Genomic DNA, 57,671 nt, shown 5'->3' with positions numbered 1-57,671 from the left:
GGGCGGTCCGGGCTGCGGGAACGCGAGAACACCGGCGTCCTCAACGCAGCCCTGCGGCCGTGGGCGGCACGCGTGAGCGACACGGCCGAACGCGCCCTGCGCGTCGGCGGTCTCCGGGCGCCGCTGCACCTGGCCCGCAACACCGGCGGACTGGTCTCCGTCGCGTACTTCCGCCACTACCCGGTCCTCGCCATCGCCTCCACCACGGCGAGCGCCGTGCGGGGGGCCGCGCTCGCGGCCGGGGCGGACCGCGCCGTGGTCGTCGACGCCGGGGCCACGGAATTCCGGTGCGCGAGCGTCACCGACGGCGAAGCGGAAAGCTCCGACGCCGGCCCGGGGCCCGGCGGCGTCGACCTGGACCTGGCCCGGATCCGCACCGACGTGCTGCCCCGCGCCGACCTGGTCCGGACCGGCTCCGAGCAGGTCGCCGACCTGGTGGCCAGGGTCCGGCGACGGGCCCCCGGCGGTGTGCTCCTCGCGGCGGGCGGCGACTGCGGGCTGGTACCCGTCCGAGCCCAGGATCCGGCGGCCGCCATCGCCGCCGCGGCCTACGGAGCCGCCCGCTCGGACATCGTCGCCGAAGTCGATCAGGTCGCCGTCGCCGGCGGCCGCGCCGAACTGGACCGGCTCCTCGGGCTCGCCGGTGACCAGGCCATGGCCCGGGTCGTCGCCGCCGGTGCCGCCCCGGCGACCGCCCGCGTCGCGTTCGCCGCCCACACCCCCGTGTCCTACCTGCCCGAGGGCGTCCACCGCCTCCGCGTCCGCGCCGTCGGATCCCCCTCGGGGAATCCCGTCACGCCCCGTGGACGACGCACATGACGCCCGGGGAGGAGACCGCGCTGGACGCGGCACGGCTGGAGGATCTCGCCCGAGGGGCGCTGGTGCTCGCGGCCGGCGCCGAGCATTCCTCGCACCGGGCGAGCCTCGACTGGGCGCGGGCGGCCCTCGCGGAGCACGGGCCGGTGCCGCTGATCCACCCCGGCGACCTGGGCTCCGGGCGGATGTGTGTCACGGTCAGCATGCTCGGCTCCTCGGCCGCCCTCGCCGAGCAGCTGCCCACGGGCGAGGAGCCCCGCCGGGCGGTCCGGGCGCTGGAGCGCCGCCTGGGCAGGGCCGCGGACGCCGTCGTGCCCCTCAACACCGCGGCCGAGAACGCCCTGCTCGCAGTCGTCACAGCGGCGTCCTGCGGACTCCCCTTGGTGGACGGGGACGGCTGCGGACGTGTGCTCCCCCTGCTGGAACAGACCACGTTCACCATCGCCGGGGTCGATGTCGCCCCGGTCGCCCTGGCCACGCCCGCCGGGGACGTGGTCGTCGTGGACGCCGCCGGCAGTCGCGTGGAGGAGCTCGTACGGCCGCTGGTCCTCGCGGCCGGAGGCTGGGCGGTCGCCGCCTGCTACGCCATGGACGGCGAACGGCTCGCGGCCGCCGTGGTTCCCGGCACCGTGAGCCGGGCCCTGGCGGCGGGACGCCCGACGCAGGGCGACCCCTTCACGCTGTGGCAGCCGCGGCCCCGTCGACTGGGCATCGGGCGGATCACCGCCGTGGAGCACCCCGCGACGCCGGGACCGGACACCACCGGGGGCACGGCGCTGCCGTCCCGGCCGACCAGTGTGGTCGTCTCCGAGACCGAGGGCCTGCACAGACGGTTCCGTCTGGAGGCACACAACGAGGCACTGCTGGTCCTCGCCGACGGCGCACCGGCCGCGGCCGCGCCGGACCAGATCCTGATGCTCTCGGCAGCCGACCAGCGGGTGCTGGACGTCGAGCGTGCCCTGCCCGGCATCGAGGTGGAGATCGTCGTGATCCCCGCCGCGCCCGCCTGGCACACCCCGCAGGGACGCCGACTGGCGGCTGCCGGTGGGCTCCTCCTGCTGAGCCCGGACCATGAACCGGATGCGCGGCAGATGAAACGCCCGGACGCGGAACGACCCGAGGAGACCCGGTGGTGAGACGTCCCGACCTGTCCGCACCCATGACCGTCGCGGAGCTGGTGCAGTACGGCCCGCTGCCCGGCGTACGCATACTCGGCACGACGGGGCGCGGCACCCAGGTCCTGGACGTGCGCATCGTCGACCGGCGTGAAGCCCTCGACCACCTGCGTCCACACACCGCGGTCGTCCTCACCGAAGCGCTGGCCCGGTCGGGATGGACCGTGGAGATCGCCCTGCGCAAGGCTTGGGAGCAGGCGGCCGCCTGCGTGGTGGTACCCGACACGGCGGCGGCCGTGCATCCGCCGGGCGCACTCGCGGACCGCCTCGGCGTTCCGCTGCTGCTGATCGGCGGCGACGCGCTGGAGGGCGCCGTACGGATCGCCTCCGCCGTGTCCCGGCCGGACGCGGGCCGGACCGCGCTGCTGGCCGACGCCGCCCAGCGCCTCGCCGCCGCCGGCCCGCACGTCGAGCGCGTACTGACCGCGCTGCACGCGGCTCTGCCCTCGACGTCCCTGGCCCTCACCGATCCGGTGGGCGGGATGCTGGCCGGGCGGCGGGCGGCACTCGACTCCGCGCACCCGGTGCGGCTGGACGTGCCCGGGCCCGACGGACACCCGCTCGCGGTTCTCGTGGCCGACTCCCGCTCCGGGGAGGCGGGCTGGGCGTCGACGGTCGAAGCAGTGCTGCGGATGGCGGTACCCCCACTGACCGCATGGGCCGCGACCCGCCGCCTCGCGGAGGAACACCTCGCCCGCCGCAGCGAGATGCTGCTGCACCAGCTGACGCACCCCCCTGAGGGCGAGGACGAGCAGACACGTACCCGCATCCGGGCCGAGGCCGCGGCGCTCGGCTGGCCGCTGGCCGGGCCTCTGATCGCGTTCGCCCTGCGGCCGGCCGTCGCCGCGGACGCCGGCGCCGCGCCCCTGCCGGGACCCGCGCTGCGTGCGCTCTGGACCAGGTACGGCATCGGCGGACCGCTCATCGCGTACGAGGACTGCTGGGTGTCATGGCGTTCGGCGGCAGTCGGCAGTCCGGTCCCCGACCCGGAGGTGTGGCTGCGGCAGGGCGAGGCACAGCTGCGTACGGCTGTCCGGGCGATCGGTGACCACCTGCCGCTCGCCGGGGGAGTCGCAGGTCCGGCCGGTGACACCGGCACGCTGGGCGTGGCGCTCGCCGACGCCAGAGCCGCTGCGGCCGTCGCCGCCGTACCCGGGTCGGTGGTCCGTGCCGACCGTATGGGGCCCGCCCAACTGCTGTCCGCGTTGCCCGCGGAGGCGCTGCGGCGGCCCGCCGAGGTCGTGCTGGCCCCGCTGCTCGCCGCGGACCGGGACGGAACACTGCTGCGTACGCTGGCGGTCGTCCTGGACCAGGGCGCCGCCCCCTCGGCGGCGGCGGAGCTCCTCGGTGTCCACCGGAACACGGTCGCGGCGCGCCTGGAGCGCATCCGTTCGCTCGGCTTCGACCCCGAGGACCCCGCCCAGCGACTCGCACTGCACCTGGCCTGCCGCGTCCTGCTGACCGAGCCCTGAGGGGGAAGCGGCGCCGACCGCGGCCACGACGGGGGAGGGCCCGGTCGCCGAGGGGGATTCGGCAACCGGGCCCGGTTCAGGGGGAGGCGGAGCGGTGGGAGGTCAGGACTCCACGCCGTAGGCGGACGCTGCCCGCTCACGGCTCAGCAGGCCCTGCCGGAGGTCTTCCCGGACCGCCTCGGCGGGGCGCTCCGCGACGGGACCGAAGCCGCCGCCCCCGCCGCTCTCGCACCGCAGCACGTCGCCCCGGCGCACGGCCAGCGCGTTCGCCTTGAGCAGTTCGCGCTCGCCGTCCCGGCCGGGATTGAGGACGACGCGGGGCGCAGCGCCGGTGCCGCCGCCGAAGACACCCCACGCGGGAGTCACGGAACGCTCCCACCACAGCGACAGGTTCTGGTCGGCCTCGAACGTGTACTGGCGCACCACGCCGTTGCCGCCGCGGGTGCGGCCCGCCCCGCCGGAGTCGGCACGGACCGCGTACTCGGTGACCCGTACGGGGAACAGCGTCTCCAGCACCTCGACGGGCATGTCCCGCAGAGAGCCGTTGACGTTGTTGATCAGGCAGGACTCACCGTCGTCGGTCTGCCAGGCGCCCCATCCGCCGACCGTCGCCTCCTGGGAGACGAAGAGCCTGCCGTTGCGCGGGTCGGTGCCGGTGAACTGCACGATCATCGAGTCGCCGTAGCTGGCGGCGGCGGCTCGCGCGGGCACCGCCGGCGCCAGTGCCTTCACCACCAGGTCGATGACAAGGCCGAGGTGGGAGTAGTAGTACTGGCAGGCCGCCGGCTCGACGGCGGCGAGCATGGTGCCCGGCCGGGTGACCACGTCCAGCGGCCGGAAGGAACCGCCGTTGAGCGGGACATCACCGCTGACCAGCAGCTTGTAGCCGACCCGGCAGGCGGCGACGGTCTGCGCCGCACCGCAGTTGACCGGCCCGGTGGCCTGGTCGGCGCAGTCGGTGACGTCCATCGTCATCCGGTCGCCGTCGATCTCGACGCGTACGGTGACGTGCAGGGGAGTACGCAGGTCGACGCCGTCGTTGTCCAGGTGGCCGGTCGCCTCGTAGACACCGTCGGGAATGGCGGCGATCTGCTCCCGCTCCAGCCGCTCGGTCTGCGTGAAGATGGCGTCCCGCGCGGCGAGGACGGTCTGCAGCCCCCAGCGGCGGACGATCTCGGCGAACCGCCGCGCACCGGTACGGGCACAGGCCACCTGGGCGCGCATGTCCCCGAGGGTCGGCTGCGGGAAGCGGACGTTGCGGGCGATCAACGCGTGCGCCTGCTCGCAGGGTTCGCCGCCCTCGTAGATCTTCGTCGGGCCCATCCGCAGGCCCTCCTGGTAGATCGAGGTGGAGTCCATCGAACCGCCGGGGTCCTTGGAGCCCATGTCGATCCAGTGCGCACGGGACGCGGCGAAGCCGATCAGCTCACCGTCGGCGGTGTCCTCGGTGAAGATCGGTGCGTAGACGGTGACGTCGTTGAGGTGGGTGCCGCCGATGTAGGAGTCGTTGAGGACCCAGACGTCTCCGGGCTTCCAGACGTCCGCGCCGTACGTCTCCTCGGTGGCCCGGGTGCACACCTCCAGGTTGCCCAGGAAGATCGGCAGGCCCGAGGACTGGCCGAGCACGTTGTGGTCCCGGTCGAGGAGGGCGACCGCGCAGTCCTTCGCCTCGTAGATGGTGGGCGTGTAGGAGGACCGGATGAGGGTGGTGTTCATGTCCTCCGCGGCCTGCAGCAGCGCGCAGCGGATGATCTCGGTGGTGACCGGGTCGACGACCCGGCTGCCGGTGTCGGTCATGCCGTGGCTCCAACCTTGATGACGAGGAAGCCGTTCTCGTCGACGGTGACCGACGAGTCCGGGGGGACGACGGTGGTGGAGGTGGCCTCCACGATGACCGCGGGACCGTCGACGCGCTGCCCGGGCGCGAGCCGCTCGCGGCGCAGAACGGTGGTGTCGTACGACTGCCCGCCGAATACGACCGGCCGCTGCCGGACGGTGTCGGAGGCGGCCTCGTCGGCGGCGTACGGCACCGGTGCGGTCTCGGGCAGCGCGCCGAGCGCGGTGCTGCGCAGGGTGACGAACTCGACGGGCGCCTCGGGCGTCGCGTGCCCGTAGCGGCGTTCGTGGAGCGCGGCGAAGCGCTCGGCGGCATCGGCGAGGAAGTCCTCGCCGGCCGGTTCGGCGGCGGCGAGCAGCGGCACGGCGAGGGTGTAGTCCTGGCCCTCGTACCGCATCTCGACGACGTGTTCGACCCGCTGCCGCTCCACGGGGACGCCCTGCTCGGCGAGTGCGGCCAGCGACTCGTGCTCCAGGTCGGCCAGTGCGCGGGCCATGGCCTCCCCGTCCAGGTCGGCGCCAGGGGTGAAGAACTGGCGGGTGAGGTCGCGGCGGACCTCGGTGCCGAGCATGCCCCAGGCGGAGAACGCGCCGGGGAAGCGCGGCACGACGACCTCGCCGATGCCGAGCTCGCGGGCGATCTCCACGGCGTGCATCGGGCCCGCGCCGCCGAACGCCAGCAGAACGAACTCGCCGGGCTCCAGGCCGTGTTCGACGGTGAGGGTACGGATCGCCTGGGCCATCTTGGCGTTGGCGACATCGCAGATCCCGCTCGCCAGCTCCACCGGTTCGAGACCGAGCTCACCGGCGAGAGCCGCGACGGCGTGCCGGGCCGCGGCCACGTCGAGCGTCATGTGGCCGCCGGCGAACCAGTCCGGGTCGACGCGTCCGAGCACCGCGTTGGCGTCGGTCACGGTGGCCTGGGTGCCGCCGCGCCCGTAGCAGGCCGGGCCGGGGACGGCTCCGGCGGACTCCGGGCCCACGCGCAGGCCACCGGCCTCGGCATAGGCGAGGGAGCCGCCGCCGGCGCCGATCGTCTGCAGGTTGACCAGGGGCATCAGGACCGGGAAGCCGTCCGCCGAGCCCTCGTTGGAGACGTCGGGACGGCCGTCGAGGACCAGCGACACATCGAAGGAGGTGCCACCCATGTCCACACAGATCGCGTTCCGCCGGCCCAGCAGGCCCGCGGCCGCCGCACCGCCCATGGTGCCGCCGACCGGTCCGGACAGCAGGGTCTGCAAGGGGTGGCGGCGGGCGTAGGCGGCGTTCACGATGCCGCCCGAGGACTGCATCACCTGGACCGGGACGGTCAGGCCGTGCTCCGTGAACCGCCCCTCGATCCGGCCCAGATAGCGGCGCACCACGGGGCCCGTGTACGCCTCCAGGACGGCCGAGCTCGTCCGCTCGTACTCGCGCCACTCGCCCGCCACCTGGTGCGACAGCACCACGACGACGTCCTCGCCGAGCTCCTGTTCCAGGATCTTCCCGGCCAGCAGCTCGTGGTCCGGGTTGACGTACGAGAAGAGGAACGAGACGGCGACCGCGTCGAAGCCCTCGTCCTTCGCACGTCGGGCGGCGGCCCGTACGGCGTCCTCGTCCAGGGGTTCGAGCTCGGTGCCGCGCCAGTCGAAGCGGCCGCCCGCCTCCATCGTGTCGCAGCGCTCGACCAGCGGCTTCGGCTTGCGGTAGTGCAGGTCGAACATCCGGTCCCGGTTGCCTCGGGCGATGTGGTAGACGTCCCGCATCCCGGCCGACGTGAGCAGCAGGACGCGGGCGCCCTTGCGCTCCAGCAGGGCGTTCAGGCCCTGCGTGGTGCCGTGCACGAAGAAGGAGATGTCGCCGGGCGAGTCCACCGCCCGGCCCAGCGAGGCGAAGACTCCCTCGGCCAGGTCACCCGGGGTCGTGGGCGCCTTGGCCGCGAAGTAGGTACCGCTGTGTTCGTCATAGGCGACGACATCGGTGAAGGTTCCACCGATGTCCATGGCCACCCGGTATGTCATTGCGCCTCCCGGCTTTCTCAGGGGATCGCCGAGGACGCTAGCCCGAGGCTTCCGGGGAGGGCTGTGCGCGGCGCACGGGTGGCGGGCCGCCACAGTGCGCCGTGCCCGGTTCAGTGATCGCCGACCGGGACGCCGCCCGGCTGCTGCACGTCCTCGTGCAGGTGGACGATGCGCCATTTCGCGTCGACGCCCCGCTGGAGGACCGCGGTGTTGCGGACCGACTCGGGGCGCAGCTCACCGGCCGACGGGTCCGGCGCGAAGTCCACCCGCAGCCAGAAGCGCAGCACCGCGAGGGCACCGAAGACGTCCACGACCTGCCCGTACGGCTCCAGCCCGGTCTCCACCGGCCCCTCACCACCGGCCGGGCGTTCCTCGCGCACCCGGTCCAGATCCGCCTTCCCGAAGAGCAGCCCGGCGGTCGCGGAATCCCACACGGTCGCCTCCGGGTCCAGGCAGGCGTCGATCCGGGCGCGATCCCCGGCCGAGTAGGCCTCGTACATGTCGGTGATCACCTGCCATACGGCGGCTGCCGTCTCAGGGGTCGCGCCGGGGCGGGCGCCGGCGGGGGGCGAGGGGAACGCGGGCATGGCGGGGCCTCCTGGAGCCGTGGGGGAGAGAGATCGCGTCGAGCGGGGCAGCGACGGGCAGCCAACCTACACACGTGGGTCGGCTTCCCGCCCGCCCCGGGGCGGGCGTCAGGAGTGCGGCTTTGCGGGCGGGCTATCCGTCCGCCCCGTGGCGAAGCCCGTCGAGGAGCAGGTCGAGGAGGCGGCCGGACCGGTCCCGCTGGGCCGGCGAGCTGGTGATCAGCGCGACGCCGGCGAGGCTGAGGCCGACGTCGAAGGGATCGACGTCCGAGCGCAGGAGTCCGGCGTCGGCTCCCGCGCGGAGCAGGGAGTCGACGGCCGCGCCGAGCCGGTCCAGGGTCTCGGCGAAGGGGTCCGCGCCGGACGCGACAGCGGCCCGCAGGGCGTCCGCCATGCCCTGCTTGGCGGCCAGGTAGTCGATGAACCGGTCCATCCACAGGCGCAGGGCACGGTCCGGCGGGAGGTCGGCCAGCAGCTCGGCGGCGCTGTCGCAGACACGGGCCAGCTCGTTGCGGTAGGCGGCCTCGACCAGCGCCTCGCGTGTGGGGAAGTGGCGGTAGAGCGTGGCCGAGCCGACGCCGGCGGCCTTGGCGATCGTGTCGATCGGAACGTCCGCGCCCTTCTCGGAGAAGGCGCGTACGGCCGCTTCGAGGATGCGCTCCCGGTTGCGGCGGGCATCGGCGCGCAAGACGCTCGGCTGGGTGGTCAAGGCTGCTCCCCTTCGTCGGGATCCAGTCTAGCTGGACAACCGGGGAGTTCCCCGGTTAGCCTCCCGTCTTAAATGGGGAGTTCCCCGGTTATGGGCCGGTGCTCCGTTCGACAGGCAAGGAGGCCCCTTGATGGCCAGCGAGAAGACCGTTCTGATCACCGGCACGTCCTCCGGAATCGGCCTGGCCGCCGCCGTGTCCGCCGCCCAGGCCGGCTGGACCGTCGTCGCCACCATGCGCGACACCGGAAAGGCCGAGGCCCTGCTCAAGGCCGCGGCCGAGCACGCCGTCACCGACCGGATCCAGGTCAAGCGCCTGGACGTCGTCGACCCCGACAGCATCGCCACGTGCCTGGACGAGGTGATCGCCGAGCACGGCCGCCTCGACGCACTGGTCAACAACGCCGGCGCCGCCCAGGTCGACACCGTCGAGCAGATGACCCTCGACGACGTCCGCGCCGCCATGGAGGTCAACTTCTTCGGCGTGGTCGCCGCCACCCGCGCCGCCATGCCGCACCTGCGGGCGTCCCGGGGCCGGGTGATCACCGTCACCAGCGTGGGCGGCGCGGTCGGGCAGCCCTTCAACGAGGCCTACTGCGCGGCGAAGTTCGCCGTCGAGGGCTTCATGCAGTCGCTCGACCCCGTCGCCGCCACCGTCGGCGTCGACGTCACCGTGGTCGAACCGGGCGCGGTGGCCAGCGAGTTCGTCGCCAACATCGGTCTGGACATCCCGGCCCTGCTGGCCGCGGCCGGACCGTACGCCCCGGCCCTCCAGGCGTACCTCGCCCGCACCCAGACGTCCTTCGGCAACGCTCAGACGCCGTTCGAGGCCGCGGCCCCCATCATCGAGGCCCTTGCCGGGAACAAGCCCCCGTTCCGCGTCCAGACCTCCGAGTGGGCCCGCGAATTCGTCGGCACCACGCTCGCCGACCCGGACGGCTCCGCGGTCCGGAATCTCACCGGCACCTGGGTCCGCTGAGCGCCTCCCGGCCGAACGGCCCTCAAGGCCCCGCGAGTCACTCCGCCACGCCGAGCCCCGGCGCGCCCCAGACGGGGAACCACCGCTCCATGTCCGGCTCCATCGCGAGGTCGCCGGCGAGCAGGCCCCTGACCTGGAGCTCAAGGGTGTTGTCGCGGCTCTCGGCGCGATCGGTGCGCGGCGCGAAGGGATAGAAGGTGCCGCGCTTGTAGAGGTACACGAGCGCGAGGTCATGCGCCCGGTGGCCGTCGGCTCCCGGGCCGTCCGTCCCGAGTCCCTGCGGCACCGGGCCTCGTGCCGCGGCCGCCGGGGCGCGGAACGCGGTGAGGGAGCAGAGGAGATTGGGGCCGAAGCCGGCTTCCTCAAGGAGGGCGTTGACCGCGTGCAGGTCGTTGACCAGCGTGATCAGGTCCTCTGCGGGACGCCGTACGGCGAGCCATGTGTAGCCGTACGCGTCCGAGGTGTACGTCACGGGGTACGCCCCCGCTCCGCCGCTCCGGCCCTCGCCGCCGCCCGCACCCCGATCGGGTCCTGGCACCACCTCGACGTCGAGGAGATCCCGTACGTCTCCCTTCAGACGCGCGAAGGCACCGCCCTCCACCGCCGCGAAGCACACCGACCCGGCGCCGGCCGGGACGAAGCCCGTGCCGGCCTGAAGGGTGAGCGCCGCGGCCGGCAGTCCGAAGAGACGGTCCAGATCGGGCCGGACCGGCCGGCTGCGCCCGAGGATGCTGTCGAGAAGCCCCACCGCCGTCACGCCCCACCGAGCTGCGCCGAGATCCGCGTGAGCTGCTCGAGCCGCTGCTCCAGGGTGGGGTGGGTGGAGAGCAGCCGGCTCAGGCTCTCCTTGGAGGAGAAGGCCGGCGCGAACCAGAAGGCGTTGTACGGCTCCGCCTTCCGCAGGTCCTTCGTCGGGATCCGGGCCATCTCGCCGCTCACCTTGGTCAGCGCGGAGGCGAGTGCCGACGGGCGGCCCGTGAGGAGCGCGGCGGCGCGGTCGGCGGCCAGTTCGCGGTAGCGGGACAGCACCCGGGTCAGCAGGAAACTGACGACGTAGACGGCCGCGCTGACCACCGGGACGAGGATCACGGCGAGGCCCATGGTGCTGTCCCGGCTGCGGCCGAGACCGCTGTAGAGCGCGACCCGCGTCATCATCCCCGCGAGGACGCCGAGGAAGGACGCGATGGTCATGACCGCGACGTCCCGGTGCGCCACGTGCGACATCTCGTGCGCGAGGACTCCCTCCAGCTCCTCCGGCTCCAGGCGTCGCAGCAGGCCGGTCGTGACGCAGACCAGCGCGGTCTTCTCGCCGCGGCCGGTGGCGAAAGCGTTCGGCACGTCGCTCTCGGCGATCGCCACCTTCGGCTTCGGCATGTCGGCCAGCGCGCAGATCCGGTCCACGGTGCCGTGCAACTCGGGGGCCTGCTCGCGGGTCACCTCGCGCGCTCCCATGCCCAGCGCGGCGATCCGGTCGCTGAACCAGAACTGCCCGACGAACAGCGCGCCCGTGATCAGCAGGATGATCGGCCAGGATCCGCGCAGCAGGACCAGCAGGACGCCGACGAAGACCACGTACAGCAGGCCGATCAGGAACATCGTCGTCGCCATGCGCGTCGCGAGCCCCCGGTCCGGGGCGTAGCGCGAGCGGGACGAGGACCGAGTTCTGGGCATCCGCGCACCCTCTTCCACGAGCGGGCGGGACCGGCCGAACCCCGGGCGGGGCAAGCCTTCCGCCCCCTCCTGCCAGTGTGCTCCCCCGCACGCGGGAACGGACGCTCTCCGGTCTGCCGGCGCCCGCACACCGTCCGGCAGACCGAGCCGCCGTCGTCGTGGAGTGGGAGGCTGAAAGGTGAGGGCGCCGACGGGACTCGGGAGAGCTGAACGGGTTGCGGCATCCCGTCCGCCGCAGCCGGTGGCAGGAGCGTCTTGGAGGGTCGACGACGTGACGCGCGCGGAGTGGCTTCTGACCCCGGGCGAACGCGGAAATTCCGCGACACGCCTGGACAAGCGCCGCCAGGACGGGAAGGCCTGGTCCGAGGGGAATCAGGCACACGCCCTGGTTCACGGCGCCGCGTACTTCACGGAACTCCTGACGGCCATCCGTGCCATGCGCTCCGGAGACCTGCTCCTGTTCACCGACTGGCGCGGCGACCGTGACGAGCGGCTCGCCGGTCAGGGCACGGAGATCGGCACGGTTCTGCGCGGGGCGGCCGGACGGCACGTCGTCGTGAAGGGGCTGTTGTGGCGCTCCCACCTGGACAGTCTCCGGTTCAGCGAGAAGGAGAACCGCCGCCTCGGCGCGGAGATCGAGGAGGCGGGCGGCGAGTGCCTGCTCGACATGCGGGTGCGGCCCGGAGGCTCGCACCACCAGAAGATGGTGGTGCTGCGTCACCCCGGCCGCCCGGAGCTGGATGTGGCGTACGTCGGAGGAATCGACCTCTGCCACAACCGGAACGACGACGCCACCCACTCCGGTGACCGTCAGTCGCTTCCCCTGGCCTCCGCCTACGGCCCGCACCCGCCGTGGCACGATGTGCAGCTCGCCCTTCGCGGCCCGGTCGTCGGCGACGTCGAGGCCGTGTTCCGCGAACGCTGGCAGGACCCCGCTCCGCTCAGTCGCAGCCCGGCCACCCGCGTGCGCGCGCTGATCCACCGCGAGGACACCGACGCGGACAGCCTGCCGCCGCAGCCCCCCGATCCCGTTCCGTGCGGCACGCACACCGTGCAGCTGCTCCGCACCTATCCGAACCGCCTGTTGCGTGGGTATCCCTTCGCCCCCGACGGAGAACGGAGCATCGCACGGGGGTACCTCAAGGCGGTGCGACGGGCCCGGGCGCTGATCTACGTCGAGGACCAGTACCTGTGGTCCCCCAGGGTGGTGGCCTGCTTCGCCCGGGCTCTGGCCAGGTACCCCGGACTGCTGATGATCGGAGTCGTCCCCACGTTCCCGGACCAGGACGGCAGGCTCACCCTGCCCATGAACCTGGTGGGACGGATCACGGCTCTGGACGAGCTGCGTCGCGCCGGCGGCGACCGGGTCGCGGTCTACGGACTGGAGAACCACGCCGGGACCCCTGTGTACGTGCATGCCAAGGTGTGCGTGATCGACGACGTGTGGGCCTCCGTGGGCTCCGACAACATCAACCTCCGCTCGTGGACCCACGACTCGGAACTCAGCTGCGCCGTCGTCGACGAGACCCTGGACCAGCGGCAGCCACGCGACCCCGGAGGGCTCGGGGACGGCGCGCGCGTCTTCGCCCGAGAGCTGCGCCTCGGGCTGATGCGTGAGCACCTGGACGCGCAAGGGGCCTCGGGGCAGGGGGCGGCAGCGGTGCCGGACGCACTGTGCGACCCGGCGAGCGCCTTCGGTGCCTTCGAGGAGGCTGCCGCGGCACTCGACGCATGGCATGAAGCCGGCCGCGTAGGTCCACGCCCGGCGGGCCGCCTGCGCCGCTACACACCCCCGGATCTGTCCGGGGCGCAGCGCGCGTGGGCGACTCCCTTGCACCACGTTCTGGTCGATCCGGACGGCCGCCCGTTGCGTCTGCGGCGCGGCAACACGTTCTGAGCACGCCGACGCGGTCTCCTCCGTCGACGCGTTCCCGCACCCGGCTCACGAGCCAGGCGCAGGAGTCGTCCAGGACCGGCGCCGTGTGGCGACGCGAAGCCCACCAGGCAGCCGCCCCGCTCGCCGTCCGCTGCCGCCGTGACGGCGTACGTCGGGTGGTCGAGTACGTCCGCGAAGCCGCCGCCCGCCACGGTCAGCTCCTGGCGTACGGGGGCAGGGGGCTGCGGAGCGCGGAGCGCCCCGCCGACCACGCTGTGCGCATCCGTGCGCCGAGCTCGTTCTCGAGCAGGACGGTGGCCGCGCACCCGAAGGCGACGTCCGGCTCCAGGGCGGGTTCGTCGGCGAGGAGCCCGCCGATGACCTCACGCCGTACGACCTGTTCGTGGACGGCGTCCGCTTCGACGTGCTCCGCGTAGAAGTGCTCGGCCGCCGGTCCCGCGCCGCAGCGTCGCATGGCCTTGGCGAGCCTTCGGGAGCCGGGCGGGGAGGTGACCTCGACGCAGGCGAAGTGACCGACCAGCATTCCGCGCAGGGCCCGGTGGAGTCCGAAGAGGGACATGAGATTGACCGTGGCGAGCAGGGGGGCGGGGGCGTGGTCCAGGTAGTGGCCGTAGGCCGGGTCCAGGTCGAGGTCGGTCATGAGGTCCGCGAAGAGCTGCGCGTGGATGCGTTCGGCGTGACCGGCGCCGAACTCGTCGTACTCGACGGCCACCATCGCGGCCTTGGCCCGGCCGGTGAGCCGCGGGATGACCCAGGCGTGCGGGTCCGCCTCCTTGAGGTGGTAGAGGGAGCGCAGGGCGGCGTACTCGCGCACCTGCCACAGCTCGCCGTCGGTTTCCAGGTAGTGGCTGACGCTGTCGGCCGGATCCACCCGTTCGACGAGCAGCGGGGCGAAGGCCTCGTCGACGGATCGGGGCGCATCGGGGAGCGCGGTGCGCAGCGCGTGGAGGAACAGGGCTTCCGACTCCCGCCGCAGACGCAGCAGGTCCGGGTCCCATTCGCGATCGGGGTCGACGCCCTCGAAGCCCCGGTAGTGGAGTTCGTACAGCAGGTACAGGGCGAGCTGGAGGTCCTCTCCCCAGGGGTCCGCCCTTCGGATGCTGGCCTCGGTGTACGCGGGTGGCCGGCCGGTCCGCAGGGCCCTCTCCACGGCGCCCGACAGGTCGCCCCGCGCGGCGACGATGCGGGGGGCGGCGGCGGACTCCTGGGCGCTCGGGCCGGGACCGGTCATCGGGGGCTCCTGTCCTCGGTGGGCGCGGCGGTTCGCTCACGGGACCGGTGACTGGTGTCGCACCAGGGATACGTGCGGCTGCGGCGGCACGCGCACACCGCGACCATGAACCGGTCGGAGCGGGCGCGGGTCCCGTCCTCGAGCATGATTTCCACCGGGCCCTCGACGAGGATCGGGCCCTGCGGGTCGATGGCCGGACGGCGTGCGGGACACGAGACGGCCGGGGCGGTCGCGGAGGTGGCCGGCGAGGCCGTGGCGCCGGGTGCTTCGCCGGCCGCCGCAGGGATGGCGCCCGGGGTCGCACCGTCAGATGTGCGCGGCACGGATGATCACCAGTTCCTCGCGCTCGTCGCCGTAGTCCGCCAGTCCCTGCGTCTGCAGCCAGGTCCGCCGCGCACGCAGTACCGGACCCCAGGGGACGGAGGCCCGCGCCGTGACCTGGGCGGACAGTCCGCCCGCTTCCAGCCGGGCCACGGTGGCCGGTGGATCGCAGATCGCGGAGTGCACCATCAGCAGGACGCCACCTGGTCGCAGCAGGGCCGGCGCGCACGCGCAGACGCGGTCGATGACTCTCCGTCCGTCGGGGCCGGCTTCCCAGGCCCGGGCCGCCCCGTGCGACGGCGGCCGGGTTCTCGCCGAGGGTACGTAGGGCGGATTGGTGAGGACGACGTCGAAGCGTCGTCCCTGGGTCCGGGTCGCGAAATCGCCGTGCATCACGCGCAGCGGCAGTCGCTGCCGGAAGGCGTTCAGCCCGGCGGTGACGACGGCGGGCCACGAGACGTCGACGGCTTCGACCCGGGCCCCGGTACGCGCCGCGGACAGGGCGAGAGCACCTGTTCCGGTGCCGATGTCCAGAACGCGCGTGCCCGTGCCGATCGGTTCCTGGGAGAGAGCCTCCTCGAGCAGCCAGGTGTCGGCCTGCGGGCGATACACGCCGGGCAGGACGATGAGGTGTCCGGGCAGCGTGCCGAAGCTCGGAGCCGTGGTGGGCACCATGAGCCTCCGGATCTCTGGGGCCGTGGGTGCGGGAAGCGTCGTCGATCTCCATTGTCGCGCGGAGCCGTGGCATCCGCTTGTACGGTGCGGCGAGAGGGCGGGCTACGCGGGATCGGGGTGGTGCACCGGTCACGAGCGACCGGACACGAAGGGGAGGATGCCGGCGGCGGCTCTCGGTGGTCGCCACCGCCGCTGGCGTTCTACCGTGGAGACAGCATCCGTCCCCTGGAGCGCACCATGCTCGTCTTCCCGTGCGGCGACGGCGTGCACGCGCTGCCGACGGTGGCCCGGGCGCCGGTGAGCTGATGATCGCCCACCGTGCGGGGCGATCGTCTCTGTTCGGTCGGATACGCAGCGTGATCCGTCGCCTCCGAGCCGGGCACCGATGGGGGGCGATCAGCGAACTCGATCTCTGGCAGCGTTCGCTGGGGTTCGCGGCGCTGAGTTTCCTCACGCTCGTCCCGCTGCTGATCGTGGTGTCCGCGGCGGGCGCGGGTGGCGGGAAGGGGTTCGCGCAGTGGCTCGGGGACGGCATCGGGGTGTCGGAGGCGGCCAGGGTGGAGATCGAGCGGTTGTTCGCTCTGCCCGGTCAGGTGCGGCGGACCACGACGGCCCTCGGTCTCGCCCTGCTCGCCGTGTTCGGTCTCTCGTTCGGCACGGTGGTGCAGAGCGGTTACGAGAAGGTCTGGGGCCTGCCGCCCGCCCGCTGGTGGGCTCGGTGGCGGCACGTGGTGTGGCTCGCCGTACTCATCGGCGTCCTCTACCTGTTCGCTGTTTCGCCCTTCTGGCGTGAGAACCCGGCCAGTGGGGGCGTCTCCCTGGTCTGCGGCATCCTGTTCTTCTGGTGGTCGCAGCGACTGCTCCTCGGCGGCCGAGTCAGGTGGACGGCCCTGCTGCCCGGCGCGGTGGCCACCGTGCTCGGACTGCTCGGGCTGAGGATCTTCTCCCGGCTCGTCTTCTCCCCGCTGATCGCGTCCAGTGCCGTCACGTACGGCCCGTTCGGCGCGTTCCTCGTCATCCAGACCTGGCTCGTCGCCGTGGGCGTCGTCGTGTTCGGCGGTGCGCTCACCGGCCGTCTGGTCGACAGCGAACTGTCCCGCAGGTTTGCCGGCCGGAATGTGGGTGAGTAGCCATATGTACCTATTGGCTCCGATTTCAGGGAGTGAACAGTCGTGGCGGACAAGGAGAAGAGCCGGGCCAAGGCCGAGCAGGTCAAGGGCAAGGTCAAAGAGACGGCGGGTCGTGCGGTCGGCAACGAACGTATGACCGCCGAGGGGCGTGCCGAGAAGGCGAAGGGGAACGCCCGCCAGGCCAAGGAGAAGATCAAGGACGTGTTCAAGAGCTGACCGCGCCGAGCGCGGTGGGCCGACGAAGAGCGGTTCGCGCACGATCCCGGAGGAGGTGCCCCTGCGAGAGGGCGGGCCCTCCCGCTCAGGGAGGGACGAACGGTGGTGGCTGAATGAGAAGCGTGGGCGTGGAAGAAGAGCTGCTTCTCGTGCATGCCCGCAGTGGGGAGCCCCTCGCTCTGGCGGGTGCCGTCCTCGCGGCCGCGGACCGGTCCGCGGAACAGCGGCCGCGCGGTGATGGCGCGCCAGGACACGCCTTCGAGAAGGAACTGCAGAAGGAGCAGCTGGAGTTCGCCACCAGACCGGTGACGGAGATGGGCGAACTCGGGGACGAGATCACCCGGTGCCGCGCCGAGGCCGGTCGGCACGCAGTGGCCGCGGGCGCCGTCGTGGCGGCCCTCGCCACCTCGCCGCTGCCGGCCCGGCCCTCGCTGAACCCGGGCCGGCGATACGCGTGGCTGGGCGAACAGTTCGGCCTGACCGCGCAGGAACAACTCACCTGCGGCTGCCACGTCCACGTCTCGGTCGAGTCGGACGAGGAAGGCGTCGCCGTACTGGACAGGATCCGGCCCTGGCTTTCCGTACTGACCGCGATGAGCGCGAACTCGCCCTTCTGGCAGGGGCAGGACAGCCGGTACGCGAGCTACCGCAGCCGGGTGTGGAACAGACTGCCCTCGGCCGGCCCGATGCACGTCTTCGGCTCCGCCGATCGCTACCACGACCAGGTCCGTGCCATGCTCGACACCGGAGTCCTGCGGGACGAGGCGATGATCTACTTCGACGCCCGGCTGTCGGCCACCTACCCCACGGTGGAAGTCAGGGTGGCGGACGTGTGCCTCGAAGCGTCGACGCCCGTACTCCTCGCCGCCCTGGTGCGCGCCCTCGTCGAGACTGCCGCCAGGGCCTGGCGCGGAGGGGATCCCCCTTCCCGCGTCGGCACGGACCTGCTGCGGCTGGCGGCATGGCAGGCCGGCCGGTCCGGCTTGGACGGCCCCCTCCTCCATCCCGAGACCATGCGGGAGGCACCGGCGGCGGAGGTCGTCCAGGCGCTGTACGCCCATGTCCGAGAGGCCTTGGTCGAGAGCGGCGACGACGAACGGGTCCGCGAAGGCATCGCCGGTCTGCTGGAACGGGGCAACGGGGCCCGCATCCAGCGCGGGCTCCTGCGCACCCACGGCAGTCTCACCTCGGTGGTCACCGCATGCGCGCGCATCACTGGCGACTCCCGAGCCTGAGACGCCGGAACCGACCAAGGAGGAGAAGGGTCATGGCTGCGAAACGGACCGTCTACCACGTCGCACCGTCCGGCGAGCGGGCGGCGGCAGCGGGTGTGAAGTGGCAGGTCGAGGGCAGGGAAGGCCGCCGGCTGCTGCACGAGCCACACAAAACACAGAAGGACGCGATCGACGCGGCGCGCCGGCACGCCAAGGAGCACACCCCCGCGCAGGTCGTCGTCCATGCCCGCGACGGGCACATCCGCACCGCCTACACCTACGGCGACGCCCCCGTGGCGTCCCCGGATGAACGTGGCCGCAGGGCGGGGGAGCGCGGAGGCCTCTTCTAGTGCATCCCCGCGTTCCACCCGGGGGCGGGCCAGGAACCGCGTGGCCGATGAGGCCGTGGAGTGCGCCGCGCACTCCGGCATAGGAGCCTGGTGGTGTGGTGAAGCCGAGGAAGGCGGCGACCGGCGCGTACCGGCGGAGCTGGCTGAGCGGGGCACCGCCGCCCCGCTGGGTGCGGGTCCTGCCCGTGCTGCTGCTCGTCGGGGTCGGGGTGGCCTCCCTCACCGACTCCGTTCCGGTGGACATCGGCTTCCTGCTCGGCGCGGTGCCTCCGCTGGCCGTCCTGGCCTACGGACCGCTGGCCACGGCCTTCCTCGGCGCCGCGACGATCGGGCTGCTGACCATTCCCTTCTTCCATCTGGACCGGCCCGGCAACACCGACCTCTTCACCCTCGGCTTCGTCGCGACCCTGTGTGTCTTCGTCTCCTTCGTCCGGGGGCGCCGGGACGAGCAGCTCGACCTGGAACGTACCGTCGCCGAGACGGCGCAGCGGGCCATCGTCCCGGACGTGCGGCGGCGGGTCGGGTCCGTGCGGTGCGCGAGCCTGTACCGCGCCGCCGAGCGCGGCACGCTGGTGGGAGGCGACTTCTTCGACGTCCGGCCCGGCCCCCACGGCGTGCGGGCGGTCCTCGGCGACGTGCAGGGACACGGCCTGTCGGCCGTCGCGACGGTCGCCTCCGTCCTGGGGGCGTTCCGCGAGGCCGTGCTGGACGACGTGGACGCGGAGTCGATCGCGGCCAGGCTGGACCGCAGACTCGTGGTCGACTCGGCGCGGACGGAGCACGCGGAGCTCTTCGCCACGGCCGTCCTCCTGGACTTCGCGCCGCGCGGGCGGGAGGTCCGTGTCCTGGCCTGCGGCCACCCGCCGCCGGTCCTGCTGCGCGGTGGGGCCGTGAGCACCGTGGAACTCGACCCCGGACCGCCCCTGGGACTGGGCCTCGCCGACGTCGCGCCCGGGACGGCCGCCACGGTGTCGCTGCTGCCCGGGGACCGGCTGCTCCTGGCGTCGGACGGTGTCCTGGAGGCACGGGACGCCTCCGGAGCCTTCTACCCCTTCGCCGAGCGCCTGGCCCGTATGACCGGTGTCGGCCTGGACCAGCTGCCCGACGAGATCTGGGGCGACCTGAGTCGCTTCACGCCCGAGATCCAGGACGACGTCACCCTCCTGATCCTCACGGTGGACCCCTCCGGGCCGGGCTGACGGGACAGGGCCCGGCGGCGCGGGCCGCGGAGGCCTGCTCGAGAGGGGGTGCTGTCGGTGTCCCTCAGAGGTCGTCCGGGGTTCCGTCGACGGCCGGTCCGCAGCCGTCCGGCAGGTTGGCCACGATGAGCTCGACGGCTTCCTGCACCGTGTCCGGTTCGCCGAGCACCGTCTTGTCCGAGTGCCGGAACACATGGAACCCGCCGGGGCGGGGGAACAACCCGGCGACATCGTGGGTCCACGGGTACCGAGTGCACCGGCTGAAGTGCAGCGCTCCGTGGCTGACCATGGGAAACAACTCCCGCAGACGGGGATCCGCGTGGGCCGCACGCGGGATCGCGGGGTCGATGCGCCTTTCGCTCATGTCCAGGATTCGCCGCCACTCCGCGGCGACGATCTCCGACGCATCAGGTGGGTGTTCGCTGTTCATCGTGCTCCCTCGTCGCCGACGGCCAGGCTCCTCCGATCCAGAAGCCGACCAGGAGGATTCTCGTCTGCCGGGACGCGCGCCCGGGGGCGACGGATGCCCCCGCTCAGGACGGGTCGCGGGGTCCGCGGGGGATCGCCAGGTCCGTCAGGAGCGCCTCGCCGGGGCGGAGGTCCGGCCAGGTGCCGGACCAGGTCAGGACGGCGATCGCGGAGGTCGGGAACTTGGTCCGTGCACGGTCCAGGGCGTCACCGGCCGCCCTGCCCGCGAGCAGCAGGACCAGGTCCTCGAGGCCCGGGTTGTGCCCGACCAGGAGCAGGGTCGCGACCTCGTCGGGTACGCCGTGCAGGACATCGAGCAGTTCCTGGGCGTCCGCCCCGTACAGCCGTGGGTCGTGGCGGGTCGGCACCGGGCCGTCCAGCTCCGCGGCGGCCAGCTCCCAGGTCCGGCGGGCGCGCCGGGCCGGAGAGCACAGGGCGAGGTCGGGCGGTGCGCCGCTCTCCGCCAGGAAGCTCCCGGCGGCCGGGGCGTCGCGCAGCCCGCGCGGGCCGAGGGGACGGTCCTGGTCGGCAACGCCCTCCGGCCAGGCGCTCTTGGCGTGCCGCAGGACGAACAGCCGACGCGGTCGGTCGTCGGCGGATCCGGCGGGCTCAGGAGTCTCGGCGGAGGGCGGCACATCCTTGAGCGTAAGGCGCGGGCCGTCGAACGGCCATGGACGCTACGGGTACGTCCGTACGTCGTCGTTGTAGTCGCGGGCCCGGTCCCGTACGAGCTCGGGCAGGGTGCCCGTCGCCAGATCCGCGAGCGTCGTGCTCTCCAGGACCTGGCGCAGACTCGTCCGTACGGCACGCCACACGTCCGGCATGGGAGCCGCCGCACCCTGGTACTCGAGACCCGTCAGCTTCAGGTCCCGCACACTGACGAGCGGTCCGTCCATCGCGCGGATGACGTCGGCGAGGGTGATCTCCGCGGGCGGCCGGGTGAGGGAGTAACCGCCGTCGGGCCCGCGCACGCTGAGCACCAGACGCGCCTGCCGCAAGTCGCTCAGCACGACGAAGAGGAAGCGGACGGGGATGTCCTGGCGTCCGGCGATGTCCTCGGCCTTGAGAGGCCGGTCCGGGGAGCAGGCCAACTCGGCCATGGCCCGGATGGCGTAGTCCGTTCGTGCTGAGATCCTCACGGACTCAATGTCTCACGAGGAGGGGGAAGCTGACCTGCGGCGGTGCTCACAGGCCGTCAACAGCACTCCGGCGCGTCGTCGTTGTCCGGAAGCGGCGTTGCAACTCCACTTTGTTCATCGACATAGTGAACATTGGTCGTGCAGTACCCGCCCCTGGTCGGAGGTTTCCGTGGTAGCTGTCGTGTCCTCGCCGTCCGCCGAGTCCGCCCGTCCTCGACCGACCGTGGCAGTCGTCGGCGCGGGCGCGGCCGGTGCGCTCGTCGCCGTCCAGCTGTGCGAAGGGGCGGCCCGGCGCCGCATCCCGCTCGATCTGATCCTCGTCGACCCCGCTCCGGAGGCGGGCCGGGGCACCGCGTACGCCACCGAGGTCCCCGAGCACCGGCTCAACGTGCCCGTCGGCGGCATGAGCTGCTACCCGGACGACCCGGGTCACTTCCGGCGCTGGCTCTGCCGGCACGGCGATCCCACCGTCACCGCGGCGGACTTCGCCTCCCGGTACCGCTTCGGCTCGTATCTCGCCGACACGCTCGGCCGGGCCATCATCACGGCGCACGGCACGGTCTCCGTACGGCGGCTGCGCACCAGGGCCACGGGGTGCGCCGACGCGGCCGGGGGGCGTCTGGAGCTGAGGCTCGCCGACGGCGGCACGGTGACGGCGGACAGCGTGGTCCTCGCCACCGGGCCCGCGGCGGGCCGGTCCGGCTGGGCCCCGGCCGAGCTGGTCGCCTCCGACCGGTTCGTCCCCCGCCCCTGGACGCCGGGCGCGCTCGACGCCGTCGGCGCGTCGGACGACGTCCTCCTCGTCGGCACCGGTCTCACCGCCGTCGACCTCGCCCTCGTCCTCGACCGTCCCGGCCGCACGGTGCACGCCGTGTCCCGTGGCGGGCTGCTTCCCCAGCCGCACGCGGTCGCCCCGCTGCCCGCCGTACCGCCGCCGCCGGGCCTCGCCGCTCTCCCGTTCCACCGCCTCCGCAGGGAGCTGACGCGGCACTTCGCCGCCACGCGCCGCGCCCACGGCGACTGGCGGCCCGCACTCGACGGGCTGCGGCCCGAGATCGCGCGGCTCTGGCAGGGCCTCACCGACGACGAGCGGGCGGAGTTCCTCGGCCGTGACGCCACCCCGTGGAACGTGCACCGGCACCGCATGGCGCCCTCCACCGCCGAGACCATCGCCCGGGCGCGCGCCGCCCGCAGGCTCCGCGTCCACGCCGGCCGGGTCGCCTCCGCGGCACCGCAGGAGGACGGCGGCCTGACCGTCTCCCTCGCCGACGGCCGTGCGCTGCGCGTGGCATGGGTGGTGGACTGTACGGGGCCGGGGCTGCGGGCCGACGCCGGCGGCGACCCACTGTGGAGCGTGCTGCTGTCCGACGGCCTCGCCGCACCCGGACCGCTGGGCATCGGCGTCTCCACCGACGGCGGCAGGCTGCTCGACGCCCAAGGACGCCCGGAGCGGCCGCTGTTCACGCTGGGCGCGCCCCGCCGGGGCGAGCTGTGGGAGACGACCGCGATCCCCGAGATCCGTCAGCAGGCCAAGGAGATCGCCGAGGCCGTACTCGCCCCGCTGACCAGCGCCCCGCGGTCGGTACGGCGCCGGCCCACCGACCAGTTCGGGCTGCCGCTGTCCACCCATGCCGCAGCCGCGGCGTCCTTCCGCTGCGGACTCGCCCGGGTGATCACCGTACGGGCGAAGGCGGCCGAGTCGTTCGCGCGCGCCACCGAACTGGACCCCGGGTTCGCCCTCGGGCACGCCGCACTCGCCCTGCTCGGTCACGAGTGCGGAGCGGACGTCGATGTCGCCCGGGAGCTGGCGGACGCCCAGCGCAGTGTGCGGGAACGCGGCGACGAGCGGGAGCGGTCGTTCGTCGACGTCGTCACGCGCCGCATCAGGGAGCACGAAGCCCACGCGGGCGACGGAACCAGCGACGGCGACACGGCGCTCGTCGACCACCTCGGCCGCTTCCCCGCCGACGCCTTCGCGCTCGGCATCGCCGTCCCCACCATCGCCTTCTCCGGCGTCGCGGATCTCGACGGCACACTGGCCCTCGGTCTGGTGGAGCGGACCGCGTCCGCCTACGAGGGGCACTGGTTCCACACCTCGCTCCTCTCCTTCGTCCGGCAGGAGCAGGGAAGGATCGAGGAGGCCGGCGAGCTCGCCCGGGAGGCGCTCGCCGCGCAACCCGCCTCAGGACACGCCGTGCACGCGCTCGCCCACGTCCACTACGAGTCCGGTGAGCACCGCGCCGGCCGGGACTGGCTCGACGGCTGGATCGGCGGCCAGGGGCGGGGCGCCGTGCACCGGGCGCACTTCTCCTGGCACGTGGCGCTCCACGAACTGGCCCTCGACGACTCCGCGGCGGTACGCCGCCGTTGGTTCGCCCAGCTCGCCCCGGGCCAGGTGAACGGGGTACGGGCCCTCGTCGACTCCGGCTCCCTGCTGTGGCGGGCCCGCATGTCCAGGAACTGGACCGGTCGCGTCCCCGTCGACGGCGTGCTCGACGCGGTCGCCCGCGACCTGGTCGAACGTCCCTCGACCGCGTTCACGGCCCTGCACAGCGCCGTCGCCCTCGCCGCCGCCGGCGACCTCCCCGCCCTCCGCCGCCTGCGCACCCACGCGGCCGGCGCGGACCCGGTGCAGCGGGAGGTCGTCGTCCCGCTGTGCAGCGCGCTGGAAGCGGTCCTGGAGGAGGAGTGGGCCACCGCGGTACGGGAACTGCGGGGACTGCTGCCCTCGCTGCGCCGCGTGGGAGGCAGCGCGGCTCAGCGCGAGGTCGTCGAGGAGACCCTGCTGTACGCGCTGGTGGAGGCGGGCCACAGCGACAAGGCCCGCCACCTCCTCGAACAACGCCTGGATCGCCGCGCGTCCCCGCTCGACCGGCGCAGGCTGGCCGGACTGAGCCTCTGACGCACGGGAGGGGAAGCGGATCTCGCACTCCCCGCATCGGGCGTCGGCGGCCGTCGAGACGGTGAGGAGGAGGCCGCCCTCGCCCGAGTGCGGTATGCGTCCGTCGCCCAGTCCGGGGGCCCGGCCTGGGCGACGGGGGTGACCGGTCAGTCAGTCGTCGTCGGGGCCGTCCGGGCGAAGTGGCGGGAGGTGGGTACGAGCGCCGCCGCGGCCGGTACGAGGAAGCAGGCGGCGGCGCACACGGCCAGTACGGGGGTGACGCCGAACGCGTCGATGGCCGGGGCGATCAGGGCCAGGCCCACCGGCGCCAGACCGTAGGAGACCAGGAAGTCCAGCGAGGAGACGCGGGCCAGCTTGTCCGGGGCGACCTCGCGCTGAGTGGCCGTGAACCACGGCACGTTGAAAAGCTCGATCCCGATCCCGGCGACGGCGTACGCGGCGACGACCACGACCGGGTGCACGGGCAGCATCAGGCTCAGCGGTGCGACACCGTACGCGGCCAGACCGGCGAAGGCCGCCCAGCCCTGGGAGCGCGGCCGCAGGCGGGCGGTCACCAGGGCCCCGCAGAGCGCACCCACGGTGTACGCGGTCATGGCCGCGGCCAGCACCCACTCGGTGCCGTAGCGGTCCCGGCTGATCAGGGGCAGCGCGACGCTGGTGGCGGAGTAGCCGAGGGCGATGACCGCGACGAGGGCGGCGAGCCCGGCGAGGAACCACGGGTGGCGGCGTGCCTCCCGTATGCCCTCCAGGAACTCGGCGCGGAAGCCGGGGCGCGGGGCGGTCCCGGCGGCCGGGTCCGCCGCCGTGTACGCGCCCTTGCCAGGGACGAGGGCGGCGACCAGCCAGAGCAGGCCGATGCCGAGGAGTAGCGACCCCACGTCGAGGAAGGCCGCGAGGAGGGCGGTCAGGGCGGGTCCGGCGAGCGTCGAGCTCCGTACGGCCATGGTCATGGCGGCGTTGGCCTGTTGGCGCCGGTCGGGGGTGACGGTCTCTGCGGTGAGTGCCTGGAACGCCGGGCGGCAGGCGCCCTGTCCGGCGCCCGCGAGGGCCGCCGCCGCCGTCATCAGCACGAGTGAGCGGTCGAGTCCGGCGGCGAGGAGGGGTGCGGCGACGGCCGCCGCGAGGGCGGACCAGAGCACGACCGCGCGGCGCGAGTGCCGGTCGGCCAGGACGCCTCCGACGGCGACGGCGGCGAGGAAGCCCGCGGTGCGGGCGGCGAGGACCAGCCCGAGACCGGCGGCGCCGAGGTCGCGGTGCAGTACGGCGAGTCCGAGGACGAAGGGCAGGGCCCAGGTGGCGAGGCCGGAGGCGGTGGTGCCCGCCCAGAGGCGCAGGAAGGCGGTGTCGCGGAGGACCGAACGAGGGGGTGCGGTCTCGGACTTCGCCGCTGTGGGCGTGGGTGTGCTGGCCACGGTGTGGTTGCTCCTTGGAGGTGGGGGAGGGGGTCGGCGAACCCCGCCCCGGGTTCGTTAATGAAAATGAATTCCATTACAGTACCCTTCCGACGGGGCATTCCTGCCCGGTGCACGACAACACCCACGCCCTCCCGCAGACCGGAGAACCCATGCGCCATCCCGCCCGCCTCGGCATCGCCCTCACCCTCGCCCTTGCCACCGTGGGCTGCTCCACGGCAGCCGGCAGCGGCTCCGGAACGGGCGGCGAGCCGACCGCCCAGGCCTCCGGCACGGCGGTCTCCGTCACCAGCTGCGGCCACCGGATGTCCTTCGCCGAGCCTCCGAAGCGGGCCGTCGCCCTGGATCAGACCTCGACCGAGACGCTGCTCGAACTCGGGCTCCAGGACCGGATGGCGGGAACCGCCAACCTCAAGACGAAGATCCCCCCGCGGTACGAGGCCGCGTACGCCGAGGTCCCGGTCATCGCCCCGAAGATCGCCACCGGTGAGCAACTGCGGGCCGCCACGCCCGACTTCGTCGTCGCCGGTTCCGCCGACCTCTACACCGGGGACCGGGCCGGCACGCGCGACGAGCTGGCCGCCCTCAAGGTCCCCACCTTCGTCAGCGCCGTGGACTGCCCGCGGCAGAACCCGGCCGGCACGACGCCCTTCGAGCTCCTCTTCTCCGACTACGAGAACCTGGGCAGGGTCTTCGGCGCAGAGGAGCGGGCCCGCGAGCTCGCCGCCGCCCAGCGCGCCGCGGTCGCCGAGGCCGGCGAGAACACCTCCACGGCACCCCGGGGGGTGGACCGGCCGACCGTGGTCTACCTCTACTCCGTGTTCAACGGAATGCCGTACGTCGCGGGCAGGACCGGTCTGCCCAGCGAGATGAGCCGGATCGTCGGCGCGAAGAACGCCTTCGACGACGTGAACGAGGACTGGCCGGAGGTCTCCTGGGAGGAAGTCGCCGAGCGCGACCCCGACGTCATCGTGATCGGCGACCTGTCCGAGCGGGGCCGGCCCGGCGACAGCGCCGCCGAGAAGCGAGCCGCGATGACGGCGCATCCGGTGATCTCCCGGCTGGCAGCCGTCCGCGACGACAGGATCCTCGAGGTGCCGGGCATCGAGCTGGACCCGTCGGTCCGCTCCGTGCACGCCCTCGGACTGCTTGCCGACGGCATGAAGGACCTCGGGTATGCCCGCTGACCAGAACATCCGGAGCGGAGCGGAGCACCTCCTGCCTCCGGCGCTCCGCGGGCGGGCGCTGACGGGGGACACCGTCACCATCCCGCCCCGGCCCGGCGCATCCGCCGGATCCGCCGGGTCCGCCGGGCGTCCGGGCAGGTCCCCGGCGGCCCAGGCGGTCCTCCTCCTGCTCGCCACGGGAGCCCTGGCGGCTTCGACGGTGGCGGCCGTGCGCGTCGGCACGGCCGACGTGGGCTGGAGCGGCCTCGCGCGGGTCCTCGGCGCCCATCTCGGCCTGGACGTGGAGCCGTTGCCGCCGCTGCTGGACTCCCTCATCTGGGACCTGCGGCTGCCGCGCGTGCTGATGGCCGCCCTCGTCGGCGCCTCGCTCGCCGTGTGCGGCGTGGTGCTCCAGGCCGTCACCCGTAACGCGCTCGCGGACCCGTACCTCCTCGGCGTCTCCTCGGGAGCGTCCGCGGGAGCCGTCACCGTGGTCGTCCTCGGAGTGGGCGCGAGCACGCTCGGGGTCACCGGCGGCGCGCTGGCCGGTGCGCTGCTCTCCTTCGGGCTGCTCCTGGCCCTGTTGCGGCGGACCGGCCTCGACTCGGCACGCATCGTCCTCACCGGCGTGGTCGTCGGGCAGTTGTTCACCGCGCTGACCTCGCTCGTCCTGATGGCCTCGGCGGACGCGGACACCACCCGGGCCGTCACCCACTGGCTGCTCGGCTCGATCGCGCCGGCCCGCTGGGACACCGTCGCCGTCTGCGCGATCGTCACCCCGCTGGGACTGGTGGCGGCCTGGCTCTGCTCCCACGCCCTCGACGGGCTCGCGTTCGGCGCCGACACCGCCGCATCCCTCGGGATCGGCGTACGGCACACCAGGATGCTGCTGCTCGTGGTCACGGCCGTGCTGACCGCGGTGGCGGTGGCCAGCGTCGGCGCGATCGGTTTCGTCGGGCTGATCGTCCCCCACGGGGTGCGGTTCCTCGTCGGGCCGCTGCACCGGGTCCTGCTGCCGTACGCGGCGCTCGCCGGCGCGGTGTTCCTGGTGTGGACGGACGCGCTGGCACGGGTCGCCTTCGCACCCCGCGAGGTTCCCGTGGGAGTGATCACCGCACTCCTCGGAGTCCCGCTCTTCCTGCTGGTCCTGCGCAGGCGCGGTGAACTGTGAGGATCACCGCCGAGGACCTGAGCTGGTCGGTGGCGGGCACCCCGGTCGTACGCGGAGTCGGCGTCGACATCGCGCCGGGCGAGACGGTCGCACTGCTCGGCCCCAACGGTTCGGGCAAGTCGTCGCTGCTGCGCTGCCTGGCCGGCCTGCGGACCCCCGACGCGGGCACGGTCCGGTACGACGGCGAGTCCGTACGGGACTGGAGCGCCCGCCGGATCGCCCGCCACGTCGCCTTCGTCGACCAGAACACGGGCGCGGACAGCGACCTGCGGGTCGCCGACGTCGTGGGCCTGGGACGTATCCCGTTCCGCGACCGCTGGCGCGGACCGGACGCCACCGACCGGGCGGTCGTCGCAGCGGCGCTGGAGCACCTCGGACTCACCGCGCTCGCCGAGCGGCCCTGGAAGGCGCTGTCCGGCGGCGAACGCCAGCGCGCCCACATCGCCCGCGCCCTCGCCCAGCGGCCGTACGGGCTCCTGCTCGACGAACCCACCAACCACCTCGACGTCGGACACCAGCTGCACCTCATGGAGCTCCTGGCCGGCACCGACCAGACCGTCCTCGTCGCGCTGCACGACCTGTCGCTGGCCGCCCGGTACTGCGACCGGCTGCTGCTCCTGCACCACGGCCGCCTGATCGCCTCCGGCCCGCCCGCCGCCGTCCTGACGGCCGAACGGCTCGCCGAGGTCTTCGAGGTGGACGCCGAACTCACCACCGACGCCCTGGGGCATCCCCAGGTCGTCTACCGGGGGCCGCTCGGCGCCCCGGTCCCGGCCGCGCCGCCGGCACCCCGACCCGCCCTGTGAACGAGGATCCCCATGACCCAGCCGACCCCCGCCCCCGCCCTCGCGCCCTCCACCGTGACCACCGTCGACGGGCTCATCGCGGCCGTCCTGGCCGGTGACCACGGCCCGCTCCCTTCCGCACTCGTCGCGACCAGCGTGTTCTGGATCCACCACGGCACCCGCCTGGCCGGCGGCGACACCACCTACCTCAACCAGTACGTCCTGGTCCGCCTCGGCGGCTCCTTCGGCGGCTGCGCCTTCGAGGCCGGCGAGATCGACCCGTCGGTCTGCCGCGACTCCTCCGGCACCCCGCTCGACGTCCTGCTGCGCGAGGCTCCGCGCCCGCTGCGGATCGCGGCCCTCGACGCCTACCTCTCCGAGATCCGCCCGCACCGCGTGGCCGCGGCCACGGACGCAGCCGAGGCCGTCACCCTCCCCGCCGGCACCCCCGAGGTCCGTGCGAAGGCCCGCGACGCGGCCATCGCCGGTCTGCTGGACATCGAGCAGGGCGCCGAGGTCGGACTCATCGGCGTCGTCAACCCGCTCGTCGCGGCGATCCGCGCGCGCGGCGGGGAACCGCTGCCCTGTGACCTCAACCTCAAGGCCACCCAGTGGGGCGACCCGGTCACCGACGACATGCACGAGGTACTGGACCGCGCCGAGGCCGTCGTCGCCACCGGAATGACCCTGAGCAACGGCTCGTTCGACACCGTCCTGGAGCGCTGCCGGACCCGCGGCATCCCGCTGATCGTCTACGCCCAGAGCGGCAGCGCGGTCGCCCGCGCCTTCCTCGGCTCCGGTGTGACCGCGCTGTCCGCGGAACCGTTCCCCTTCTCCCAGTTCAGCGCCGAGGAGACGACCCTGTACCGCTACCGGACGGAGGGCGGCGCGTGATCCCCGCCGCCCGCCCGGCGACACCCCGCGCCGGTGAACTCCCCACCGGCACCGGGTACGCCCCCTGTCACCACGGCGAGCTGCTCCAGGGCGTCTTCCTCGACGACGACGGACGCCGGTGCGCGGGCCTGGTCACCCTCCCCATGGCCGGGCCCGGCAGCACCGCCGCGTTCACCCGCCGGCCCGGCACGGCACCCGAGGAGCTGACCGTCCTGCCCGCCGACCGTACGAAGGCCGCGCGGGCCGCCGCCCTCGCGGTGGCCGAGTGCGCCCGGCGGACAGGGGCGCCGGCGTGCGGCGGTGAGGTGCGGCTCACCTGCGACGTACCCGTGGGCCTGGGCATGGGCAGCTCCACCGCCGACGTGATCGCCACCGTGCGCGCGGTAGCGGACGCGTACGGGCTGCGGCTGCCCGTGGACACGATCGCCCGGCTCGCCGTACGGGCGGAGCTGGCCTGCGACCCGCTGATGCTGGACGGCCGCCCGGTCCTCTTCGCCCAGCGGGAGGGCCGCGTCCTGGAGGTCCTCGGCCCGGCCCTGCCACCGCTGGTCGTGGTGGGCTGCACCCTCGGCGGGGGCGCACCGGTGGACACCCTCTCGCTGCCCGTACGCGAAGCCGGCGACGGTGACGTACGGGCCTTCGAACGGCTGCGCACGCTGCTCCGCCGGGCGGTGGCCACCGGCGACGTGCGCCGGCTCGGCGAGGTCGCCACGGCCAGCGCACGCCGCGGCCAGCAGGTGCTCGGCCATCCGGAGTTCGACGCGCTGACCGGCATCGCCCGCCAGGCCGGGGCGGTGGGTGTGCAGATCGCGCACAGCGGCGCGGTGGCGGGTGTGCTGTTCGACCCCGCCGCACCGGAACTGCGGCACCGCGTCCGCGGCTGCCGGGGAGCCCTGGACGCCCACGGCATCCCCGCCACCCGGACCTTCACGACCTTCACGACGACCAAGGAGCTCCTGAATGGACCAGCACATCGCGGAGTCGATCGGCCGGCCGGACCTGATACGCCTCGACGACCGGCTCGTCTGCCTGCGCTTTGAGACGATGAAGGTGGTCTCCGCCCTGGCGGCGGTACGGCACCTGCTCGACAACGGAGTGGTACGCCGGGGAGACACCCTCCTGGACAGCTCCAGCGGCATCTACGCCTACGCCCTCGCCCTGGCCTGTCACCGGCACGGCATGCGCTGCCACATCGTCGGCTCGACGACGGTCGACCACACCCTGCGGACCCAACTCGCCGTGCTCGGAGCCACGCTGGAGCGGATGGAGCCGTGCAACGACCTCAAACTCGACCAGAAGCGCCGCGTAGAGCGGATCCACGAGATCCTCGCCGAGCACCCCGAGTACCACTGGATGAGGCAGTACCACGACGACGTCCACTACCTCGGCTACCGCGCGGTCGCCCACCGGATCCGGGAGGCGACCGGCGCGGACGGCCTCACCGTCGTCGGCGGGGTCGGGTCCGGAGCCTCCACCGGAGCCCTCGCCCGCTACCTGCGCGAGACCCCCGACGGGCGCGAGGCCGACGTCCGACTCGTCGGCGTCCAGCCTTACGGCAGCGTCACCTTCGGTGCCGAACACGTCTCCGACCCCGAGATCATCATCGCCGGGATCGGCAGCTCCATCCCCTTCGGGAACGTCTCGCACGAGCTGTACGACACCCTCCACTGGATCTCCTTCGACGCGGCCCTCGCCGGCAGCGTGGACCTCCTGCGCCGGCACGCGGTCTTCGCGGGCCTGTCCACCGGCGCCGGTTACCTCGCCGCCCGCCACGAACGGGACCGCTCCCCGGAGCGAACGGTCCTCTTCATCGCCGCCGACACCGGCCACCGTTACGTCGACACCGTCTACGCCCGGCACCACGAAGCAGCACCCCTCTCCGACCTGACCCCGTGTGAGGTCTCCCACCAGAGCCGGCTCGCCCTGCCCTGGTCCCGGATGGATTGGAACCGCGCCCCGGCGACGACCCCGGCCGGGGCGTCCTGACGCACCGGCACCAGCAGCGTCAGCCGCCCTGACGGCCGAAGGCCGGGACACCTGCCGTGGTGTCCCGGCCTTCGGCCGCCTTACTGCCTACCCCTTCACCGGATCTCGACGAGGAGGTCGCCGGCCTCCACCTGCTGGATCCTGGTGATGGCCAGGCGGGACACCCGTCCGCTTCTCGTGGCCGTGATCGAGGCCTCCATCTTCATCGCCTCGATGGTGGCCACCGTCGCGCCGGCCTCGACCTCGTCGCCCTCGGCGACGGCCAGGGTGACCACGCCGGCGAACGGCGCGGCGACGTGGCCGGAGTCGGACCGGTCGGCCTTCTCGGTCACCGGGAGGTCGGCGGCCGCCGCGTTGTCGCGGACCTGGATCGGCCGCAGCTGGCCGTTGAGGGTGGACAGGACGGTACGCATGCCGCGTTCGTCCGCCTCGCCGATGGCCTCCAGCTCGATGAGCAGCCGCACACCGGGCCCGAAGTCGACGGCGTACTCCTTCCCGGGGCGCAGCCCGTAGAAGAAGTCCTTGCTGTCGAGGACGCTGGTGTCGCCGTACGCCTGGCGGTGCGTCTCGTAGGCCTTCGTCGGGCCGGGGAAGAGGAGGCGGTTGAGTGTGGCGCGCCGGTCCTCGGCCAGACCGGTGCGGTCCTCCGCGGTCAGTTCCCGCATCGGCTTGGGGCCGGCGCGGCCCTCCAGCGCCTTGCTGCGGAAGGGCTCGGGCCAGCCGCCGGGCGGCGTGCCCAGCTCGCCGTGGAGGAAGCCGATCACCGAGTCGGGGATGTCGAAACGGTTCGGCGCCGCCTCGAAGTCCTCGGGCGCCACCCCGGCACCGACGAGGTGCAGCGCGAGGTCACCCACCACCTTCGACGACGGCGTGACCTTCACCAGCCGGCCCAGCATCCGGTCCGCGGCGGCGTACGTCGACTCGACGTCCTCGAACCGGTCGCCGAGGCCGAGCGCGACGGCCTGCGTGCGCAGGTTGGAGAGCTGCCCGCCGGGGATCTCGTGGTGGTACACGCGCCCGGTCGGCGAGTCCAGACCCGCCTCGAAGGGGGCGTAGATCTTGCGGACGCTCTCCCAGTACGGCTCCAGGTCGCCGACGGCCTGGAGGTCGAGGCCGGTGGGCCGTTCGGAGTGGTCGGTGGCGGCGACGATCGCCGACAGCGAGGGCTGCGAGGTGGTCCCGGCCATGGAGGCCACCGCGCCGTCCACCGCGTCCGCGCCGGCCTGGATCGCCGCGAGGTACGTGGCGAGCTGGCCGCCGGCGGTGTCGTGGGTGTGGAGGTGCACCGGGAGCTCGAACTCCCGGCGCAGCGCGGAGACCAGCTTCGCCGCGGCGGGGGCGCGCAGCAGACCGGCCATGTCCTTGACCGCCAGGACGTGCGCACCCGCGGCGACGATCTTCTCGGCCAGCCGCAGGTAGTAGTCGAGCGTGTAGAGCTTCTCCGCCGGGTCGGAGAGGTCGGCCGTGTAGCAGAGCGCGACCTCGGCGACGGCCGTCCCCGTCTCCCGTACGGCGTCGATCGCGGGCCGCATCTGGTCGACGTCGTTGAGCGCGTCGAAGATCCGGAAGATGTCGACGCCGGTGGCCGCGGCCTCCTGCACGAAGGCGTCGGTGACCTCGGTCGGGTACGGGGTGTATCCCACGGTGTTACGGCCGCGGAGGAGCATCTGCAGGCAGATGTTCGGCACGGCCTCGCGCAGCGCGGCGAGCCGCTCCCAGGGGTCCTCGGCGAGGAAGCGCAGCGCGACGTCGTAGGTGGCGCCGCCCCAGCACTCCAGGGACAGCAGCTGCGGCAGGGTGTGCGCCACCGTCGGGGCGACGGCGAGCAGGTCCTTGGTCCGGACGCGCGTGGCGAGGAGCGACTGGTGGGCGTCGCGGAAGGTGGTGTCGGTGACGCCGAGGGTCGGCGACTCGCGCAGGCTCCGCGCGAAGCCCTCCGGGCCGAGGGCGGCCAGCCGCTGCCGGGAGCCGGCGGGCGGCTCACCGGCGGGCAGCCGGGGCAGCTTGGTGGCCGGGGCGATCAGGTCGGGGCGGGGGCCGTGCGGCTTGTTCACCGTGACGTCGGCGAGGTAGGTCAGCAGCTTGGTGCCGCGGTCCGCCGAGTGGCGCGCGGTGAGCAGCTGCGGCCGCTGCTCGATGAAGGCCGTCGTGACCCGCCCGGCCTGGAAGTCCGGGTCGTCGAGGACCGCCTGGAGGAACGGGATGTTCGTGGACACGCCCCGGATGCGGAACTCCGCCACCGCGCGCCGGGCCCGGTCGACGGCCGTCCTGAAGTCCCGCCCCCGGCAGGTCAGCTTGACCAGCATCGAGTCGAAGTGGGCGCTGACCTCCGTACCGGCGTGGGTGGTGCCGCCGTCGAGCCGGATGCCCGAGCCGCCGGGCGAGCGGTACGCGCTGATCATGCCGGTGTCCGGGCGGAAGCCGTTGGCCGGGTCCTCGGTGGTGATCCGGCACTGCAGCGCGGCACCGCGCAGGACGACGGACTCCTGCGCCAGACCGAGGTCGGCGAGGGTCTCCCCGGCCGCGATGCGCAGCTGCGACTGCACCAGGTCGATGTCGGTGACCTCCTCGGTCACCGTGTGCTCGACCTGGATGCGCGGATTCATCTCGATGAAGACGTGGTTGCCGTCGGGGTCGAGGAGGAACTCCACGGTGCCCGCGTTGCGGTAGCCGATGTGGCGGGCGAACCTCACGGCGTCGTCGCAGATCCGCTGCCGCACCACCGGGTCGAGGTTCGGGGCGGGCGCCAGCTCGATCACCTTCTGATGGCGCCGCTGCAGCGAGCAGTCCCGCTCGTACAGGTGGATGACGTCGCCCTCGCCGTCGGCGAGGATCTGCACCTCGATGTGGCGCGGGTCGACGACGGCCTTCTCCAGGAAGACGGTGGCGTCGCCGAACGCGGACTCGGCCTCACGGGCCGCCGCCTCGATGGACTCGCGCAGCGCCGCCGGGTCCTCGACCCGCCGCATGCCGCGCCCGCCGCCGCCGGCGACGGCCTTGACGAACACCGGGAAGCCGATGGACTCGGCGGCCGCCACCAGTTCGTCCACGTCGGTGGAGGGCGCCGAGGAGCCGAGCACGGGCACGCCGGCCTCACGGGCGGCGGCCACCGCACGGGCCTTGTTGCCGGTCAGCTCCAGGGTCTGCGCGGACGGGCCCACGAACGTGATGCCCGCCTCCTCGCAGGCGCGTGCCAGTTCCGGGTTCTCGGACAGGAATCCGTAGCCCGGGTAGACGGCGTCCGCGCCGGCCAGGCGGGCCGCCCGGATGATCTCCGCCACGGAGAGGTAGGCCCGCACCGGATGTCCGGGCTCACCGATCTCGTACGCCTCGTCGGCCTTCAGCCGGTGCAGAGAGTTGCGGTCCTCGTGCGGAAAGACGGCAACCGTGCGCGCCCCCAGTTCATAGCCGGCGCGGAACGCGCGAATCGCGATCTCCCCGCGATTGGCCACCAGTACCTTGCGGAACATCATGATCCCTTCACCCTGCCGGTGATGAGCACTACGGGTCGCCGACACCTCCCCGCGTACGCGGTGCCCTCAGCGGCACGCGCCCGCGTCGCGCCCGGCTCGTTCCGGCAACGCTAAGGGCTGCGCCGTGGCCTTCTGAAGGACCCACGACAGTGACATGGATCATCGCCACCCGGCTGCCCGCCAGGTGTACCGAACGCTTCCGCACCGTAGGGCGGCCTCCGTCAGGTCACTCCGCCGGCAGGCGCGGCGTGCGCGGCGGCGCCGTGCGCCGGCCGCCGGTCTTCTCGAAGGCAGCCGCGAGGGAGAGCAGCGCGTTGTCGTCGTAGGCGCGGCCCGCGAAGGTCAGCCCGACGGGCATGCCGGTGTCCGTCATGGTGCCCATGGGCACGGTCACGGTCGGGATGCCGAGGTGGCGGGGGACCAGGTTGCCGTTGGCGACCCAGACGCCGTTGCGCCAGCCGAGGTCGGCGGAGGCCACGTCGACGTCCATGTCCGCGGGGCCCACGTCGGCCACCGCGGGGAAGACCACCGCGTCCAGGCCCAGTCCGTCCATCCACTCCTCCAGGTCGACCCGGCGCGTCTCCTCGAGCCCGCGCAGCCCCTGCTCCAGGTGCGGCATATCGGTGAGGGACGCGTACGGGCGCTCGCGCACGAAGCGGGGGTACTCGCCGATCGTGTCGTCGAAGCCCTCGTACCGGTCGGGGAGTTCGCCCTCCTGCTTGGGCCAGATGCGGGCGGGGTCGACGTCGGCCAGGGTGGAGAGCGCCGGGTCGCCGTTGGCGCGCAGGAAGTCGTCCCAGGCCCAGGCGGACAGGTCCTCGATCTCGAAGGTGAGGTACGCGCGGCTGACCAGGCCGCGGGTGAGCAGCGAAGGCGCTCCGGGGCGGTCGGACTCGTAGTTCGACACCACGGGGAAGTCGACCTCGACCACCTCGGCGCCGGCGGCCTCCAGGTCGCGGCGGGCGGCTTCCCACAGGGTGATCACCGAGGGGCGCGTGTCGATGCGCTGTCCGGTCTGGCCGCCGATGCCTCCGTCGGGGTTCGTTCCGGCGTCGGGGTCGGCGTTGATGTACATCCGGGGCACGCCGACGCGCTTGCCGGCGAGCGTCTCGGACGCGGCCTCGGCGTCGGCGGGTGCGAGGGCCGGGTAGGAGGCGGGGCGCACCTCGGACGCCGAGGGGAGGGCCACCCACGGCTGCGCGCGCCACAGGTCCCCGCGCGGGTTCGGGTCGTCGGCGACGACGACGTCGAGCAGTTCGAGCAGGTCGGCCATGGTGCGGGTGTGCGGGACCACGACGTCCATGGTCGGGACGAGCGGCCAGTTGCCGCGGACCGAGATCACGCCGCGGCTGGGGGTGTAGGCGCACAGCGCGTTGTTCGAGGCGGGGGCGCGGCCCGAGGACCAGGTCTCCTCGCCGAGGCCGAAGGCGCCGAAGGACGCCGCCGTCGCCGTGCCGGAACCGTTGGAGGAGCCGGAACCGTAGGCGCTGGTGAGCCAGTCGGCGCTGTACGGGCTCTCCGCACGGCCGTACACGCCACGCTGCATGCCGCCGTTCGCCATCGGGGGCATGTTGGTCAGGCCGATGAGGACCGCGCCGCCCGCGCGCAGCCGCTCGATGGCGAAGGCGTCGCGCTGGGCGACGAGGTGCTCGAACGCCGGGGAGCCGGACGCGGCCGTGAGCCCCTCGGCGAGGTAGCTGTCCTTGGCGGTGTACGGGATGCCGTCCAGCGGGCCCAGCGTCTCGCCGCGGGCGCGGCGGGCGTCGGAGGCCTCGGCTTCCGCCCGGGCGTGCGGGTTCATCACGACCATCGCGTTCAGGGCGGTGGCGGTCCCGGGCCGGTCGTACGCGTCGATCCGCGCGAGGTAGGCGTCGAGCAGTCCGACCGAGGTCGTCTCGCCCTTCTCCAGCGCTGCACGCAGGTCGGCGATACAGGTCTCCACGACATCGAATGCGCGCGTCATGTGGGTGTCTCCTGGGTGGTGGGTGGAGCAGGCGGGCCGCCGGCGGCCCGCCGTCGGGGCGACCGCACAGCCGGCCGTCACACTCCCCGTCGCGTTGACTAGATTTTCAGTCTAGACTAACGGTCTAGATGTTCGGAACCTAGACTTGGCTGCTGGATTTCCGGAACCGAAAGTGAGCTCATGGCGACGTCAGAGACCGGGCCCACGCTGCCCGACCGCCTCCCGCCCGACGGCGTGACCGGGGCGGCGGGCGCCGGGACCGGAGCCGCCTCGCGGCCCGCGGCCCGGGTCCCGATCGACAGGAAGCGCCAGCCCAGCGGGGACGAGGCGCGGGAGCGGGCCATGCGGGCCGCCATCAGTGTCATCGCCGAGAAGGGCACGGCGGCCCTGCGGATGTCGGACATCGCCGCGCGGGCCGGCATGAGCACCGGGCACATCCTCTACCACTTCGGCAAGAAGGACCGGCTGCTGCTCGAGGTCCTCGCCTGGAGCCAGGCGGACCTCTGGACCCGGTTCCAGCAGGCCGCCGACCAGGCCGCGTCCCCTGCCGAGAAGCTGGAGCTGTTCGTCCGCTCCTACCTGCCCCGCCACCAGGGCGACGAACGCTACGCGCTGTGGACGCAGGTGCTCGCCCAGCGCCACGACGAAGCGGGCCGCCGCATCCTCACCGAGCTGCTGGACGGCTGGGACGAGCGCCTGGAAGCCATCCTTCGCGAGGGCCGTGACCTGGGACACTTCGCCGACGTGGACCTCCCCGAGTTCACCATCCGGGCCGTGGCCATGCTGAGCGGGCTCTCCGAGGACGTGATGTTCGGACGGTCCCGCTGGGAGCACACCTCCGCACACGCATTCGCCCTGTCGGCCCTCGAACGCGAACTGCGCCCTCCTGGCCAGGGCTGACGGCGGGCCCCGGGAAGCACGCCGACGTGTCCTGACGCGACGGAGCCGGAGGACGGTTCGGCTTCGTCTCATGTGCCGCGATCAGTCATGCGACGTTCCAGACGCACAACCGGCCGAGGAAGGACGCTGCCAGCATCGTGCCGTCCGGGCTGTACGCCACGCTGGAAGCCCCGCCCTCCCCGGCCACGGGGGGAGGTACCTCGTGGAGTTCCCGCGTGGCGACGTCCCAGAGCTTCAACCCGCTTCCGGTGGCACCGGCGAGGGTCTTGCCGTCATGGCTGAAGGCGACCTGATGGATGAACCAGTCGAAGTTGCTGCTCCCGCCGTCGAAGGAGAGGGCGCCGATCCTGGACCGGAAGTCCGTGTTCCACAGCAGTACCCTCTCGTCGGCGGTGGCGCTCGCCAGCATCGTGCCGTCCGGGCTGTAGGCGAGGCCCTCGAAGCTGTCGTCTGTGGTGATGGAGTCCGTGGTCCTGCGGCTGGAGACATCCCAGAAACGGATGATCCCAGCCTCGTTGCAGGCCGCCAGCGTTCTGCCGTCCGCAGTGAACACCAGGCCGGTGTGCGACTTGCCTTGGCCGTTCGTGCGGGCGACGGGGTCGACGAGCGTGGTGATCCGGGTGTGGTCGGCCGCGTCCCACAGGGTGATCGTGCCCTTGGCGTTGGCGCAGGCAAGGATCGCGCCGCCCGGGGCGAACGCAAGGCGCTGAACGGTGAGCGGGTCGTACGCGGTGTCCGTCAGACGGGCGACCGGCTTGCCCGAGGCGACGTCCCACAGGGTGGTGGCACTGTCCTCGGCCGCGGCGAGCACCGTGCCGTCCGCGCTGAATGCCACATCCCTGATTCCCTCATATCTCACCTTTCGGCGATCGTCGAAGGTCGCGGTCTGCTGCGGGCCGCTGCTGTCCCACAGCGTGACGGCACCCTCGCTCGTACCGACAGCGATGACCGAATTGTCCGGGGCGAACGCCAGGCACTGCACGACGCCGCCGTGTTTCGGTGTGACCCGGGGGCCATAGAGGGTGCCTGGGCGCCGTGTGGGGGACGGGCGACCCTTGCTCCCGGCCGGTTTCGTACTCGGCGTCGCGGAGCTGCCCTTGCCTCCCGTGGCACCTCGGCCGTCGAACATCCTCCACCCGATGGGCACCGCGACGGCAGCCGCGAGCCCCGTGCCGATCAGCAGCGTTCGCCGGCTCGGGCGGGAGCTCGGTGCGCCGGCGGGTGGCGGCTGGTCGGGGCCGTCGGCCGGAGACTGCGGTTCTGCCGGCGGGAGGGACGGCCCCACGAGAGTACGGACGATGGTCGTCGCGTCGGCCGCGGCGACCAGCGTGTCCCCGGCCGACATTCCCAGGTACCGTGCCGCCTCGGCTTGCTGTGCGTCGATCAGCGCGTGCACTGCGGGCGGCCAGGGGCGCCCGGAGCCGACTTCTCCGCTCCCGATGGACGCCAGAACTTCCGCCGGAGCGGGACGCGCGTCCGGGTGCTTGGCGAGACACGGAGCGATGATGTCCCGCAGCCTTCGCGGGAGAGCGCCGAGGTCGGGCTCCTTGTGCACGACGTTGTACAGCGTCTGCGGCGTGGAGTGGCCCGCGAACGGGCTCGTACCGGTGTAGGCCAACAGCAGCATCGTGCCGAACGAGAACATGTCGCTCGCCGGCGTGATCCGCCTGCCCTCCGCCTGCTCGGGTGACATGAACCCCGGTGAGCCGACCAACGAGCCAGTACTCGTGATCTCGCTGCCGCCGTCGCTGTCGGCGGCCCGCGCGATGCCGAAGTCGATCACCCGGCACCCGTCCGCGGTCAGCAGTACATTGGACGGCTTCAGATCGCGGTGGATCAACCGCGCACCATGGACGTCGACCAGGGCCGCCAGAAGCCCCACGGCCAACCGCAGCACCGCGCGAAGAGGCAGCGCTCCCGAGGCGTCCAGGACCTCGCGCAGCGACGGCCCCGGCACGAATGCGGAGGCCAGCCAGGGGAGTTTCGCGTCCGCGTCGGCGTCGATCACCGCCGCGGTGTGTAAGCCGGATACTCGGCGGGAAGCATCGACCTCGCGGCGGAACCGTGCCCGGAAGCCCTCGTCCTCCACCAACTGCGCGTGGACCACCTTGACCGCGACGACCTGGCCATCGTCGGTACCGCCCAGCAACACCCGCCCCATCCCGCCCCGGCCGAGCTCGGCCACCACCCGGTACGGGCCGACCTCCGGTCCATCCGACGCTTCCAGCGGCTTCACTGGCCCTCCCCATCAGAAAGCGCTCCTACGCGACGTCCGTGCCGCGTAGATCCGCTGACATCCTTCCCCACCGCCACCCTGCGGGACGGACCAACCGTGCAACCACACTGGCGCTGCGGTGAGATATCCCGGGCGGGCAAAGGATGGTGACAGATGCCCTAGGCAGCCAGGTCTCCACGAGCAGTACCCAGCGGGCTTCGGCTCGCTCCTTCTCCGGATGCCGGCGCTTCGCAACCTGAACTGGTTGGGGTGGCCAAGGTGACGCGCTTGATGTCCGGCGTCTGCAAGGGGGCTTCGACGATCGGAGCCGTGGGGCGAGGAGCCGAGCCGCTCGACGCGGAGATGCTGGACGGCTTCGCCGCGACCCTCGGCGTACCGGTCGCCGTGCCGGCCGAGTTGACCGGCGTCCGCCCGTCGACGGCGAGCCGCACGCCCACACCCGAGGCGGTCGACACCGCTGCGCCGATCTGGGAGATCAGGCACCTGACCGGGGAGCGGAAAGGTCAGCTCACCGCGTACGCGGAGGTGCCGGGCCGGGAGTGACGATGCCTGCCCGGCGGCTGCGGGAGGGCGGGAAGCCTCCACGCCTCCCGCCCTCCTCGTGTGGGCGGCACCGGACCCTCATCCGGTGCCGCCGCGCCGCCCGGGGGCCCTCAGCCCGGGCTACCGGGTCTCTCCTCCCGGTCGTACGTGTGGAACCCGTGGCCCGTCTTGCGGCCGAACAGGCCCGCCTCCACCATGCGCAGGAGCAGGGGCGGCGGGGCGTAGAGCGGTTCCTTGAACTCGTCGTACAGCGATTCGGCGAGGGAGGCGACGGTGTCGATGCCGATCAGGTCGGCGAGCCGGAGCGGGCCCATCGGGTGGGCGCAGCCGAGTTCCATGCCCCGGTCGATGTCCGTCGCGGTGGCGAAGCCGGACTCGGTCATGCGGATCGCGGAGAGCAGGTAAGGGGACGAGGAGGGCGTTGACCACGAAGCCGGCGCGGTCGAGCCTGCCACGCCGGACGGCCCGTCGGAGGGAGACGGTGATCCGCTCGCGGGCCGCCGCGGCCGCGTGGCCGGTCGCCTCGCACAGCCGGGTGTCGAGTCCCGCTCGTGCGCACACCTCGGCGATGCCGGCGCCCATCCGGCCCCCGCCGACGATCCCCACGCGGCGGATCTCGTCGGCGCTCATGCCGTCGCCTCCGTGGTGACGGTCCGGACGAGGTGGCGCGCATAGGCCTCGGGGGTGAAGAACAGGGGCAGTTCGGCGGCGAGAGCGGTGCGCTCGAACAGTTCGCGGACCTCGTCGACCGCCGCCCACGGGTACTCCGCGCCGAGCCGTGCCAGCTCCTCGTCGAGCACCAGGAGCACGGCCTCCCGGTCGATCACCCGGTGCCGCAGCCACTGCCAGATCTGCACGCGGGCGATCTCGGCGGTGGCGGCGTCCTCCATCAGACCGTCGATCGCGACGGCCCCCCGGCCGCGCATCCAGACGTCGAAATAGCGCAGGGCCACCGCGATGTTGGTGCGCACGCCTTCCTCGGTCGGCGGGCCGCTGATCCGGCGCACGGAGAGCAGGTCCGTCGCCGAGGTCTCCACGTCGTCGCGGGTCCGGTGGATCTGGTCGGGCCGCTCGCCCAGGACACCGTCGAAGACCTCCCGGCAGAGGGGGACGAGGCCCGGGTGGGCGACCCAGGAGCCGTCGAAGCCGTCCTCGGCCTCGCGTTCCTTGTCGAGCCGCACCGTGGCGAGGGCGGCCTCGTTCGCCGCCGGGTCCTTGCTGGGGACCTGGGCGGCCATGCCGCCGATGGCGTGGGCGCCGCGCCGGTGGCAGGTGCGGACCAGGAGCTCGGTGTACGCGCGCAGGAACGGGGCGGTCATGGTGACCTTCACGCGATCGGGGAGCAGAAAGTCGGTGCGGTGGCCGAAGGTCTTGATCAGGCTGAACAGGTAGTCCCAGCGCCCCGCGTTGAGGCCGGAGCTGTGCTCGCGCAGCTCGTAGAGGATCTCCTCCATCTGGAACGCCGCGGTGACCGTCTCGATCAGGACGGTGGCGCGGACGGTGCCGCGGGGGATGCCGAGCAGGTCCTGGGCGAGGACGAACACGTCGTTCCACAGCCGCGCCTCGTAGTGGTTCTCCAGCTTGGGAAGGTAGAAGTACGGGCCGTGACCGGCGTCGATCTGGCGCTGCGCGCAGTGGAAGAAGTACAGGCCGAAGTCGACCAGGGACGCGGGGACGGGGCGGCCGTCGAACTCCAGGTGCTCCTCGTCGAGATGCCAGCCGCGTGGCCGGACCATGAGGGTGGCGGGGTTCTCTGCGAGGCGGTACTCCTTGCCGCCGTCGGAGGTGAAGTCGATCCGCCGCTCGATGGCGTCGAGGAGGACGAGCTGGCCCCCGATGACGTTGTCCCAGGTGGGCGCGGTGGCGTCCTCGAAGTCGGCCATCCACACGCACGCTCCGGAGTTGAGCGCGTTCACGGCCATGCGGCGTTCGGGCGGGCCGGTGATCTCGACCCGGCGGTCGGCCAGGCCCGGTGCGGGAGGGGCGACCCTCCAGGTCCGGTCGGCGCGGACGGCCGACGTGGCGACAGGGAAGTCGAGCGGTGTCCCGGTGGCCAGACGGATGGCCTGCCTGCGGCGCTCCTTCAGGAGCCACTGGCGGCGCTCGCCGAAGGCGGCGGCCAGTCTGCCGACGAAGGCGAGGGCGGCGGGGGTGAGGATCTCGTCGTGGCGGTCACCGGGCGCGGCCAGGACACGGACGTGACGGGTCGGGGCGCTGGTGGTCATCGGACTCTCCTGAGCTGCAAGGGGAACGGGGGCGGGCGGAGACGGTCGCTCGCCCCCGTTCGGCCGGGACGCGAACCGCCGGGTCGCGAACCGCCGGGTCGCGGTCACGGCGGTGCCTAGTGGAACTGCTCCTCCTCGGTGGAGCCGGCGAGCGCCGTGGTCGAGGAGGCCGGGTTGACGGCGGTGGAGACCAGGTCGAAGTAGCCGGTGCCGACCTCGCGCTGGTGCCTGACGGCGGTGAAGCCCTGGGCCTGGGCGGCGAACTCCCGCTCCTGGAGGTCGACGTACGCCGTCATGCCGTGGTCGGCGTAGCCGCGGGCGAGGTCGAACATGCCGTGGTTGAGGGAGTGGAAGCCGGCCAGGGTGATGAACTGGAACGTGTAGCCCATGGCGCCGAGTTCGCGCTGGAACTTGGCGATCTGATCGTCGTCCAGGGCCGCCTTCCAGTTGAAGGAGGGCGAGCAGTTGTAGGCGAGCATCCGGCCGGGGTGCTTCGCGTGGATCGCCTCGGCGAACTCGCGGGCCTGGGCGAGGTCCGGGGTGCCGGTCTCGACCCAGATGAGATCGGCGTACGGGGCGTAGGCCAGCCCGCGGGCGATGACCGGGGCCATGCCGTTCCGGACGCGGTAGAAGCCCTCGGCGGTGCGCTCGCCGGTGACGAACTCCGCGTCGCGCTCGTCGACGTCGCTGGTCAGCAGGTTCGCGGCGAGGGCGTCGGTCCGGGCGATGATCAGAGTCGGCACGTCGGCGATGTCGGCCGCGAGCCGGGCCGCGTTGAGGGTGCGGACGTGCTGGGAGGTGGGGACGAGCACCTTGCCGCCGAGGTGGCCGCACTTCTTCTCGGAGGCGAGCTGGTCCTCGTAGTGGACGCCCGCGGCACCGGCCGCGATCATCGCCTTCGTCAGCTCGAAGGCGTTGAGCGGCCCGCCGAAGCCGGCTTCGGCGTCGGCGACGATCGGGGCCAGCCAGTCGGTGGTGTCCGTGCCGCCCTCGGCGGTGGCGATCTGGTCGGCGCGCAGCAGCGCGTTGTTGATCCGACGGACCACCTGGGGAACGGAGTTGACGGGGTAGAGGCTCTGGTCGGGATAGGTGTGCCCGGCCTGGTTGGCGTCGGCGGCGACCTGCCATCCGGACAGGTAGATCGCCTGGAGCCCGGCCCGCACCTGCTGGACGGCCTGCCCGCCGGTGAGCGCGCCGAGCGCGTGGACGTAGTCGAGTTCGTGCAGCTGCCGCCACAGGCGCTCGGCCCCGCGCCGGGCGAGGGTGTGCTCCTCGCGGACGCTGCCGGAGAGCCGGACCACGTCGTCCGCGGAGTACGTGCGCTCGACACCCGCCCAGCGGGGGTCCGTCGCCCAGCGGCGCGCCAGCTCTTCGGCCGCCTGTGCCGTCGACTCTGCCATGAGTGTCACCGTCTCCTTCGTGCTTGCACCCGTGCCAAGACAGCTACGTTGCTCAGCGTCGTGGCACTGCGTGTCTGATGGTGGGATGCGGCCCGCCGCCATCCGGGCGGGCGGAGCGAGCAATCTGCGCCGATCCAGGGCTGTGCTGACCGGGATCACCGAAGTCAGGGCATGATTCGGGTCTCGATCGCGCCCTGGACCTGTCAGGTCCGGCGGGCCGCACTCAGACTCTGGCACTGGCACTGGGTGTCATCAACCGTGGACGCATGCCAAGTTCTGCGAAGGATCTCGCTGCCTTTTGCCATGTTTGCCAAGGACGTGGACGAGGCTCGGCGGCGTACGCTGCCGCAGAAGTCCTGACCGAGCGGGAGGCCGAAGGTGAGCAAGACGTACGCGGGGGCACGACTGCGACGGCTGCGCGAGGACCGTGGAATGAGCCAGGCGGAGCTGGCCCGCACCCTGGCCATCTCTCCCAGCTACCTCAACCAGATGGAACACGACGCGAGACCCCTGACGGTGCCCGTGCTGCTGCGTCTGACCGAGGCCTTCGGCGTGGACCCGGGGTTCTTCTCCGAGCGGGACACCAGCCGTCTCGTCGCGGACCTCCGCGAAGCGCTGTCGGGGGAGCTCGCAGCAGCCCGGGTCTCCACCTCCGACCTGGCCGACCTCGCCTCACGCATTCCGGCGGTCGCCCACGTTCTGGTCGACCTGGGGCGGCGCAACCAGCGTCTCGCCGAACGGCTCGCCGACGCGGCGGATCCACGGGGAGCCGACCCGGAGCTGCCGCGCTCCCCGCACGAGGAGATCCGAGACTTCTTCTACCGCCGGCAGAACTATCTCCACGAGACCGACCTCGCGGCCGAGGCGCTCGCGAAGGAGATCGGCATCAGGCCCGGCGACGTCATCACGGCCCTGACCGCCCGGCTCACCGACCACCACGGCGTCCGCTTCTCGTCCGAGTCGGGTGACCGTCTGCACTCCTACGACGAGCGGACCCGCACCCTGCGGCTCTCGGCACGCCTGCGCCCCGGGCAGCGCGCCTTCCGCATGGCCACGCAACTCGCCCTGCTGGAGTACGGGGACGGCCTGGACCGGCAGGCGGCCGAGGACTTCTCGCCCGGCGGCCCGGCCCACCAGCTCGCGCGCATCGGCATCGCGAACTACTTCGCCGCCGCGCTGCTCCTGCCGTACGAGGCGTTCCACGCGGCGGCGGAGGAGTTCCGGTACGACATCGAACGGCTCACCGACCGCTTCGGGCTCGGCTACGAGACGGTCTGCCACCGCCTCAGCACCCTCCAGCGCCCCCGCCTGCGCGGCGTCCCCTTCTCCTTCGTCCGCGTCGACCGGGCCGGCAACATGTCCAAGCGGCAGTCCGCCACCGGCTTCCACTTCTCCCGGGCGGGCGGCACCTGCCCGCTGTGGAACGTGTACGAGGCGTTCGCCGCGCCCGGCCGCATCCACGTCCAGATCGCCGCCATGCCCGACGGGCAGCGTTACCTGTGGACCGCCCGTGCGCTCACCCGTCACCGGGGCGGCTGGGGCGAACCGGGCAAGACCTTCGCCCTCGGGCTCGGCTGCGAGGTCCGCCACGCCCACCGCCTCGTGTACTCGGACGGCCTGGATCTCGACAACGCTGCCGCCGCCACCCCGATCGGCATGGGATGCCGCGTCTGCGAACGGCTCGACTGCCCCCAGCGGGCCGCCCCACCCCTCGGGCGCCCCCTCCGGATCGACCAGAACGCGACCACCTTCGTCCCGTACCCCGTGGCCGACCCGCCGGCCTGAGCCGTGCCCGTCCGGCCGATGCCGCGAGGAAGGTGCCCGGGCCCTGGCTCCGGCCGGTCAGGAGGCGGACGCGAGCGCACGGGCGACCATCACCGCGTCCGCCGTCGCCCGGACGTCATGGACCCTGACGGCCCAGGCGCCCTGGTGGGCGGCGATCGCCGAGAGGGCGGCCGTGGCGGCGTCCCGCCCGTGCGCGGGGGGCGGGGTGCCGTCCGCGCCGGCCAGGATGTGGCCCAGGAACCTCTTGCGGGAGCCGGCGACCAGCACGGGGCGGCCCAGCGCACGCAGTTCGCCCAGACCGGCGATCAGACGGAGGTCGTGCTCCGCCCGTTTGGCGAATCCCAGCCCCGGGTCGACCACGAGCCGCTCCGGCGGAATGCCCGCGGCCACCACGGCCTCCAGACGGGCGCCGAGTTCCGCGACGACCTCGCGCACCACGTCCGCGTACACCGCACGGCCGTGCATCTCGTGGCTGAACCCGCGCCAGTGCATCACGACGAAGGGGACGCCGCCGGCCGCGACGGCCGGGACCATCCCGGGGTCCGCCAGACCCCCGCTGACGTCGTTGACGAGGACCGCCCCCGCCTCGATCGCCCGCGCGGCGACCGACGCGCGCATGGTGTCGACGGACACGAGGACCCCTTCGGCCGTCAGGTCCCGGACCACGGGGACGACACGCCGCAACTCCTCGTCCTCGTCGACACGGGAGGCGCCCGGCCGGGTCGACTCGCCGCCGACGTCGACCAGGTCGGCGCCCCCGGTCACGAGATCCAGACCGTGCTTCACCGCCGCCGCCGGGTCGAACCAGCGGCCGCCGTCGGAGAAGGAGTCGGGGGTCACGTTCACCACGCCCATGACGGCGCACCGGTCCCAGTGCGGCAGCCCGGCGACGGCGCCGGTGCCCTCGCGTCCCCGGGGGGTGACCTTCGGGGCAGGGGACGGATTCACGCCGACACCTCTGTCCGGTGGACGAGGCTCCGACGGCAGATGTCAGGCGTGAGGTGGGTCGGTGCGTGGGTGGACATGCCGTCCTTCTCCGCATGAGGCGGCTTTCGAGGGTTCCCTGGAATCGGGGCGGGACAGAGGCCGCTCGTGGCCTCTGTCCGGTCGTGGTCGGCCGGGCCGGACGACGACGCGTCCGGCCCGGACCCGAGGGCATCAGCCGTTGTCGGCCGTCAACTCGGCCCTGACCTCGCGGGCGGCGATGACGAGGTTCTCCAGGGAGGCGCGGGTCTCCGGCCAGCCACGGGTCTTCAGACCGCAGTCGGGATTGACCCACAGCCGCTCGGCCGGGATGGCGTCCAGGCCCTTGCGCAGGAGCGCGGCGGCTTCGTCGCTGCTCGGGATGCGCGGGGAGTGGATGTCCCAGACACCCGGACCGGCCTCGCGCGGGTAGCCGTGCGAGGCCAGTTCGTCGGCGACCTGCATGTGGGAGCGGGCCGCCTCCAGGCTGATGACGTCGGCGTCGAGGTCGTCGATGGCCCGGACGATGTCGCCGAACTCCGCATAGCACATGTGCGTATGGATCTGGGTGTCCGGCCGCACGCCGCTGGTCGTGAGCCGGAAGGACTCGGTCGCCCATGCCAGGTAGGCGGCGTGGTCGGCGGCGCGGAGCGGCAGGGTCTCGCGGAGGGCCGGCTCGTCGACCTGGATGACGGACGTGCCGGCCGCCTCCAGGTCGTTCACCTCGTCGCGCAGGGCGAGCGCCACCTGCCGGGCGGTGTCGCCCAGCGGCTGGTCGTCCCGCACGAAGGACCAGGCCAGCATGGTGACCGGACCGGTCAGCATGCCCTTGACCGGCCGGGAGGTCTGCGCCTGGGCGTACGTCGTCCAGCGCACCGTCATCGGCTCGGGGCGGGAGATGTCGCCGGCGAGGACGGGCGGGCGGACGTAGCGGGTGCCGTACGACTGCACCCAGCCGTGCCGCGTGGCGACGTAGCCCGTCAGCTGCTCGGCGAAGTACTGCACCATGTCGTTGCGTTCGGGCTCGCCGTGCACCAGCACGTCGACGCCGGTCTTCTCCTGGAAGGAGATGACCTCGCGGATCTCGTCCTTGATGCGCTCCTCGTACCCGGTGGCGTCGATCCGGCCGGCCCGCAGAGCGGCGCGGGCCACGCGGAGCTCGTCGGTCTGCGGGAACGAGCCGATGGTGGTGGTCGGCAGCACCGGCAGGCCCAGATGGGCGCGCTGCGCCGCGGAACGCACGGGGTACGACGGTGACCGCCGGCCGTCGGCGTCGGTGACGGCGGCGGTACGGGCGCGGACGGCGGGGTCGCGGGTGAGGGGGGAGCCGGCGCGCGAGGCGAGGTCGGCGCGGTTGGCGGCCAGTTCGGCGGCGATCGTGTCGGTGCCCTGGGAGAGGCCGCGGGCGAGGGTGGCGATCTCGGTGGTCTTCTGGCGGGCGAAGGCCAGCCAGCGCCGGATCTGCGGGTCGATGTCGCGCTCGGCGGTGGCGTCGAGCGGCACGTGCAGCAGCGAGCAGGACGCGGCGACGTCGACCCGGCCGGCCAGCCCGAGCAGGGTGCCGAGCGTGGCCAGGGACTTCTGGTAGTCGTTGATCCAGATGTTGCGGCCGTCGACGACGCCCGCGACCAGGCGCTTGCCGGGCAGCCCGCCGACCGCGGCGAGGTCGTCGAGGTTCGCGGCGGCGGAGTCGGTGAAGTCGAGGGCGAGGCCCTCCACGGGGGAGGCGGCGAGCACCTTGAGGGCGTCGCCGAGCCGGTCGAAGTACGAGGCGACGAGCAGCTTGGGCCGGTCGGTGACCGTTCCCAGTTCGCGGTAGGCGCGGGCTGCGGCGTTCAGTTCGGCCGGGGTGCGGTCCTGGACCAGGGCGGGCTCGTCCAGCTGGACCCACTCGGCGCCGGCCGCGTGCAGATCGGCGAGTACGTCGGCGTAGACCGGCAGCAGCCGGTCGAGGAGGGTCAGCGGTTCGAAGTCGGCCGCGACGCCCGGGGCGGGCTTGGCGAGGAGCAGGTAGGTGAGGGGTCCGACGATGACCGGTCGGGGAGTGTGGCCGAGGGCGAGGGCTTCCTCCAGTTCGGCGACCTGCTGGGTGGAGTCGGCGCTGAAGACGGTGTCCGGGCCGAGCTCCGGGACCAGGTAGTGGTAGTTGGTGTCGAACCACTTGGTCATCTCCAGCGGTGCCACGTCCTGGGTGCCGCGGGCCATCGCGAAGTAGCCGTCGAGCGCGTCGGCGTCGACGGCCTCGCGGTGGCGTGCGGGGACGGTGCCGACCATGACACTGGTGTCCAGGACGTGGTCGTAGTACGAGAAGTCACCGGTGGGCACTTCGTGGATGCCGGCGTCGGCCAGTTGCCGCCAGTGGGAACGGCGGAGGCCGGCCGCGGTCTCCCGGAGGGCGTCGGCGGTGACGCGGCCCTTCCAGTAGCCCTCGACGGCCTTCTTCAGTTCGCGGTTCTGTCCCTGGCGGGGGTAGCCGTACACGGTGGCTCGTGCCGCCGCGGATGCGGGCTTCGCGGTCACGGAACTCTCCTTCGCGAGATGTGTCCTGAACACCCGGGGACGGGGATGGACGCGAAGGAACGACAGAACGCGCGGACCACGCTGCGGGAGGTTCTCGCAGGTGCCGCTCGTTGTGTACGCCGACCCGCCCACGAGGTCACCGGGATGTCCGCGCGCGGAATACGTCCGCGTGCGGGCAACGGGCAGGTCTTCGGACTCGCGGGCACGCCCTCCTCGTGGAGGACACCTACTGGCCGTCGCTTCCCAGGACCGTTGTCCGGTCCCAGTGCGTATGACGGCGGTCGTTCCCGCTCACCGCTGCGGGGCAGTCCCGGATTCCCACCGGGTTCCCTCTTACGACGCCTCCCGCCTGGCGGACGGGGCGAACCAGCTGCGGGAACCACCCTAGGGCGCGCGACGGCCGAACGGCGAGCAACATCCGGGATGTGGACGCAAAGTTGAGAAAGATCTGTAGTTGCCGACGGCCTCCGCCCTGGACGCACACCTCGGCAAAATTTAGGTTAGCCTTGCCTTAGTTGAAGGGTGCTGGATGTCCTGCCTCGTGAGGAGTTGCCGTGAGTGGTGCCGCGGATGCCGCAACGACCGAGCTGACCGCCGCCGAGCGGGTCCGCTCGGTGCTCGCCCAGGCCGTTTCCCTGTCCCTCACCACGGAAGGGCGGGACTACGAACTGATCGGCATGCACTCGGTCGACGCGAAGGGCCGGATCTACCTGCATCCTCCGACGGGCAGCCCGCTGGCCGCCCAGATCGCCACCGCACCGCGCGGCAGCCTCGCCGCATTGCTGGAGTTCACCGATGTCGCCGCGACAGCGATCCGCGACCGGGTGCGGGCCCGGGTGACGATCTCCGGATGGCTGACCCCGCAGAATCCGGACCGCGACGGTGAGGTGGTCCGTCTCGACACCGCGCGGGTCACCCTGCGCACCGCGGCGGGAGCGCGGGACGTCGGGCTCGACGAGGTCGCCCTCGCCGCGCCGGATCCGCTCGCCGTCGAGGAAGCCGGCATGCTGGCGCATCTGTCCGACGCCCACGAGGACATGGTCGCGGAGCTCGTCGTCCTCGCGGCGCCGCAGCTGCCGCCCGGCATCCTGCGCACCGCCCCGTTCGCCCTGGACCGGCACGGCATCACCCTGCGGTGCGAGTATCCCCAGGGTCACTGCGACCTGCGCTTCCCCTTCCCGGCCGCGGTGAAGGACGCGGTCGGGGCCGGCGAGCAGGTCCGACGGCTCCTCGTGGCTCCCCGGTGCGCGCACCCCTTCTCCGTGCACGACTGACGCGGGCCGGGGTCCGGGGCGGGGCGCGGCCGACGGGGCGGCGCCCGAACGCCTGTGAGAACAAAGGCACATCAGAGGCGGCCGGTCCGTGCCCGCCGACCTCCCACGAACACAGAGAGAACGGAAGAACATGACCGTACGGGTCGCGGTGGCCGGTGCCAGCGGCTATGCGGGTGGGGAACTGCTCCGTCTGCTGGCCTCGCACCCCGGAGTGGAGATAGGCGCGGTGACCGCGCACAGCAGCGCGGGCCGTCCGCTGGGAACCGTACAGCCGCACTTGCCGGAGCTCTCCGAACGGTTACTGCTCGACACCTCCGCAGAGACCCTGCGCGGCCACGACGTGGTGTTCCTGGCTCTTCCCCACGGGCAGTCCGCCGCCCTGGCCGCCGAGTTGGAGCGCGGCACGCTCGTCGTGGACTGCGGCGCCGACTTCAGACTGAGGGACCCCGCCGCCTGGGAACGGTTCTACGGCACCGCCCACGCCGGGACCTGGCCGTACGGCCTGCCGGAACTGCCGGGCGCACGAGCCGGGTTGAAGGGCGCCACCAGAATCGCGGTACCCGGCTGCTACCCGACCGCGATCACCCTCGCCCTCTTCCCCGCCCACGCCGCCGCCCTCGTCGAACCGGAGGCCGTCGTCGTCGCCGCCAGCGGGACCTCCGGTGCCGGGCGGTCACTCACACCGCACCTCCTCGGCGCGGAGGTGATGGGCTCCATGAGCCCGTACGGGGTCGGAGGCGGTCACCGCCACACCCCGGAGCTGGTGCAGAACCTGTCCCGCGTGGCGGGCGAGCGCGTGACCGTCTCCTTCACACCGACTCTCGCGCCCATGCCCCGAGGCATCCTCGCCACCTGCTCCGCCCGGCTGCGCCAGGGCACTTCGGCCACGACAGCAAAGGACGAGGTGCGCGCCGTGTACGAGACCGCGTACGCCGGCGAGCCGTTCGTGCGGCTGCTGCCCGCGGGCCAATGGCCCTCCACCGCCGCCGTGCTCGGCACGAACACCGCCCAGGTGCAGATCGCCGTGGACACCGACGCCCGCAGGCTGGTCTGCGTGAGCGCCATCGACAACCTGACGAAGGGCACCGCGGGTGGCGCGGTGCAGAGCATGAACATCGCCCTCGGCCTGCCGGAACGGCTGGGCCTGCCCACGAATGGAGTGGCTCCGTGAGTGTGACCGCCGCCCTTGGATTCCTCGCCTGCGGACTGGCCGCCGGCATCAAGGAGTCCGGAGATCCGGACCTGGCCCTGGTCGTGAACCGAGGACCGTCGCGCACCGCCGCCGGCGTCTTCACCTCGAACCGCGTGCAGGCCGCGCCCGTCCGCTGGTCCCGCCGCGTGCTCGCCGACGGACGGATCTCCGCCGTGGTGCTCAACTCCGGCGGCGCGAACGCCTGCACCGGGCCCGGGGGAGCGGACGACGCACAGGCGATGGCCGAGCACACCGCGCGGGCCGTGGACACGGCCCCGGACGAGGTCGCCGTGTGCTCGACCGGCCTGATCGGCGTACGGCTGCCGATGGACCGGGTGACGGCCGGCATCGCCGCCGCCGCGGACCGGCTGTCGCCGGACGGGGGCGAGGACGCGGCCGTCGCGATCAAGACCACCGACTCGGTCCACAAGACGGCCGTGGCCACCGGTGCCGGCTGGACGGTCGGAGGCATGGCCAAGGGCGCGGGCATGCTCGCCCCGGGCCTGGCCACCATGCTCGTCGTCCTGACCACGGACGCCGACGCCGGCGCCGACGTGCTCGACTCGGCACTGCGCGAGGCGGTGCGCACGACCTTCGACCGGGTCGACTCGGACGGCTGCATGTCCACCAACGACACCGTGCTGCTGCTGGCCTCGGGCGCTTCGGGCGTCGTACCGGAGCCCGCGGAGCTCGCCGGAGCCGTGCAGGCCGTGTGCCGGGATCTGGCGCTCCAGTTGGTGGCGGACGCCGAGGGAGCCTCCAAGGAGATCGAGGTGGCGGTCGTCGGCGCGGCCTCGGAGGACGACGCCGTCGAGGTCGGCCGCGCCGTGGCCCGCAACAACCTCCTCAAGTGCGCGCTGCACGGCGAGGACCCGAACTGGGGCCGGGTGCTGTCGGCGATCGGCACCACGTCGGCCGTCTTCGACCCCGACCGCCTCGATGTGGCCATCAACGGCGTCTGGATATGCCGAGACGGTGCCGAGGGCGAGGCGCGCGACAAGGTCGACCTGTCGGACCGCCGCATCACCGTCACCGTGGATCTGCGCTCCGGCGACTCCTCCGCCGTCATCTGGACCAACGATCTGACGGCCGAGTACGTGCACGAGAACAGCGCGTACAGCTCGTGAGCGGGGCCGCAACGCCGCAGCCGGGAACGGGAGTCACGGTGGAGGCGGGCTCGCCGGCCGCCCTCGATCTGCCGTGGGTGGAGGAACTCCAGGGCCGTACGGTGGTCGTCAAGTTCGGCGGCAACGCCATGGTGGACCCGTCGCTGCACCGGACCTTCGCGCAGGACGTCGTGGAGCTGAGGCACGCGGGCCTGCGGCCCGTCGTCGTGCACGGCGGCGGCCCCCAGATCAGCGCCCTGCTCGACCGGCTCGGCCTGGAGGTGCGCTTCGAGGCCGGTCTGCGCGTGACCACGCCCGAGACGATGGACGTCGTGCGCATGGTGCTCACGGGCCGGGTCCAGCGCGATCTGGTCGGAGCCATCAACGCTCACGGGCCGTTCGCCGTGGGCCTGTCGGGAGAGGACGCGCACACGATGACCGCCGTGCGGCGCCCGGCGTGGGTGGACGGCCGCCCGGTGGACATCGGACTGGTCGGCGACATCGTGGCCGTCGAAGCCGGCGCGATCGGCGCCCTGCTCGAGCAGGGCCGCGTCCCCGTGGTCTCGCCCGTCGCGCGCGGTGAGGACGGCCGGATCTACAACGTCAACGCCGATCTCGCGGCGTCGGCCCTGGCCGCGGCACTCGGAGCCGACCGGCTGGTGGTCATGACCGACGTCGAGGGGCTGTACGCGGACTGGCCTCACAGCACCCGGGTCATCGACCGGCTCACCGCCGGCGAGCTGGACGCCCTGCTGCCCGGGCTGGCGAGCGGCATGCTCCCGAAGATGGAGGGCTGCCTCAGGGCCGTCCGGGCGGGCGTCGGTCGTGCACAGGTCGTCGACGGCCGGGTGCCGCACGCCCTGCTGCGCGGCGTCTTCGGCGAGGACGGCCCCGGCACCACGGTGGTGCCGGGCGACGAGTCCGGCCCCGAAGGGACCGGCGACCAGGAGGACGGCGCGTGACCACCGACAGGACGGCCCCGCTCGTCGACCGCTGGCGCGCGGTGATGATGGACAACTACGGCACGCCCCCGCTGGCCCTCGTCAAAGGCGAGGGCAGCACCGTGTGGGACGAGAGCGGCCGCGCGTACACGGACTTCACCGGCGGAATCGCCGTCAACGCCCTCGGGCACGCCCACCCGGCCCTGCTCTCGGCCGTCCAGGAGCAGGCCGCCCGGCTCGCACACGTGTCGAACCTGTTCGTCTCGGAGCGGCCCGTCGCGCTGGCCGAGCGACTGCTCGAACTGCTGGACAGACCGGGCCGGGTGTTCTTCGCGAACTCGGGCGCCGAGGCGGTCGAGGCCGCCTTCAAGATCGCCCGACGGACGGGACGCCCGCAGATCGTCGCGGCAGAAGGAGGGTTCCACGGCCGCACCATGGGAGCGCTCGCCCTCACCGGACAGCCGGCCAAACAGGCCCCCTTCGCGCCCCTGCCCGCCGAGGTCGCACACGTCCCCTACGGTGACACGGCGGCGCTCCGCGCGGCCGTCACGGAGCGCACCGCGGCGGTGGTCCTCGAACCGGTCCAGGGCGAGGCCGGGGTGGTTCCCGCACCGGAGGGCTACCTGCGGGCCGCCCGTGAGATCACGCGATCCGCGGGCAGCCTCCTCGTCCTGGACGAGGTGCAGACCGGGATCGGCCGCACGGGCCACTGGTTCGCCCACCAGGCCGATCAGGGCGTGGACCCGGACGTGATCACCCTGGCCAAGGGCCTCGGGGGCGGTCTGCCGATCGGCGCCACGGTCGCCTTCGGCTCTGCCGCCGCCCTGCTGACCCCCGGTCAGCACGGTTCGACCTTCGGGGGGAACCCCGTCGCGTGCGCGGCGGGGCTCGCCGTCCTGGAGACCATGGAGAAGGAGGGGCTGCTCGCCCACGTCACGCGGGTGGGCGAGCGGCTGCGGAACGGCGTCGAGGCGCTGCGGCACCCTCTGGTCCGCGAGGTCCGGGGCGCGGGGCTGCTTCTGGGCATCGTCCTCGCCGAGCCGGTTGCCGCGCGGGTCCGACAGGCGGCACAGGACGCGGGGTTCCTCGTGAACGCGGCGGGACCGGACGTCGTACGGCTGGCCCCCGCCCTCACCGTGCCCGAAGAGCGGGCTGACGCCCTGACCGTGGCGCTGCCCCGGATACTGGACGCCTCGCGCGGCGACGGAGCACGCCACCCCTCGACGTGATGTCCCTCGCTCCTGGAGCCGTAGGGGGGGCGGGTCCCGCACGGGGCCCGCCCCCCCCTACGGCCGTCTAGAGGGCGCGGGCCAGGACGCGCGCGTTGCGGCCGGGGTCCAGTGTCTGCGCCCAGGCGGCCGGGGCCAGCCCCGGGGAGGCGGGGACGAAGCCGTGGCCGAGGAAGAGCCGGCCGCTTCCGGTCGTCGCGGTGAACAGCATCGCCAGCGCGCGGCCGCGCGCCCGGGTGAACGCCGCCTGGAGCAGGCGCCCGCCCATGCCCGAGCCCTGTCGGTGGGAGGCGACGCAGAAGTTGTACAGGACGCCGCCGGCCGCGTGCTCGCTCAGCCCGAGACAGCCTTCGAGGCCTCCGTCGGGGGCCTGGGCGACGAGGAAGTCGGACGTCCTCGACAGGTAGAGGGAGAGGGGGCGTTCACGGAGTGCGCCCGTGCGGACGAAGGGCCTGGACAAGGCCGCGAGTGCGGGGCCGTCGCCCGCGTGCGCCGGTCGCACCGAGAACGCGGGGGCACTCCGCCTCCGGGTGGCGGGGGCCTGGGGCGGCAGGGTGGCGGGGGGCAGGGTGGCCGTGGTCAAGGCGTTCCTTCCTCGGGTCGCACCGTTCCCGGGCGCAGGGGTCCCCGGGCGGAGTCCGGGCGGCGGCAGGATGCCGGCCGGCCTCGACGGAACGGTAGCGATAAGGGTAGCCTTACCTAACCGGGCGGGCCAAGTCGGCCGTCCGGACCGCGCGGGCCGCCGCGTAACCGGGAAGCGCGGGCACGTCGGTGACGGCCCATCCGGGCGGGGCGGCGGGAGTGGTGCCCGTGCCCACATACGTGCGGGCGGGGTCCTCGCCGAGGCCGATTCCGACCCCCTTGAGGTGGGCCTCCTTCCGTGCCCAGCAGCGGGCGACCGCCGCCGGGCGTTCCCGGGCCGGCAGCGCCGCCGGTTCCGCGCGCTCGGCCCGGTGGAATGCCTCCGCGACGTCGGCAGCCGTCCCGGGTGACGGCCACGGCTCGACGTCGACGCCGACGGGAGCGTCGCCGAACGCCCACGAGGACGACCTCCCCGGCGTGGGACAGCGAGAAGTGCGGCCCCGCACCCGGCACCGCCGGTCGGCCGTGCGGCTCCCCGCAGCCGGGGCACGGCTCGCGGACGAGACGCACCGCTGCCGGGTCCCGACCGAGCCGTGCCCCCAGCAGCCGGCGCAGCGCGACGTGGGACGGGCTGCCGTCGACGGGTCCGTGTCCGGCGGGGCCGGTCCGGTGGCTAGCCGCACGGCCGGCCCGGGTAGGCGTCGGACTCGGGGATTCCCGCCTCGCGCATCCGGCGCAGGACCTCACCGAGCAGCGCGTCGTCGACGTCGTACGGCACGTTGAACTCCCGGTCGAAGACGAGGGACTCGCGCGCGCCCAGCTTCCAGATCACCCAGCGCGGTGGGGTGGCGGGCGCCTCCCACAGGGGAGAGAACCGCGACAAGGCGTCCCTCTGAGCGTTCACAGCTTTCCTGCCTCCGTTGCCTCGTGTCCGTCCACGAACGTCTCCACGACCTCGATGCCGGCGATCCGGGAGGGATCGACGCGTCGCGGTTCGTCCCCCAGGACGACCAGGTCGGCGCGCTTGCCCGCGGTGAGCGAGCCGGCGGTGTCCTCCCGCCGGCACGCGTACGCGCCGGCGACCGTGTAGGCGCGGAGCGCCTCGTGGACGGTGACCGCCTCGTCCGGCCCGATCGTCCGGCCCGAGCGGGAAGCCCGCTCGACCATGAACTGGATGGCGCGCAGCGGCGCCCCGTCCGTGACGGGCCGGTCCGAGCTGCCCACGAGCGTCACACCGTGGTCCAGGAACCCCCGGCCCCGGTACAGCCAGGCCGCCCGCCGCTCGCCCATCACGCGCGCGTAGTCGTCCCCGAAGGAGCGGAGGAAGGTCGGCTGGACGACCGCGCTGAGGCCGAGGCGTGCGAGCCGCGGGAGTTGGTCGGGGCGGATCAGCCCGGCGTGCTCGATCCGGTGCCGCGCGTCCGCCCGGGGCCGCAGGAGCTGCGCCTGCTCCAGCGCGTCCAGCGCGAGGTCGGCGGCGCGGTCGCCGATGGCGTGGACGGCGAGCTGCCAGCCGGCGAGATGGCCGTCCACGATCAGCCGGGTCAGGAGTTCGGGGTCGTCCTGCAACTGGCCGGTGTGGTCCGTGCCGGCGTACGGGGCGGTGAGCGCGGCGGTGCGGGCCATCATCCCGCCATCGGTGTAGATCTTGAGGGCGCCGAGCGACAGCCAGTCGTCGCCGAACCCGGTGCGCATGCCCAGGTCCAGAGCGCGGGTGAGGCCGTCCTCGCGGTGGGCCTCGCGCAGGCGCAGCGTGCGTAGCCCATCACGTCGACCCGGTCGCCGGGCGCTTCCGTACGGGAGGTGGCCTGGGCGACGGCCGCGAGGACGTCCTGCACCCGCTCGCACGGGGCGACGCTCGGGGCGTTCTGCTTCAGCCCGGTCCACGCCAGGTGGACGTGGCTGTCGATGAACCCGGGGAGCACGGTGGCGCCCTGCAGG

Annotated in this window: 48 protein-coding genes, 2 pseudogenes and 1 riboswitch (2 of these 51 cut by a window edge); of the genes and pseudogenes, 25 read left to right on the top strand and 25 right to left on the bottom strand. The window is 73.1% G+C overall.

The genetic code is table 11. The features are described from left to right. The 3 genes in view from IE237_RS41395 to IE237_RS28970 are tightly spaced (each overlapping or abutting the next) and all read left to right on the top strand, a layout consistent with a single transcriptional unit that may run on beyond the window. Positions 1–819, top strand: partial view of a hydantoinase/oxoprolinase family protein gene (locus IE237_RS41395; RefSeq protein ID WP_189805066.1) — the 3' portion only. 513 nt of this gene lie to the left of the window's left edge; only the last 819 of its 1,332 coding nucleotides appear in the window; the start codon falls outside the window, past its left edge; it ends in the stop codon at positions 817–819. After that, complete coding sequence (locus IE237_RS28975) at positions 816–1,952, top strand: S-methyl thiohydantoin desulfurase family protein (protein ID WP_189805065.1); 1,137 nt, start codon at positions 816–818, stop codon at positions 1,950–1,952. The genes IE237_RS41395 and IE237_RS28975 overlap by 4 nt, the downstream gene beginning before the upstream one ends. Further along, positions 1,949–3,463, top strand: coding sequence for a PucR family transcriptional regulator (locus IE237_RS28970; protein ID WP_189805064.1), 1,515 nt, complete (start codon positions 1,949–1,951; stop codon positions 3,461–3,463). Before IE237_RS28975 ends, IE237_RS28970 begins: the two co-directional genes overlap by 4 nt. 102 nt (positions 3,464–3,565) lie before the next feature. Here IE237_RS28970 and IE237_RS28965 read toward each other — a convergent pair whose 3' ends face one another. The 4 genes from IE237_RS28965 to IE237_RS28950 form a co-directional block, all read right to left on the bottom strand. After that, a complete protein-coding gene (locus IE237_RS28965) occupies positions 3,566–5,260 on the bottom strand; it encodes a hydantoinase B/oxoprolinase family protein (protein ID WP_189805063.1) in 1,695 nt (564 codons plus the stop codon). Beyond that, complete coding sequence (locus IE237_RS28960) at positions 5,257–7,281, bottom strand: hydantoinase/oxoprolinase family protein (protein WP_229842951.1); 2,025 nt, start codon at positions 7,279–7,281, stop codon at positions 5,257–5,259. The genes IE237_RS28965 and IE237_RS28960 overlap by 4 nt, the downstream gene beginning before the upstream one ends. Before the next feature lie 128 nt (positions 7,282–7,409). Continuing rightward, complete coding sequence (locus IE237_RS28955; protein ID WP_189805061.1) at positions 7,410–7,886, bottom strand: YybH family protein; 477 nt, start codon at positions 7,884–7,886, stop codon at positions 7,410–7,412. Positions 7,887–8,019: 133 nt separating this feature from the next. Further along, positions 8,020–8,595, bottom strand: coding sequence for a TetR/AcrR family transcriptional regulator (locus IE237_RS28950; RefSeq protein WP_189805060.1), 576 nt, complete (start codon positions 8,593–8,595; stop codon positions 8,020–8,022). Between the two features lie 130 nt (positions 8,596–8,725). Between IE237_RS28950 and IE237_RS28945 the strand changes: the two genes are divergently transcribed. Beyond that, entirely contained in the window at positions 8,726–9,571 is an 846-nt protein-coding gene (locus tag IE237_RS28945; protein ID WP_189805059.1) for an SDR family NAD(P)-dependent oxidoreductase, read from the top strand. Positions 9,572–9,608: 37 nt separating this feature from the next. Here IE237_RS28945 and pspAB read toward each other — a convergent pair whose 3' ends face one another. Next, the gene (gene pspAB / locus IE237_RS28940) at positions 9,609–10,319 is read right to left on the bottom strand and encodes a PspA-associated protein PspAB (RefSeq protein WP_189805058.1); all 711 of its coding nucleotides are present in this window, start codon (positions 10,317–10,319) and stop codon (positions 9,609–9,611) included. A gap of 5 nt (positions 10,320–10,324) precedes the next feature. After that, a complete protein-coding gene (htpX, locus tag IE237_RS28935) occupies positions 10,325–11,242 on the bottom strand; it encodes a zinc metalloprotease HtpX (protein ID WP_189805057.1) in 918 nt (305 codons plus the stop codon). Between the two features lie 271 nt (positions 11,243–11,513). On the opposite strand from htpX, the gene IE237_RS28930 reads away from it, so the two are divergent. Continuing rightward, positions 11,514–13,139: a phospholipase D family protein gene (locus IE237_RS28930; RefSeq protein ID WP_189805056.1), complete on the top strand. Its 1,626-nt coding sequence runs from the start codon at positions 11,514–11,516 to the stop codon at positions 13,137–13,139. A 193-nt stretch (positions 13,140–13,332) separates the two neighbouring features. On the opposite strand, the gene IE237_RS28925 is transcribed toward IE237_RS28930, so the two are convergent. From IE237_RS28925 to IE237_RS28915, 3 genes are all read right to left on the bottom strand, one after another. Beyond that, entirely contained in the window at positions 13,333–14,370 is a 1,038-nt protein-coding gene (locus IE237_RS28925; RefSeq protein ID WP_189805055.1) for an iron-containing redox enzyme family protein, read from the bottom strand. Next, a complete protein-coding gene (locus tag IE237_RS28920; protein WP_370468313.1) occupies positions 14,367–14,516 on the bottom strand; it encodes a CDGSH iron-sulfur domain-containing protein in 150 nt (49 codons plus the stop codon). The genes IE237_RS28925 and IE237_RS28920 overlap by 4 nt, the downstream gene beginning before the upstream one ends. A 160-nt stretch (positions 14,517–14,676) precedes the next feature. Next, complete coding sequence (locus tag IE237_RS28915) at positions 14,677–15,366, bottom strand: HemK2/MTQ2 family protein methyltransferase (protein WP_189805054.1); 690 nt, start codon at positions 15,364–15,366, stop codon at positions 14,677–14,679. 305 nt (positions 15,367–15,671) lie between these two features. Between IE237_RS28915 and IE237_RS28910 the strand changes: the two genes are divergently transcribed. From IE237_RS28910 to IE237_RS28890, 5 genes are all read left to right on the top strand, one after another. Continuing rightward, entirely contained in the window at positions 15,672–16,496 is an 825-nt protein-coding gene (locus tag IE237_RS28910; RefSeq protein WP_189805053.1) for a YhjD/YihY/BrkB family envelope integrity protein, read from the top strand. Between the two features lie 42 nt (positions 16,497–16,538). Then, on the top strand, positions 16,539–16,712 hold the full coding sequence (locus IE237_RS28905; protein ID WP_189805052.1) for a CsbD family protein: 174 nt from the start codon (positions 16,539–16,541) through the stop codon (positions 16,710–16,712). Positions 16,713–16,825: 113 nt separating this feature from the next. Further along, the gene (locus IE237_RS28900) at positions 16,826–17,947 is read left to right on the top strand and encodes a glutamate--cysteine ligase (protein WP_189805051.1); all 1,122 of its coding nucleotides are present in this window, start codon (positions 16,826–16,828) and stop codon (positions 17,945–17,947) included. 32 nt (positions 17,948–17,979) lie between these two features. Then, positions 17,980–18,276, top strand: a complete 297-nt coding sequence (locus IE237_RS28895) for a DUF2188 domain-containing protein (RefSeq protein ID WP_189805050.1) — start codon at positions 17,980–17,982, stop codon at positions 18,274–18,276. A 95-nt stretch (positions 18,277–18,371) separates the two neighbouring features. Further along, positions 18,372–19,475 (top strand): PP2C family protein-serine/threonine phosphatase, encoded by a 1,104-nt coding sequence (locus tag IE237_RS28890; protein ID WP_189805049.1) that lies wholly within the window; start codon positions 18,372–18,374, stop codon positions 19,473–19,475. Positions 19,476–19,539: 64 nt separating this feature from the next. Here the strand turns inward: IE237_RS28890 and IE237_RS28885 are convergent, their stop codons facing one another. From IE237_RS28885 to IE237_RS28875, 3 genes are all read right to left on the bottom strand, one after another. Next, positions 19,540–19,905: a DUF6193 family natural product biosynthesis protein gene (locus tag IE237_RS28885; protein WP_189805048.1), complete on the bottom strand. Its 366-nt coding sequence runs from the start codon at positions 19,903–19,905 to the stop codon at positions 19,540–19,542. Between the two features lie 103 nt (positions 19,906–20,008). After that, a complete protein-coding gene (locus tag IE237_RS28880; protein ID WP_189805047.1) occupies positions 20,009–20,578 on the bottom strand; it encodes a SixA phosphatase family protein in 570 nt (189 codons plus the stop codon). A 42-nt stretch (positions 20,579–20,620) separates the two neighbouring features. After that, complete coding sequence (locus IE237_RS28875) at positions 20,621–21,082, bottom strand: RrF2 family transcriptional regulator (RefSeq protein ID WP_189805046.1); 462 nt, start codon at positions 21,080–21,082, stop codon at positions 20,621–20,623. Positions 21,083–21,251: 169 nt separating this feature from the next. Between IE237_RS28875 and IE237_RS28870 the strand changes: the two genes are divergently transcribed. Next, complete coding sequence (locus tag IE237_RS28870; protein WP_370468305.1) at positions 21,252–23,984, top strand: FAD/NAD(P)-binding protein; 2,733 nt, start codon at positions 21,252–21,254, stop codon at positions 23,982–23,984. Positions 23,985–24,130: 146 nt separating this feature from the next. Here the strand turns inward: IE237_RS28870 and IE237_RS28865 are convergent, their stop codons facing one another. Beyond that, a complete protein-coding gene (locus IE237_RS28865; RefSeq protein ID WP_189805045.1) occupies positions 24,131–25,396 on the bottom strand; it encodes an MFS transporter in 1,266 nt (421 codons plus the stop codon). Positions 25,397–25,506: 110 nt separating this feature from the next. Between IE237_RS28865 and IE237_RS28860 the strand changes: the two genes are divergently transcribed. Genes IE237_RS28860 through IE237_RS28835 form a run of 6 tightly spaced genes read left to right on the top strand, consistent with a single transcriptional unit; the run spans position 25,507 to position 31,398 of the window. Beyond that, on the top strand, positions 25,507–26,583 hold the full coding sequence (locus IE237_RS28860; RefSeq protein WP_229842949.1) for an ABC transporter substrate-binding protein: 1,077 nt from the start codon (positions 25,507–25,509) through the stop codon (positions 26,581–26,583). Continuing rightward, positions 26,573–27,733 carry a FecCD family ABC transporter permease gene (locus IE237_RS28855; protein ID WP_229842948.1) on the top strand — a complete coding sequence of 387 codons (1,161 nt, stop codon included), beginning with the start codon at positions 26,573–26,575 and terminating at the stop codon, positions 27,731–27,733. The genes IE237_RS28860 and IE237_RS28855 overlap by 11 nt, the downstream gene beginning before the upstream one ends. Next, positions 27,730–28,539, top strand: a complete 810-nt coding sequence (locus IE237_RS28850; protein WP_189805044.1) for an ABC transporter ATP-binding protein — start codon at positions 27,730–27,732, stop codon at positions 28,537–28,539. The genes IE237_RS28855 and IE237_RS28850 overlap by 4 nt, the downstream gene beginning before the upstream one ends. A gap of 12 nt (positions 28,540–28,551) precedes the next feature. Continuing rightward, complete coding sequence (locus IE237_RS28845; RefSeq protein ID WP_189805043.1) at positions 28,552–29,412, top strand: Rossmann-like domain-containing protein; 861 nt, start codon at positions 28,552–28,554, stop codon at positions 29,410–29,412. Further along, on the top strand, positions 29,409–30,452 hold the full coding sequence (locus IE237_RS28840) for a GHMP family kinase ATP-binding protein (RefSeq protein WP_229842947.1): 1,044 nt from the start codon (positions 29,409–29,411) through the stop codon (positions 30,450–30,452). Before IE237_RS28845 ends, IE237_RS28840 begins: the two co-directional genes overlap by 4 nt. Then, a complete protein-coding gene (locus IE237_RS28835) occupies positions 30,373–31,398 on the top strand; it encodes a pyridoxal-phosphate dependent enzyme (protein ID WP_189805042.1) in 1,026 nt (341 codons plus the stop codon). Before IE237_RS28840 ends, IE237_RS28835 begins: the two co-directional genes overlap by 80 nt. Positions 31,399–31,493: 95 nt before the next feature. Here IE237_RS28835 and IE237_RS28830 read toward each other — a convergent pair whose 3' ends face one another. Beyond that, positions 31,494–34,868, bottom strand: coding sequence for a pyruvate carboxylase (locus IE237_RS28830; RefSeq protein WP_189805165.1), 3,375 nt, complete (start codon positions 34,866–34,868; stop codon positions 31,494–31,496). A gap of 229 nt (positions 34,869–35,097) precedes the next feature. After that, entirely contained in the window at positions 35,098–36,834 is a 1,737-nt protein-coding gene (locus IE237_RS28825; RefSeq protein WP_189805041.1) for an amidase, read from the bottom strand. A gap of 180 nt (positions 36,835–37,014) precedes the next feature. Between IE237_RS28825 and IE237_RS28820 the strand changes: the two genes are divergently transcribed. Further along, entirely contained in the window at positions 37,015–37,734 is a 720-nt protein-coding gene (locus IE237_RS28820; protein ID WP_229842946.1) for a TetR/AcrR family transcriptional regulator, read from the top strand. Between the two features lie 85 nt (positions 37,735–37,819). Here IE237_RS28820 and IE237_RS28815 read toward each other — a convergent pair whose 3' ends face one another. Then, positions 37,820–39,970 (bottom strand): WD40 repeat domain-containing serine/threonine protein kinase, encoded by a 2,151-nt coding sequence (locus IE237_RS28815; protein WP_189805040.1) that lies wholly within the window; start codon positions 39,968–39,970, stop codon positions 37,820–37,822. 309 nt (positions 39,971–40,279) lie between these two features. On the opposite strand from IE237_RS28815, the gene IE237_RS28810 reads away from it, so the two are divergent. Next, positions 40,280–40,513, top strand: a complete 234-nt coding sequence (locus tag IE237_RS28810; RefSeq protein ID WP_189805039.1) for a hypothetical protein — start codon at positions 40,280–40,282, stop codon at positions 40,511–40,513. Between the two features lie 110 nt (positions 40,514–40,623). Here IE237_RS28810 and IE237_RS28805 read toward each other — a convergent pair. The 3 genes and pseudogenes from IE237_RS28805 to aceA all read right to left on the bottom strand — a co-directional run bounded on the left by IE237_RS28805 (position 40,624) and on the right by aceA (position 44,138). Beyond that, positions 40,624–41,095: pseudogene (locus IE237_RS28805) on the bottom strand (3-hydroxyacyl-CoA dehydrogenase family protein). A gap of 44 nt (positions 41,096–41,139) precedes the next feature. After that, on the bottom strand, positions 41,140–42,738 hold the full coding sequence (aceB, locus tag IE237_RS28800) for a malate synthase A (RefSeq protein ID WP_189805038.1): 1,599 nt from the start codon (positions 42,736–42,738) through the stop codon (positions 41,140–41,142). Between the two features lie 116 nt (positions 42,739–42,854). Next, on the bottom strand, positions 42,855–44,138 hold the full coding sequence (gene aceA, locus IE237_RS28795) for an isocitrate lyase (protein ID WP_189805037.1): 1,284 nt from the start codon (positions 44,136–44,138) through the stop codon (positions 42,855–42,857). 378 nt (positions 44,139–44,516) lie between these two features. On the opposite strand from aceA, the gene IE237_RS28790 reads away from it, so the two are divergent. Beyond that, the gene (locus tag IE237_RS28790) at positions 44,517–45,923 is read left to right on the top strand and encodes a short-chain fatty acyl-CoA regulator family protein (RefSeq protein ID WP_189805036.1); all 1,407 of its coding nucleotides are present in this window, start codon (positions 44,517–44,519) and stop codon (positions 45,921–45,923) included. Between the two features lie 57 nt (positions 45,924–45,980). Here IE237_RS28790 and folP read toward each other — a convergent pair whose 3' ends face one another. Together folP and metE are read right to left on the bottom strand one after the other, a co-directional pair. After that, entirely contained in the window at positions 45,981–46,778 is a 798-nt protein-coding gene (gene folP / locus IE237_RS28785) for a dihydropteroate synthase (protein WP_189805163.1), read from the bottom strand. Between the two features lie 303 nt (positions 46,779–47,081). Next, positions 47,082–49,406, bottom strand: a complete 2,325-nt coding sequence (gene metE / locus IE237_RS28780; protein WP_189805035.1) for a 5-methyltetrahydropteroyltriglutamate--homocysteine S-methyltransferase — start codon at positions 49,404–49,406, stop codon at positions 47,082–47,084. Between the two features lie 164 nt (positions 49,407–49,570). Beyond that, a riboswitch (cobalamin riboswitch) is annotated at positions 49,571–49,792 on the bottom strand. A 168-nt stretch (positions 49,793–49,960) separates the two neighbouring features. Between metE and IE237_RS28775 the strand changes: the two genes are divergently transcribed. The 5 genes from IE237_RS28775 (at position 49,961) to IE237_RS28755 (ending at position 55,148) form a co-directional block, all read left to right on the top strand. Then, complete coding sequence (locus IE237_RS28775) at positions 49,961–50,680, top strand: DUF2470 domain-containing protein (RefSeq protein WP_189805034.1); 720 nt, start codon at positions 49,961–49,963, stop codon at positions 50,678–50,680. 130 nt (positions 50,681–50,810) lie between these two features. Next, a complete protein-coding gene (gene argC / locus IE237_RS28770; protein WP_189805033.1) occupies positions 50,811–51,851 on the top strand; it encodes an N-acetyl-gamma-glutamyl-phosphate reductase in 1,041 nt (346 codons plus the stop codon). Then, entirely contained in the window at positions 51,848–52,999 is a 1,152-nt protein-coding gene (argJ, locus tag IE237_RS28765; RefSeq protein WP_189805032.1) for a bifunctional glutamate N-acetyltransferase/amino-acid acetyltransferase ArgJ, read from the top strand. The genes argC and argJ overlap by 4 nt, the downstream gene beginning before the upstream one ends. 77 nt (positions 53,000–53,076) lie before the next feature. Beyond that, complete coding sequence (gene argB / locus IE237_RS28760) at positions 53,077–53,940, top strand: acetylglutamate kinase (protein WP_189805162.1); 864 nt, start codon at positions 53,077–53,079, stop codon at positions 53,938–53,940. A 44-nt stretch (positions 53,941–53,984) separates the two neighbouring features. Then, positions 53,985–55,148: an acetylornithine transaminase gene (locus IE237_RS28755; RefSeq protein ID WP_189805161.1), complete on the top strand. Its 1,164-nt coding sequence runs from the start codon at positions 53,985–53,987 to the stop codon at positions 55,146–55,148. Positions 55,149–55,215: 67 nt separating this feature from the next. On the opposite strand, the gene IE237_RS28750 is transcribed toward IE237_RS28755, so the two are convergent. From IE237_RS28750 to IE237_RS28735, 4 genes and pseudogenes are all read right to left on the bottom strand, one after another. Further along, positions 55,216–55,731 carry a GNAT family N-acetyltransferase gene (locus IE237_RS28750; protein ID WP_189805031.1) on the bottom strand — a complete coding sequence of 172 codons (516 nt, stop codon included), beginning with the start codon at positions 55,729–55,731 and terminating at the stop codon, positions 55,216–55,218. A gap of 112 nt (positions 55,732–55,843) precedes the next feature. Beyond that, positions 55,844–56,236, bottom strand: coding sequence for a 4'-phosphopantetheinyl transferase family protein (locus tag IE237_RS40930; protein WP_229842945.1), 393 nt, complete (start codon positions 56,234–56,236; stop codon positions 55,844–55,846). Positions 56,237–56,403: 167 nt separating this feature from the next. Next, positions 56,404–56,634, bottom strand: coding sequence for a hypothetical protein (locus tag IE237_RS28740; protein WP_189805030.1), 231 nt, complete (start codon positions 56,632–56,634; stop codon positions 56,404–56,406). Next, positions 56,631–57,671: pseudogene (locus tag IE237_RS28735) on the bottom strand (amidohydrolase); it runs 143 nt beyond the window's last position. The gene IE237_RS28740 and the pseudogene IE237_RS28735 overlap by 4 nt, the downstream one beginning before the upstream one ends.

It is taken from the genome of Streptomyces tanashiensis (genome assembly GCF_014648895.1).
Classification (GTDB): domain Bacteria; phylum Actinomycetota; class Actinomycetes; order Streptomycetales; family Streptomycetaceae; genus Streptomyces; species Streptomyces tanashiensis.
The sequence above is the reverse complement of the archived record's forward strand: the minus strand, read 5'-3'. Positions and strand labels throughout refer to the sequence as shown.

Excerpts from the sequence above, each read along its gene's own strand:
- IE237_RS28925 (WP_189805055.1), bottom strand. The coding sequence starts at position 14,370 with ATGACCGGTCCCGGCCCGAGCGCCCAGGAGTCCGCCGCCGCCCCCCGC.
- IE237_RS28955 (WP_189805061.1), bottom strand. The coding sequence starts at position 7,886 with ATGCCCGCGTTCCCCTCGCCCCCCGCCGGCGCCCGCCCCGGCGCGACC.
- IE237_RS28965 (WP_189805063.1), bottom strand. The coding sequence starts at position 5,260 with ATGACCGACACCGGCAGCCGGGTCGTCGACCCGGTCACCACCGAGATC.
- folP (WP_189805163.1), bottom strand. The coding sequence starts at position 46,778 with ATGGGCGTGGTGAACGTGACCCCCGACTCCTTCTCCGACGGCGGCCGC.
- IE237_RS28830 (WP_189805165.1), bottom strand. The coding sequence starts at position 34,868 with ATGTTCCGCAAGGTACTGGTGGCCAATCGCGGGGAGATCGCGATTCGC.
- IE237_RS28960 (WP_229842951.1), bottom strand. The coding sequence starts at position 7,281 with ATGGACATCGGTGGAACCTTCACCGATGTCGTCGCCTATGACGAACAC.
- IE237_RS28945 (WP_189805059.1), top strand. The coding sequence starts at position 8,726 with ATGGCCAGCGAGAAGACCGTTCTGATCACCGGCACGTCCTCCGGAATC.
- IE237_RS28895 (WP_189805050.1), top strand. The coding sequence starts at position 17,980 with ATGGCTGCGAAACGGACCGTCTACCACGTCGCACCGTCCGGCGAGCGG.
- argC (WP_189805033.1), top strand. The coding sequence starts at position 50,811 with ATGACCGTACGGGTCGCGGTGGCCGGTGCCAGCGGCTATGCGGGTGGG.
- IE237_RS28820 (WP_229842946.1), top strand. The coding sequence starts at position 37,015 with ATGGCGACGTCAGAGACCGGGCCCACGCTGCCCGACCGCCTCCCGCCC.
- IE237_RS28910 (WP_189805053.1), top strand. The coding sequence starts at position 15,672 with ATGATCGCCCACCGTGCGGGGCGATCGTCTCTGTTCGGTCGGATACGC.
- aceB (WP_189805038.1), bottom strand. The coding sequence starts at position 42,738 with ATGACCACCAGCGCCCCGACCCGTCACGTCCGTGTCCTGGCCGCGCCC.
- IE237_RS28920 (WP_370468313.1), bottom strand. The coding sequence starts at position 14,516 with ATGCTCGAGGACGGGACCCGCGCCCGCTCCGACCGGTTCATGGTCGCG.
- IE237_RS28975 (WP_189805065.1), top strand. The coding sequence starts at position 816 with ATGACGCCCGGGGAGGAGACCGCGCTGGACGCGGCACGGCTGGAGGAT.
- IE237_RS28915 (WP_189805054.1), bottom strand. The coding sequence starts at position 15,366 with ATGGTGCCCACCACGGCTCCGAGCTTCGGCACGCTGCCCGGACACCTC.
- IE237_RS28885 (WP_189805048.1), bottom strand. The coding sequence starts at position 19,905 with ATGAACAGCGAACACCCACCTGATGCGTCGGAGATCGTCGCCGCGGAG.
- IE237_RS28855 (WP_229842948.1), top strand. The coding sequence starts at position 26,573 with ATGCCCGCTGACCAGAACATCCGGAGCGGAGCGGAGCACCTCCTGCCT.
- IE237_RS28835 (WP_189805042.1), top strand. The coding sequence starts at position 30,373 with ATGGACCAGCACATCGCGGAGTCGATCGGCCGGCCGGACCTGATACGC.
- IE237_RS28825 (WP_189805041.1), bottom strand. The coding sequence starts at position 36,834 with ATGACGCGCGCATTCGATGTCGTGGAGACCTGTATCGCCGACCTGCGT.
- aceA (WP_189805037.1), bottom strand. The coding sequence starts at position 44,138 with ATGGCAGAGTCGACGGCACAGGCGGCCGAAGAGCTGGCGCGCCGCTGG.
- IE237_RS28900 (WP_189805051.1), top strand. The coding sequence starts at position 16,826 with ATGAGAAGCGTGGGCGTGGAAGAAGAGCTGCTTCTCGTGCATGCCCGC.
- htpX (WP_189805057.1), bottom strand. The coding sequence starts at position 11,242 with ATGCCCAGAACTCGGTCCTCGTCCCGCTCGCGCTACGCCCCGGACCGG.
- IE237_RS28845 (WP_189805043.1), top strand. The coding sequence starts at position 28,552 with ATGACCCAGCCGACCCCCGCCCCCGCCCTCGCGCCCTCCACCGTGACC.
- IE237_RS28755 (WP_189805161.1), top strand. The coding sequence starts at position 53,985 with ATGATGGACAACTACGGCACGCCCCCGCTGGCCCTCGTCAAAGGCGAG.